Genomic DNA, 57,671 nt, shown 5'->3' on the forward strand with positions numbered 1-57,671 from the left:
GCACCTGGCGCGATCGAGACGGATTTTGGCGGCGGCGGCGTCCGTGACAACCCGGCGATCAACAAGCTGTTCGCGGACATGACCGCGCTGGGTCGTGCCGGCGTTCCCGACGATATCGGGCCGATGATCGCAAGCCTATTGCAGGACGATAATCGCTGGGTCAACGCCCAGCGCATCGAGGTGTCGGGCGGCCAGGGCATCTGAACCCAGAGGCCGGCAAAGCATAAAGGAAGCGTCGATGCGCATCGGTATAGCAGGTCTGGGCAAGATGGGCGCCGCCATCGCGGCTCGGCTGAACGAGGCTGGAGAAGAGGTGGTCGTTTGGAACCGATCACCCCTTAAGGCGGAAGCAACCGGGCTGCGGGTCGCGGCCACGCCGCGTGACTTGGCGGAGCAGACCGAGACGGTCGTCTCCATGCTGTTCGACAGCCCGGCGCTGCAGGCGGTCTTTTATGGCGAGAGCGGGCTGCTGGCAGCGGCGCGCGGCAAGCTGTTCATCGAGATGAGCACGGTACGCCCCGAGACGCAGCAGGCGCTTGCAGCCGACGTCCAGCGAGCGGGCGGCACCTTCGTCGAGTGCCCGGTCGGTGGCACGACTGGGCCGGCGCGCTCGGGTCAGTTGCTGGGCTTGGCCGGAGGCGAGGCCGCAGACGTAGATCGTGCCCGGCCGGTCCTAGAAAGACTGTGCCGCCGGATCGAGCATATGGGCCCGGTCGGCGCCGGTGCGTCGACCAAACTCGCCATCAACCTGCCGTTGCTGGTGTTCTGGCAGAGCTTCGGCGAGGCGCTGGCGCTGGTCCGCCATCTGGGCAAGGATCCGGCCTGGCTGGTCCAGCTTTTTGCAGAGACGGCGGGCGGCCCCAACGTGCTGAAGGTGAAGGCGGCTGCGGTGGTGGCCGCACTCTCGGGTGACCCGAGCGTCGCGGCCACGTTCGAAATCGATGCGATGCGCAAGGACCTCCGGACGATGTTGGAGGAAGGCAACCTGCACGGCATCCCCCTGCCTGTTGCGGCGCAGACCCTGGTCGCGTTCGACGAGGCGAGCGTTGCCGGGCTGGGCGGTCGGGACTGTGCCTACATGCCCGCTTACTGGGCCGAGAAGCGGCTTGGCGACGGTCCCGAACCGCAGGCGGTGGCAGCCTCCGTCACGTTTTGAGGTATGGGCACCGCGTCTCCGAGAGCGGCTGCATGGCTTGGTGCCCGTCGATCGTTCCCACCGGCTTGTAGTAGTCCCACGAAGCCTTGGACTCCGCAGGGGACTTCACCTGCCAGATGTAGAAGTCATGGATCAGCCGCCCGTCTGGCCGGATTTGGCCACCATGCGTGAACACGTCGTCGACCGGTGTGGCGCGCATTCTCTCGGCCACCGTCTCACTGATCATGCGCCCAATTTTCGACACCGTGCGTCGGACGCCCCCTCCAGTCTCAGTTAATTTGCGTCTGAAACGGCCCTTGATTGCGCGTCGGGCCGCTCATCATTGCGCGTCGCTACATGTACGGCAGAGAAAGCAGGTTCTTGGGTACTCAGGCGTCGTTCCGCAAACCCTGCGGTCGGCTCTCCTCCAAGCGGAGCAACTCAACAAGGCGACGCTTCACAGCTTTGAGCGGTGAGATGGTCGCTGTCGTCGGCTACGCCAAAGGCGTTTTCCGATCCGACTGTTGATCCGGCCAAGCCAGCATGAACTGTTCGGCAAGCGCGAGCAGCCTTTCGCGTGGCGCATCGTCGCGCGCCAGCACTGACATACCTTGCACGACCGCGAGGATCAGGTCGGATAATGCCGCGGCGTTCGTTAAGGCGGGCAATTTCCCCACCGCGATGTCCTGATCGATGCGATGAGCGAGGCGCATCGCGATACCCCGGCGCACCTCGGATACCGCTGACCTGACATCTGCCGATGCTTGCGACCCACTCGCAGTGGCGCTGGCCAGCAAACAACCTTTGGGCGTCGTCTCACCGGTAAAAGCAATGGCTGCGGTCACAAGCATCTCGTGCACAGCATCTCGTGCGGTTTGCGCCGCCGCCAAGCTGTTCTCCATGTCTGCTGGGTCGCCGGCATAGCGACGCATCGCTTCGAGAAAAAGCTGCTTTTTGTCGCCAAAAGCAGTGTAGATGCTTGGAGGGGTGACACCCAGCGCCTCGGTCAGCGCGTGAAGCGAGGTTCCCTCGTAACCATACCGCCAAAACAGGTGCATTGCTCGGCGCAACGCGACCTCGCGGTCGAAGGACAAAGGCCTACCACCCGTTCGCCGTTTCGCAGTTTCGACCTTTTTCATAGCAGTCACTATTTATGCCCTGGACCGCACAAATGAAAGCCTTTAGCGTCTGTATTCATCATAGCGATGGCTATGATGAATAGGAGCGGACATGGCGAACATCACCGGGAAAGTGGCGATTGTGACGGGCTCATCCAAAGGGATCGGCGCGGGCATTGCAGAACGACTGGCGGCTGACGGAGCTTACGTCGTTGTGAATTACTCGCGCTCTGCTCAGGATGCAGCGACCGTTGTCGATCGAATCACTACGGCCGGAGGTAAGGCTTTCGCCGTCAAGGCGGACATTTCAAAGCCGGCTGAGATCCAGCCACTCATCGACAGCACGTTGAAGCAATTCGGCAGACTCGACATCCTGGTCAACAATGCGGGTGTCTACAAAATGGACTCGCTCGACAGCATTACGCCCGAGAGCTTCGACGAACATTACAATCTGAATGTTCGCGGCCTACTGCTGACTACGCAGGCTGCGGCGCGCGTGCTGCCCGAGGGCGGAGTCGTGGTCAACATCAGTTCGGGGCTGGCAAAAAGCCCATATCCGATGGTCCACGTCTACTGCTCGACTAAGGGAGCGGTGGACACGCTGACTCGCTCACTCGCGATGGAACTCGGCCCGCGCAAGATCCGCGTGGTCGGCATTGCACCCGGTTTCACCGCGACCGAAGGTAACGCGGACACTCGCGAGCAGGCGTCTGGCATGCTTGTCGCAAGGACGCCACTCGGCCGTGTGGGCCTCCCCAAGGACATCGCTGCAACCGTCGCCTACGTTGTTTCCGACGACGCGGACTGGATCACCGGCAGCACCATCGACGTCGCGGGCGGAATGGTGTTCTAGCAGCCGTGCCTTCAGCCTTCACCGGACCGAGCAGCGGCGCCAGGAGGATAGGCATGGCAGCGAAGCTCACCGCGATGGGCCGGCGTAGGGCGATTAGCGGATGCCGCCACATTGTCCCGTGCGCCAATCACGCGATCCTTGGTCGGCCTGCGTGAAGCCGTGCAATGTAGAGTGCCCCGATGGCAGCTGTTCCAAAGCCGGCCGCTGCACCGACGGCTATAGCCCAGCGTGGGCCGAAGGCGTTGGCAATCCATCCCACGAGAGGAGCACCCACTGGCTGTCCGCCCAGGGCGACGGCGAGCAGCAGCGCCATCACACGCCCGCGCATGGCAGGTTCCGTGGACATCTGCACAAGGCTTGTCGTGGATGTGGTCACTGTTTGCGACGCCGCGCCGACCGCGATGAGCGAGACGCCGAACAGGCCGTAGCTCGGCATCGCGGCGGCGACGGCATAGCCGCACCCGAAGACCGCAGCACCGATCACGATCAGCGGTAGGGTGGGGCGCTCACGCCGGGCCGCGAGCAAGGCGCCGATCACCGAACCCACCGCCATGCATGACGTCAGCAGCCCGAAGCCACCTGCCCCGGTATGAAAGACGGAAGCGGCCATGGTGGAGATAAAGATTGGGAAGTTGAGCCCAAGTGCGCCGAAGATCAGCAGCATGGCGAGCAGCACCTTCAGGTCTGGCCGCCGCCACACGTAGCGAAATCCCTCAACGAGGCTGCCGCTTTTGGCGTCGGGACGCTCGCGTGCGGTCAGCTCGCCGGGTCGCATCAGGGCCAGGGATGCGAGCACGGAGACGAAGGAGGCGGCGTTGATGATGAACACCCAACCCGAACCCACCGCGGCGATCAGCAGGCCCGCGATCGCAGGACCCACAAGCCGCGATGCGTTGAACGAAGTGGAGTTCAGCGCCACCGCGTTGGACAGGTCCGCTTCGCCCACCATGTCTGCCACGAAGGTCTGGCGCGCCGGAGCATCGAAAGCCGTGGCACACCCGAGCAGGAAAGCGAACACGTCGACGTGCCAGGTGCGGACGAGGCCGCTGACCGTGAGGAGTCCCAGGATCATCGCAAGGCCACCCATTGTCGCCTGCGTGGCCATAAGGAGCTTGCGCCGGTTCAAGTGGTCGGCCGCCCATCCTGTCCAGGGAAGCAGCAGCACCTGGGGCGCGAACTGCAGCGCCACCACGACACCCACTGCCGTGGCGTCCCGGTCGGTCAGACCGGTCAGCACGAGCCAGTCCTGCGCGATGCGCTGCATCCACGTTCCGATGTTAGAAACCAGTGCGCCAGCCGACCAGACCCGAAAATTGTGGTACTCGAACGAGCGGAATACACCCGCCCGTGGCGGACTCATGCGTATTCTTGGCCTAGAAGCCGCAGCACGTCGGCGGTCGATCCGGTCTCACCGAGCCTCGGAAAAATTCGTTCGACGCTGTTGATTGTAAGCGGCGGTCGTAATTTCCCCAGATCGGGCGGTTGAAAATTCCCCACCTGCGGCGGCGGCTAACATCGGCGCGGTGGGGCGCTGCCCAGCAATAGACCACCCTTCCTCCGGCAATCCGAGGGAGAACAGGGGTGGTCAGGCTCAGGGAACTCATCATGATCCTGGATCTGCATCGGCAAGGCCTGAGCCTGTCTGCCATCGCTCGGCAGACGGGCTTGGATCGCAAGACCATCCGCCGTTACATCGAGCGGGATCTCGAACCACCGGCCTACACACCGCGGCCCGCGTGCGTCAGCAAGATCGCAGCGTTCGAGGCCTACCTGCGGGAGCGCGTAACGGCCCACCCCGAGCTGACGGCCAGCCGTCTGCACCGTGAGCTGCGCGATCTCGGGTTCGCTGGTGGTTACACCACGGTCAAGGTCTTCCTGCGGACCATCCGGCCTAGTGCGTCCGCCGGGTTCGAGGTTCGCTTCGAGACTCCGCCAGGCCGTCAGGCGCAGGTCGACTTCGCCCATTTCCGCACCGTGTTCACCGATGAGCCCGGCATCGACCGCGTCGTTTGGCTGTTCTCCCTGGTGCTGGGCCACAGCCGCATGCTGTGGGGCCGGTTCGTGCCGCAGCAGGACATGCAGGCGGTGCTACGCTGCCACGCCGCCGCATTCGAGGCCCTGGGTGGCGCGCCGACCGAGATTCTCTACGACCGCATGAGAACCGTGGTCGATCGCGAGGTGCCGCAGGGTAGTCCCAATGACGGGCCGCAAGCAGGTCACATCGTCTACAACCGAACCCTGGTTGAGCTGCTGCCGGTTCTGTGGACACACAACTTAAGCTGACGCTTTGATACGCTCGAACTCCATAGGGCTCAGATATCCGATGGTCGAGTGGCGTCGGCGCGGGTTGTAGAACCGCTCGATGTAATCGAACACGTCAGCCCGGGCCTGGTCCCGGGTGCGATACACCTTGCGAGCTGTCCGCTCGGTTTTCAGCGAGGAGAAGAAGCTCTCCATCGCTGCATTGTCCCAGACGTTACCCGACCGGCTCATGCTGCATGTGACGCCGTGATCCACTAGGAGCTTCTGAAACTGCTCACTGCTATATTGGCTTCCCTGATCCGAGTGGTGGAGCAGCGCGTTTGGTTTACCGCGGCGCCAGATCGCCATCATCAGCGCATCCGCGACGAGCTGGGCGGTCATGGTCGCGCTCATCGACCAGCCCACCACGCGGCGTGAAAACAGGTCGATGACGGCCGCTACGTAGAGCCAGCCCTCGGCTGTCCAGAGATAGGTGAAGTCGGCGATCCACTTCTGGTTTGGCGTCGTGGCGTCGAACTGGCGATCCAGCACGTTGTCTGCCGCTTCGTGCCGGGTGCCCTTGTCCGAAGGCAGACCCCGGCGGCGTGGCCTTGCCCGCAAGGCGTGCTCACGCATCAACCGCTCGACACGGTGCAGCCCGCATGCGGCCCCCTCGGCCAGCACGTCGTGCCAGACCCGCCGGGCGCCATAGGTCCGGTCACTGCCGACGAAGCTGGCCTTGATCTGGGCGCCGAGAACCTCGTCACCGCGCGCCCGGGCACTGGGCGACCGGGAGAGCCAGGCATGAAACCCACTGCGCGAGACATCGAGCGCCTCGCAAAGCCACCGCACCGGCCAGATCCCTCGATGTTTCGCGATGAAGCCGAACTTCACAACAACTCCCTCGCGAAGTAGGCCGCGGCTTTTTTTAGAATGTCGCGCTCAGCCTTGAGCTTGGCGACCTCACGCCGCAGCCGATCGATCTCCTGCTGCTCGGGCTTGACCTGGCCGTGACCCGGAAAGGCCTGCCCAGGATCCGCAGTGAGCTCCTTGATCCAACGCCGCAGGATGTTTTCACCGACATCCAAGTCTCGGCTGGCTTGCACCACCGAAACACCACGCTCCTTGACCAGCCGGACCGCCTCCAGCTTGAACTCTCGGCTGAACTGTCGCCGTACCATCCCCACCCTCCAATCTCATGAAACACCCTAATCTCGGTGTCCACGAAACCGGCAGCAGCTCAGGTCGAGTTCGCCCGGCACTACGGCTACCTGCCAAAGGCCTGCAAAGCTTATCGGGCCAAGACCAAGGGCAAGGTCGAGCGGCCGTTCCGCTACATCCGTGAGGACTTTTTCCTCGGCCGCAGCTTTCGTAACCGCGACGACCTTAACGCCCAGTTTCGCCAGTGGCTCGACCAGGTGGCCAATGCCAGGGTGCACGCCACCACGCACCGGGTGGTCAGCGAGCACTTCGCCGAGGAGCGGCCCCGTTTGCAACCCCTACCAGCCGGGCCGTTCCAGGCCGTGCTGCGTCTGGAGCGCCGCATTACCAAGGACGGCATGGTCTCCGTCGACGGCAACCTCTACAGCGTGCCCGACACGACCCGCCGTCGTCCCGTGGAAGTGCACAGCACCGCCAACGAGGTCCGGATCCTTGAACAGGGCGCCGTCATCGCGGTGCATCCCATGATCGACGGCCGGGGTCAGCGTCGCATCATAGCGGGGCACCGGACCACGCCACCCCCCGTCAACAGCCAGACACCCCGGCAGGGCGTGCCACCCAGCCGGTCCGGCGATGTCGTCGCCCTGCGCCCCTTGTCCTTCTACGACGCCGTGGGCAAGCGCCTGGCCGACGGGGCCGCAGCGTGACCAGCTCGGGCATGCCGGAGAACCAGGTTGCGCGGATCCGGCATAACCTGGTTGCCCTGCGCATGCCGAGGGCCCTGGAGGCGCTCGAGGGCATCATCCAGCAGATCGAGCGCGGCCAGCTCGGCGCCCTCGAGGCGATCGACATGCTGCTGGCCGAGGAGATCACCGTGCGCGAGGGCCGCCGGATCAAGGCGGCTCTGCAAATGGCGCGGCTGGCCACGATCAAGACGCTGACGGGGTTCGACTTCTCTTTCCAGCCCTCGCTGGACCGCAACAGGATCATGGCCCTGGCCAGCCTGGAGTTTATCGACCAACACGAGGTGGTGCATTTCATCGGCCAGTCCGGCACCGGTAAAAGTCACTTGGCCATTGCCCTCGGGGTGGAGGCGATCCGGGCCGGGCGCAGCGTGTATTTCTGCGCCCTGGCCGACATCATTGACAGCCTCGCCAAGGCCGACCGGGAGGGACGCCTGCGGGAGCGCATCCGCTATCTCTGCCGCACCCAGCTGCTGATCATTGATGAGATCGGCTACGTGACGCTGGGTGCTGCTGCGGGAAACCTGTTCTTTCAGCTGGTCAACGCGCGCTACGAGCGCGGCGCCATGATCCTGACCTCGAACCGCGGCTTTGCCGAATGGGGTCAGGTGTTCGGCGATCCCGTCATCGCCACAGCCCTGCTAGACCGGCTACTGCACCACGCCGTGGTCGTGCACATCGAGGGCTCCAGCTACCGCATGCGCCAGCACGCCGACCTACTGCCGCCGGTCCTACCTGCCTCCCACCCGGGCGTACAACCCAAGCGCCGCGGTCGCCCGCCGAAGGGCGCAGCAGACACAATAGCGGTCTCGTAGCCAACGCCGACACCGCGACGGGGTGGGGAGATTTCGTTCGCCACTTCTGAGGAGAATTCAGCCGCCGTTGACAGCTAGCTCGCAGAGAGGTCGCCAGTCTTGGATCGAGCCGGGTTCAGCGTTGCTGATCGCTTCATGGTGCTCGATCAACCATCTGGTCAATGGCGACAAGCGGCGCGACTGACGGGATGCCTTGATGGCGCGGGTGAGGGCAGCGGATGGCTTAATCATGTCGGCGAATTTGTCATCTATCGGAGATCATAGCCGGCAAGGTCCGGTGTCGATCATGCAGATATCCGGGTTTCCACACACCAGTGCACCCGTCGTGCAGGCGCGGTGAAGCATGTGTCGTTGCCCGTAATGGACGAAGCGGTGGACGGGATGCCGGACAGGAACAAAGCCTGCTTGTCAGGAATACCGTCAGGACCTTCATCGAGCCAACGTCAGCCATGCCGCGGTTTGCCATGTAGTTCGTCGTGATGAAGCTCGGAGAACTGCACGTCACCCTAGGCGGTGACAGCACGAACAAGATCTAGTCTCTATTCAACACTACGGGACGATCTACCGGGGAGCATGAGTAGCCAAGCGTCGATCTCAGCTCGCGCCTCGGCTACGGCAGACGGAACGACCTGATCAGACGCTATCTTTCTGACACTCCCCGTAATTTCTGCGTGGGGCGCCGGAAAGATGGTCCACGCGAGCTGGCGGTCCTCAATCTGACTTACAGTGAAGCGAATGCCCCGGTGCATGAACTCGCCAGCCATAGGTAACTTCTGTAACTTCGAATGCCGTCCCGCAGCATAGCTCGAATCTCATTTGGAGAGACCACAATCGTTGCGGCCGTTACGTTTGTGATGTCTATGGATAAGCTGACGCAAGGTAATGGTTGCTGCGGCGCGGTCCACTGCTCATAGCCAGATCTCATCGCTTATGCCCTGGACTCTGCGCCGCCGTTCTGACTCTGTTCACGGCGGATGAGCTCAAGCAGTAAACGCCAACCCCGCCTTCGGATCTAGGTCACGGACCGCCGCGGCTATATCGCCATGGCCGTCTGCTCGAAGTGCAGCCGGATGGCGCCACTGCCGATCGCTGAGCTGATACGACGCTATGGCGAGATCTACCCCGTCGAAATGGCGCTGGTGAAGGTGCGATGCACCGGCTGCCAGAGCTGGGGTCGGAACATCGAGCCGAAGTGGCTCAGGCTGTGTGAGCGGGGGTGTCCGCGGCAGAGGGGTTAAGCTGGTAGGACCGACTTCGCCTGACACCAGCACCAGCCAATCCCGCCACAAGCGCCTTGTCCTGGGAGACCGCCTTTCTTTCGTAACTGATATTGACGAATGTCGATTGCAGGCCTCTTCCAGATGTCAAACGCATCACAAAAAAGAGAGTCGGATCACAAAAGCAACTTTCTTTGCATCCAGGCCCCGATTTCTCTCGAACAGTAACGCGTGGTCCGATCCGGACTCCGCCAAAGACTTCTCTCGAAGTAACTTGCGGAGCGTTCGATGAAACAGCTTCTTCTTGCAGCGACTGCACTGACCCTCCTCGCTTCGCAGACCGCGGCAACGGCTTCAAGCCATCGAGAAGCACCGATGATCGCAGGCATGCCACGTCTCGACGCGTCTGACTTCTTCTTCTTTAGGAGTTATGAGAGCGGTCGATCCAGCTACGTGACGATGATCGCTGACTACGTTCCGCTGCAGGATCCGGGCGGCGGTCCAAACTTCTACGACATGGAACATAATGGTTTCTACGACGTCAATCTTGACCTCGACGGTACCGGACGGCCAACTTATACGGTACGTTTCCGCTTCTACCCCGTGAACCGCAACATCACGCTGCCCGTCGGCGGCAAGAACGTCGCGATTGCCCTGATCAACTCGGGTCCGATAGCCGTTGGCGACGATACAGCTCAGAATGTCGGCGAGATCTATACAATCTCCCTGCTGACCTATTCAAACGGCGTGGCCGCCGAAACCATGCTGAAGGACACGAATGGGCAGTCGATGTTCCAGAAGCCGGTCGATCGCATCGGCGACAAGTCGGTCCCAAACTACGCGGCCTACGCCGCAACCTTCACCCATGACGTCGTCATTCCTGGCTGCGGCACCGGCCGGGTGTTCGTGGGACAGCGCAAGGACCCGTTCGTGGTCAATCTCGGCGAGACCTTCGACCTAGTGAACTACGTCCATCCGATCGGCGAGCAATACAACGCATCTGCACAGGACGATCTGGCAGGCAAGAACGTGACGTCAATCGTGACCGAGGTTCCGTCAAGCTGCGTCACACGGCCGGGTGATCCGGTCGTCGGCGCTTGGACAACCTCCTCGCTTGGCACCACCGTCAACGGCAAGACCACCTACCAACAGGTCTCGCGACTAGCTAACCCGCTGGTGAACGAGTTGGTGATTGGGCTCAAGGACAAGAACAGGTTCAACATGTCCTTGCCCGCGAACGATGCTCAGTTCGGGACCTATGTCACCAACCCGACCGTACCCGCCCTGATCCAAGCACTGTATCCCACCCTAAAGGCACCGACCAAGTTTCCCAGGAACGACCTCGTTGCGGTGTTCCTGACCGGCATTGCCGGGGTGACCGCACCGGCCCATTTGATCAATGCCGCCGAGGAGATGCGACTTAACACCAGCATCCCGATCACTCCATACGGATCGCAGAACCGGCTCGGTGTCATTGGTGGTGATAAGGCCGGGTACCCGAACGGACGCAGGCCGGGCGATGACGTGGTCGACATCACGCTACGCGTGGCAATGGGACGACTCTATTCACTGGGCCTGTACGGCACTCCTGCTGACGCGCCTTCTGGGCTCGTGGACCTGACGGACGGCGCATATACTGACGACACCCACTACCTGACGACCTTCCCTTACGTGAAGCCGCCGCTGTCGGACTCGCATCAGCCGGCTCACGAATAGCCACACCGTTTGGCAAAAGGAGCGCCACGATGATGACATACGACGTCACATCGTGGCGAGCGGTGCTGCATATCGGTTCGGTTGTGACCCCACGTTGGTCCGGTATCCAACCGGCGAGGTTGCGAATGCTGCTGGTTGCCGCCTTGCTCTGCACGCCGCTGCACGCTGGGCGGACGTCGCCGTCGATCCCGACCAGTGATAGCATGGTGCTGGAGCAGGTGCCGGGAAGCCGGGACATGTCAGGCATCGCCTTACGACGGCTGAACACAGCGCTGGCGCTTGACCGAAACAATTCAGTTCTTGCCGTGCAGGTAGCCCGCCTGGATCTCGAGCAGTCGCGCAAGCTCGGCGACCCGCGCTATCTCGGCCGCGCCGAGGCGGCCTTGTCCTCATGGCCGGTTACAGCATCAGCCACACCGCCCGACATACTGCTACTCTACTCGATCATACAGCAGAGCAATCATGACTTCACCGGTAGCCTGGCAACGCTCGCCCGGGTCATCGCAGCAAAGCCGGACTCGGTGCAGGCTTGGCTCGTCCGTGCTGCCGTGCATCAAGCTCAGGCTGATTACAAGGCGGCGTCGCTTGATTGCGGACAGGTTGCCAGTGGTCGGCTGGGCCTAGTCCCCGACACCTGTACCGCTTCGGTCATGTCCCTGACCGGGCGCGCCACGGTAGCCCTGCGCGCGATCGCGATCTCGCTGCAGCAGAACGCTGCCGAAGCGCGTTCGCAGCCCGGTATCGCTGTTTGGACCCTCACCCTCGAAGCCGAGACGGCAGACCGTCTTGGCGATCCTTCGGCGGAAACATACTACCGGCAGGCCTTGGCGATTGACCCGAACGATCCCTACCTGCTTGGCGCTTGGAGCGACTGGCTGCTTGATCACGGCCGACCTCTCGACGTCGTGGCCTTGCTAGCCGATCGGACACGGATTGATCCGCTGCTCCTGCGCTTGGCTCTCGCCGAGCAGCAGACCAAGCGCGGCCAGCTCGCTCGGCATCTCGACGAGCTTGAGGCGCGGTTCGATGCCAGCCGACTGCGCGGCGAGACCGTGCATCGGCGCGAGGAAGCACGCTACATGCTGGCTCTGCGACATCGTCCGATCGAGGCACTGGCACTGGCGCAGGCAAACTGGACCGTGCAGCGGGAGCCTGCGGATGCGCGCATTCTACTGGAGGCGGCGATCGCCGCTGGGCGTCCAGGCGCGGCTGCACCAGTGCGAGCTTGGCTTAGCGACAACGGCGTCCAGGATCCACGTCTTGCGGAACTCGCTACCCGAACCACAGCGTCGATCGGCGGCAAGTCGTGATCCGGCGGCTCCTGCTGGCGCTGCTTGCCATCCTGGCCTGCTCCACTCGGGCTGACGCGCACAGCGCCAGCAGCTCGTACCTCCATGTAGTGATGCAGAATCGGACGATGGGCGTGCAGTGGTCAATCGCCCTGCGTGACCTCGACTACGCAATCGGTCTCGATGCGGATGGCAACGGCGCGATCACCTGGGGCGAGCTGCGACAAAAGCAGGGCGCGGTTGTCGCCTACGCGATGTCGCGCCTGTCGCTGCACGCTGACGGGGATATCTGCACGCCCGGCCCGGTCACGCTGCTGGCTGACGAACTTGGCGACGGGGGCTACGCAGTGCTTCGATTTGTAGCGCAATGCAATCACCGGCCGACCCAGATCTCGGTACGCTACGGATTGATGTTCGACCTCGACCCAATGCATCGCGGGCTGCTCAACGTCATGATGTCGGGCGTGCCTCATGCGGTGGCGCTATCTCCCGGTCAGCCGGAGGCGACGTTCAACGTCACGCCCGGCTATGGCGACACCATCCGCACCTTCTTCCTGACCGGCATGCACCATCTACTTACCGGCATCGATCACATGATGTTCGTGACCATGCTCCTAGTGCCGGCGATGTTCCACCGCCGGTTGCGCAGCCATGGGCTCGACGTGGTGCTGATCCCGGTGACGCGGTTCCGCAGCATGTTCCTGGAGTCCGTCAAGGTGCTCAGCGCGTTCACGCTGGCGCACGGCACCACGCTCACGCTGTCAGTCCTGCACATCGTAAGCATCCCGGAACGATTAAGCGAGGCAGGGATCGCGCTGACGATCCTGATCACAGCCTTGGACAATATCTTTCACCTCATCCCAGGGCGCCGGTGGCCGTTGGCGTTCCTGTTCGGACTGGTGCACGGACTCGGCTTCGCCACCGCACTCGGACCGCTGGCGCTACCACCAGTGGCACTCGGCGCGGCGCTGCTCTCGTTCAACTTGGGGCTGGAAGCCGCACAGGTATCGATCGCCCTCGTCGTGCTGCCGATCGGCTTCGCACTCCGCAACACGCGGATCTATCCACGACGGATCATGCCGGGCATCTCCACCGCCGTCGCCTTAGTTGCGTTCGCCTGGTTCACCGACCGCACCTTTAACCTCGGCTTGATGCCGTTCTGATAGTCACGGTGGCTAGAATTTGCGTATGAGATGAAGTATCCAGAGACGCGTAACCGAGCAATTGGCAACGGGCGTGAATAGCGTCGCCAAGATGACAAAGCTACCCGATTCACCAACGACACAGCCAAAAAACTGGGCACGCGGAGCGCACAGTGCCGCGCGCTGGCGTTGGCGCATGGATCGCTTAGTAGGTTTGGACCACCCTACCCGCGGTGATGTTAGGATGCGTGAACGAGACAGGCTTGGCTGTTCGGATCATGCGATTGAGCGCGCTGATGGCGATGGCGACCTCACCCTGCTGGCCATCAGCTGACCGGGCTCGCAGCTTCGGGCCAACGCTGTGCTTGTAGCGACCGATCGCGGTCTCTACGAGACTGCGGCGGCCATAGCCGGTAGCTTCTCTGTCAGGCCATGCGGCCTTTCTCGGCGATCAGTCGGACATGGCGGTCGCGAGCCGACAGGCCGCCGGCGCGGGTAAGGGTTTCGTTCGCGGCAATTCTCGACGTGGCGCGCGGCGGGATGACGATGTTGGGCGGCGGATCGCGCTGGCGCAGGGAAGCCGCCCGGTAGACGGACACACCGTCATGGGCCCCGTCAGCGATCACGCTGGCGATCGGTGTCTCCACCGTTGCCGGCAGGCTCGGCACCGCAGTGATGTCACCCACATCGGGATCGGTCAGGATGTGCGCCACGATCTCGCCGGTCCCGACATCGACGCCCAAATGCATCTTTTGCCATTGTCGCGGAGTGCGGCCGTGCTTCTCGCCGTTCCATTCGCCCTGGCCGAACGTCTGCAGTCCGGTGCTATCGAGCACGACATGTATCGGCCTGTCGTGCCGCAGGGTCCGCGGCTGGCGCCCGGCGAACGCCCGGCCGCGACGGCTGAGCGTGGTATGGTCCGGCACCGACAGATCCAGGCTCAGAAAACGCAGCACCGAGCGTGCGAAGCCTTCGGCCTGGCGCAGCGCCAGATGGAACACAACTCGTAACGTGAGCACCAACTCGATGGCCATATCCGTGTAGAGAGGCTGGCCACCGCGCGTCGTCCGACGTGAGGCAGTCCATCCGGACAGCGCCGCCTCGTCCAACCAGAGCGTCAGGTCACCGCGTCGCCGCAGGCCCGCTTTATAGGAAGGCCAGTTCGCCACCCGCCGCCGCTGCTTTAAGATGCAATGGCGGCGGGCGGCATTGTGCTTGAACGACATGCCCGTCACGTAGCCGGGCAAACCACATCACGTCACCTGTACTATCCACGCATCAACGCCTCGTAGGCCTGTTTCGGTTCGGGCATCCTGAAATCAACCGCGGATAGGGTGATCCAAACCCAGTAGACGATCCATGCACCAACGCCCTTTGCCGCTGCGTTCGCGTCCACGGTGGGGACAGGGACTAAAGCTTCTAAACGATCGACTTTGCGCTGCGCCGCCATAATCAGATGCCTCTAAGGCCAGGAAATCACAGCGAATGCTCGATAAGGTGTTATTATCGCTCCCAAAGCTTTGAGCTGTTATCCCTCCCGCGCGCGGAAGTAATGCAACTGCGCGTGCCTAGTAGGACATCAGCTGTTTACGTCGTCGTCCACCTATTCAAACGATACAGACGTAACAGCCGGCAAGCCTACGGCTCCAGCGTTTCCTTGCTTCAAGCGACAACGCAGTTAGATAACTTCGTGCTCTGACCAAGCCAACATCCTTTGCGTTTGTCCAGTTTTGGCGTCATCGTCTCAGTAAGGCGTATCGGAAGACGCCTGTAGAGCAGCACACTGGAGCATGACATGGCCTTAAAGGTTACAGCACTACACACGCCCGGCTGGATAGGCGAATTTCGCGCTTTTATCATGCGGGGCAATGTAGTCGATTTGGCAGTCGGAATCATCATCGGCGCATCGCTTACCACTATCGTGCAGAGTTTAGTCAAGGATATCTTCACACCGTTGATCGGCTTGCTCGTAGGCAACATCGACTTCTCGGACATCTTCTTCACCCTTAAAGGTGAGCATTACAAGACGCTGGTAGAAGCGCAAAAGGCCGGGGTGCCAACGGTCAATGTTGGCATCTTTCTCAACGCTGTGATCCAATTCCTTATCGTTGGGCTGGTGATCTTCTGGGTGGTAAAACTGTTAACTCGGATGCACGTGACCCAAGCTGCAAAGACCGCGGTGGCAGAGCCAACTCCAAGTGAATTGCTCCTGATGGAAATCCGTGACCTCATGGCTCAGACCGCAGGAAGAGTGCCGAAGCCAAACCAATGACTACTCTATAAACTAGAGTGATATCCAATTGGCATCGTGGCCAGTAGTGTCTCCCGGAGTGCGGGGTCGTTATTCCCAAACTGGAGTAACGAATGCTGTCGTATAAATGATTTGCATTTGTCTGTATCTGTCCCAGATGACAGGCATGCCCTCATCTCTCCAAAGCTTCACCATCTCCTGCATTCTTCTAATTGTAGGCGCTACAGCAGCACAGGCGCATGGTCATCGGCATCGTCAGTTACATGCGAACCACCACAGTCATCGCCTCGCTACTAACAACACAGCCAGCTTCTACGGTTGGCGCCAACGAGGGCATCGAATGGCGAACGGAAAACGGTTCGATCCTTTGGCGATGACTGCAGCCAGTCGGACGCTACCCCTGGGCACCACGGTCCGTGTGACGAACTTGGAGAACCACCGGAATGCGCTGGTGCTGGTGACCGATCGCGTAGGTCGCCGCGGCCGGGCGCTCGACCTCAGCCTAGGCGCTGCACGGCATCTCGGGATGCAGAAGCAGGGTCTCGCGCGAGTGCGGATCCAGCGGATCTCTTAAAAAGAGTCGAGGACTCTTGCCGCCGACGGTCGTTTAGCGTCGAATCGTCTCCATGAGATGGCGCTCGCGTGGGATAATCGAGGATGGACGGCAAATGCTGCTCCGCTTGCCCATGCGCATTGCCTGGCTGCAGAAGGCCCGTGAGGCAGTCGCTCGGACTACGGTAGGGGTGCTGCGGGTCGCCAAGACGCCGTGGCGTGTGTGGGACGGCTTCCTTGACGGGGAGCCAGTCGCCGGTGGCTACAGCCTTGATGAAGCCATGGCCAAGCTTGAGACATTCGCTCGATGGCGGATGGGTGAGCAGCCAAGCTAAATAGGCGCTCAGACCAGCGTGTAGGCAGGGTAGGGGCTGCCCTCGAAACTTACCTGTAGCCGCGGCCTTTGCAATCGGTGCTCTACAAGGACACCGCCATGTGCAATCTGTATTCGATCACCAAGGGTCAGCAGGCGATCCGCGACCTGACCAGGGCGATGTTCGACAGCACCGGTAACCTGCCTTCAATGCCAGGCGTCTTCCCCGACTACGCGGCGCCGATCGTTCGCAACACGCCCGCCGGTCGGGAGTTGACCCTGGCGCGCTGGGGTATGCCGTCGCCAGCCTTTGCACTGAAGGGCCGGAAAACCGACCCTGGCGTGACCAACGTGCGCAACACGACGTCCCCCCACTGGCGGCGCTGGTTGGGATCGAGAGCCGGTGCGTGGTGCCGTTCACCAGCTTCTCTGAGCACGAGGCCCTACCGGACGGAACAAAGCCGCCGATCTGGTTCGCGCGGAATGAGACCAGGCCGCTCGCCTGCTTCGCGGGCATTTGGACCCGCTGGACCTCGGTGCGGAGTGTAAAGGAGGGCGAGACCACCAACGACCTGTTCGCCTTCTTGACCACAGAGCCGAATGTGCTGGTCGGTACCTACCATCCCAAAGCGATGCCGGTGATCCTAACGACCCAGGGCGAAATCGACGCGTGGATGACAGCGCCAGCACCGGTTGCGCTGGTGCTACAGCGACCATTGCCGGATGGGGCGCTAGTCGTAGTGGCTCGCGGGACCAAACAAGATGGAGCGGAATAGAACTTCTCTTAACATTATTATCGACTAAATAGTAAAGATCGAGGCGCGTCTGGATCAGAGTGGGAAATAAGGCGTGGCATATTTTCTACTGACCAGCATATTTAGCCCAATGCATTAAATGAAAATTATACTCCACAATCCGTTCACGCGGCAGATGTGTTATTTGAGCAGCAGAAGCTAACAAGAGCCGTTCTCAACTTCCGTTTCCAGCAGCCGCTGCACAACTAGTTTACTGAGAATAAGGTTGTCAAATTAGGGTAAAGCTACAACTAATCTCACGAAAGACGATGGGGGATTTGAGTGGCCAACTGACGAGCACAGGCGGTTTCATAGATTAAATGATCAATCACCGTGAGCTCGGCAATCAGATCAAGTGAGGATTGGGTAAATCTTTCAACCGCTTGATTGTAGGTAGCAACATTTTCACGGGGAATTTCGTCGGCGGATGTTGAGGCGAAAGAGAATGTGTGTTCAACTTGTTTCATAAATGCTGAAATACTACTCGTCGTGCCTAGGACATCTATACGGTCTAAAGCGGCCAGCGCCTGCTCACGAACGTAGATCTTATCAAATAAATACCGCATGTCCTCCGACGTCGTAGACAGCTTATATTGCTTCTCCGGTGACAGATCGAGCCGATTCGAGAAGTGCCACATGTTAAACCCAGAGGGCACTAGGTACCGTGCCTGGAAGTTCTCGATCATTGGCCAATTTTGTTGGTCCTGAACAAAGACGTCGAACGATTGTTGGCTAACACGCCAGTGGCTGGGATGGGCGGTGTCTCGGTGAACATGGAGGTAATGCGACAGCGTTCGTTGCACGGGATCGCGTAAAACAGTTATTGTGCGTAAATCTGTCTCGAGATATCGATCGAGATCGATCCCAAAGTGTCCGGTAAATACCTTGAAGGAAGCTAGATCACGCCGATCGAGTTGAACAAGCTGATCCCATAACTGTGCGGAGCATAGAGCACCTTCCGGCACATGCCTTGTCAGCCAGTGCCTGACTGATGTTCCTGCTGTCTTAGGGATATGAAGAAAATAGATCGGCTGATCATTAGGTTCACCCATCTTGTTACTCCAGTTCTCTTAGCTGACCTTAGCCTAGACAAGATGTCGGCCGTTGCAACCCGAGCAGCGCGCCGCTCCGATTGCGAGTGCAGCTCGGTAGGTGGCGTCAAGCTTGAGTGACCGTCCCAGGGCTTTGCGGTTAAACAGACCGCTCGGAAGGTCAGCGTTTAACGTCAATCCCCAGTCTCGCGCGCTCATCCAGGTATTCCCCGCCTGCCTTTGGTGCGCAACTCGTGGGCCCGGCGCCGGAACTTCTCTCCCATGATTGGCTCCCCTCGGGCTCTGGCTGCATCAGCAAAGCGGGTGAGGACTCTTGCCACATCGAGCAGCTGTGCCGGCGACAGCAGGCCTGGTGGCGCCGTTCGGAAACCCTGGGGCAGGGCGCGCTTGTCGTGGGTCATGCTTTCAGGTCATCGCCGCTGTACGTTTGCTACGCCTGCGCTCGACCATAGCCCGAGCCTCAGCCAGGATCTCGTCTGCGCGGTCAAGGAAGTGGGTCATCTCCGTTTCAGTCTGGGCATGCCGGGCGGCATGGCGGCGAAGCTCGATCGCTACCTTGAGCAGTTCGTCTGAGGTAAAGGCGGGGAGGGCGCATTCTCTACTCATCGGTAAGAAAAACCTTCCAGCACGGTCCCATCCGTAATCGCCCCCCAGGTCAGTGGGTCACCGGGTCGGAGCGGACCACGACCCTCAGCTGCTGGTGGTGGATCCCGCGGCTGGCTTCGTCCCACCTGTACCGGCTTCGGATCGGGCACTCCCAGGCATCGGGCGACGTGATACTGGCAGGACTTCGCGGTGGTACCGATCCGCGAGCCGATATCGTCCCACGATAAGCCGGCAGCCCGACCATCCAGGATAAGGCGGTCCTCTTCGGCGGTGAAGGTGCGATGCGAGCTCATGACGGCACCTGAGCACACATCGTGCCCAGCTGTTGCCGTGCCCGCTGGCGATGCTCCTGAGACGGAACACCTGCCGGACTGCCATCGAGGTTCCTGCGTTCCTCGCCGCCGGCCAAGGCGCTGAGGTAGCCGACCGACGTCACCCACCGATGAACGGCGCGCCTGATCGCGGTGGTGGTGACGCCCTTTCCCATGCCGGCCCGGATTTGCACGGTGACGCCGATTGCCAGGGGCACCGGATCGGTGAACACGGCCGGCCAGTGGCGCAGTAGGCGCCGCATGACCTTGTCGACCTGCCGGCTGCGCTTTCGCCGCGCACGGGCCGTCTCCTGCTTCTGCAGCCACAGATTGGCGGCTACTCTGGCCTGTCGGGCGACGAAGCCTGCTTGAGCCCATGATGGGGCAAGCGCGGTGCCGGTGATCATCACGGCGACGTCGTCTTGTGCTTCCCGTTGCCCGCTGCCGACCTCGCGATGATACAGGTAGGCGGCGACGGGGAAGGGCATGCCATCGCGCATTTGCTCGTCGCATCGCAACCACGAGGTGGCTGTTTCGGGAACCATCTTCCGGAGAATGTCTGCCACCGCCGGCGACGGCCGATCGATCGGATCACGCACAGCCTCAACAAGGCCGCTCACGACACGCCCTCGGCGTCATCGCCAAACGCCACGATAGACCGGCCATTCGTATCGATCAGCGTCGGGACGAGGTGAATCAGGTCGACCGCGAGCGACCTAAGCAATTCCACCTCCATGCTGGCGGTCATGATGCAGTTCTTGGCTGCGAGCGCCGCCCTGGCCTTCTGCAGCAAGCCCTCCCAAGTAGTCGCGTGGAGCTCGGCCAACGTCACGACCGCATCGCGCTTCGCCTTCAAGGCCTCAGATAGGCAGCGCGCGCGCTTTTGGTATTGGTCACGGTCGAATCCGACATATTCGATCCGGCGGACAAAAGCCTCCGCATTGTCAGCCCCGATCACGTCGCGACAGATCGACAGCAATTCCACATCCCGTCGTGCGGGGGTCTCATCCGGACCGCTGCATATCTCCGCTGGCAAGTGCCGCCACCAGCAGCAGCCTCACGTCGTCCATGCCAGTTGACGCTTCGTCTGGTTGCTTGGCGATCTGGCCCAGTTGTTCCACTGCCCAAGCCACGGCGCGCCCAGCGCCGCCGAGCTGTCTCGGTTCGATTCCTGACCCGGTGGGTGGAATCGCGACCGTGCCCCGGTGTCCTTCATATCGAACGCGATGGTAGGTCGTGTGGCCATTGATGGTAGTTGGTCTCTCGCCAATGTGGGCAATTGGCGCAAACTTGCGGATTCCGACGATGCCGCTCGGGTATTCCGAGCATGTATTGCGCACCGTTCCGATTTGATGCCGCCCATCATTCCGATCTGATGGTGCCCAGGATGGTGTTGTCTCGCGGGTCGATTTCGCTCATGTCATAGGGGTGCGGGTGGGGTCAAGCAGTTGCTCGTTTCTTGCGCATGCTTTCGCCCTTGAGCTCGATCCGGTGCGCGTTGTGCACGATGCGGTCCAGGATCGCATCAGCCAGCGTCGGATTGCCGACGATCTCGTACCAGCGGTCGATCGGCACCTGGCTGGTGATGATGACCGAACCGGCGTCGTAGCGGTCCTCGAGGATTTCCAGCAGATCGCGTTGCTGCTCCGGTGTCAGCGGTTCTGGTCCCCAGTCGTCGAGGATTAGCAGGTCGACCCTGGCGAGTTGGTGCAGCAGTTTGGCGTAGCGGCCGTCGTTGCGTGCCAGCGCCAGGGCGGCAAACAGCCGTGGCACGCGCTGGTAGAGCACTGACAGGTTCTCCCGACAGGCCTTCTGGCCGAGCGCGCAGGCCAGCCACGACTTGCCGATACCCGCTGGGCCCGTCAGCAGGCAATGGCGGCGCTGCCGGATCCAGTCGCACCCGGCGAGTGCCAGGAACATCGTGCGGTCGAGCCCGCGCGGGGTCCGGTAGTCGACATCCTCGATCGCAGCCTGGTGGCGCAGCTTGGCGTTCTTGGCCCGGCTCTCGAACCGTTTCTGCTGGCGCAGCGTGACCTCACGCTCCAGCAGGATGGCGAGCCACTCCGCCTGATTGAGTGCGGCTGCCTCCGGATTGTCCGCCATGTCGCGGAATCCCTTGGCCATGCCATGCAGTCCAAGATCAGTGAGCAGGTCGAGCGTTGGGTGATTCAGCAAGATCGATCTCCTAATGGTAGTAGCTGGAGCCACGGATGTTGTCGTGCAGCAGTGGCGTCTCGTCCGTGGCTTGCGGCGACGTGGGTCGGTCGAGGCGATGCTTGAGGATCGAGGCGACAGAGGCATAGGCCAGGGCGCCGATCTCCACGGCGCGCAGGCTGGCCGCCTCGACCCGGACTGCATCCAGGCCGCGAAACAGTCGCAGGACACCCAGGCAGGTCCGAAACCCCTGCTCGGGATGCGGTCGGCGGGCGAGCACGGCGATGATCAGCGCCTCGGTGTTCGGCCCGATGCCGCGGGCCTGGCGCTGCAGACGTTCGGGCGTCCACTCGGCGTAGCGCCGATGTGCGCTTGGCATGTGCTCGGGTTGGGTGCCGTGCCGCGGTCCGCCATAACGCCGGACGTGCGCTGCGACCCGCTTGCCGCGATGGAACACCTCGATCGTGCGGGCCGTGGCACGGGTGTCGACCTGCTCGCGGATCAGCGCATGCGGCACCGAGTAGAAAAAGCTCTGCACCTCGACGTGGTAGTCGATGCCGACGCGGGCGAGGTGCCAGTCGGCATACTCGTAATCGTCTTGCGGCAGGGGCTGCATGGCGTGCCGCTCGATCGTCTCGAACAGCTGGCGGCGGCTGACGCCCAGGCGTCGCATCTCTCGATTGTTCATCCGCTCGAGGGCGACAGCGATCGCAGCATTGCACTCGCCCAGGGAAAAGAACGTGACGTTACGCAAGCGGCCGACGATGTAGGACTGCGCGAACCGCACGCCCGCCTCGACGGCGGCCTTGTCGCGTGGGCGCCGCGGCCGTGCTGGCAGGACGCCGACCCCGTAGTGCGCCGCCATCGCGGCATAGCTGCGGTTGATCTCGGGATCGTAGAACGAGGCCTTGTTGACGCCGCTCTTGAGGTTGTCCGGCACCAGCAGGCGCGGAACCGCACCGAAGTAGCGGAACATCCGCACGTGCGCGCCTACCCAATCAGGTAGTGCCTGCGACCAGGTTGCTTCGGCATAGGTCAGACTGGAGGCGCCAAGCACGGCGACGAAAATCTCCGCCATTCGCACTTCGCCGGTTACCGGATCGGCGATCGGCACCCGCTTGCCAGAGTAGTCGACAAACGCCTTGTGCCCGGCCACGTGCTGCTGGCGCATTGTCGGCGACAAACGCCTTTCAAAATCCCGGAACAGCTCGCAGAACCGACTGTAGGCATAACCCTCAGGATGGGTTGCTCTGTATTCCTCCCAAAGGATCACCAGGTTGACGCCCGGGCGCTTGAACTCGCGTACCAGCACCGCCCAGTCGGGTTCAGCGTGGTAGCGTGCTCCAAGCCGGACACCACCGTTGACGAACAGGCGCGCCATCAGGATCTCGTCCGTCGCGTCCACATCCAATGGCCAGGTGATCCCGGCCGCGATGGCTCGGCCGAGGTACTCGCGCACCGTGCTGGGCGAGATGCCCAGCTCGCGTGCGATCAAACGGGCGCTGGCGCCGGCTCCAAAATGCATCGTTAGTAAATGTCGTATCCGCCGCATGGACAGCCTCTGTGTCGGCATCCATCCCTCCATCGATTGCGATGGCGGCACTGGAGACCAGGTCATTGCTGACCCGCGAGACAATCCATCTCCGCTTGCCCACTCCTACCCTCATGGTGGGCGGGATCATCGGAATGGTGGGCGGCTTGAGATCGGAACGGTGGGCGACATCAAATCGGAATGCCGAGCGCCATCAGATCGGAATGGGTGGGCGGCTTACGTCGGAATCCGCACAAACTTCCAGCCCGCCGCCTCGCCGGCACTCTTGCTGCCTTTTCCTGTCTTGGCGGTCATGACTGTCGCACTCCAAGGAACGGGGTTTCTTCACCCACAAAATCCCGCAGCAACGACCAAACGACATGTTGTGCGCACTCTGTGTCTGACTCGTTTCTGAGGCTGTGCATGGCGATCCGAGCCTTCATCACCATGCCGGCATTCGTGGTCGGGCGGAGTGCGGCTGCTTGCGCGATCAGCTCGTGATAGCGATGGGTGTAGACATAGACCTCCTCCCACAGCGCCTCTCGTTCAGCACTTCCATTCGGATACGTGTCTGCAACATCGCGAAGTCGATCCTGAGCTACGTCGATTTCGACCAGCTCGGCATGAATAGCGGTGAGGGTGGTCTCGTCCGCACCGGCGGGCGCCGTCAGGGCGACGGCTGCCACTCCGACTAAAGCCGACATCGCACCGGCTTTGAGGAGATCCCGGCGACTGGCGACCATCACGCAGCCGCTCCAAGAAGACCCTCGGTCATCGACCAAGCCAAACGCTCGTGCGGTTCGAACATCTCAGGATCCAGGACACCCTCTGTTACATGAACGACTTCCATCTCATGACGAAGCAGGTGCGCCTTGGCGATCATGGCTGTTGATTTGCATTGAGATCTGCCCCGGGTAGGGCCTGAGTTTTCGCTGAGATTTGACCCGTGTCTGTTCACATCCCTTGCCGAATGGTTGGGGTTATTGGAGTGATCGACATGGAGTTGTTGAGTGTGATCCGCCGTTGGCGTCACAGGGATCAGATTTCGATCCGAGACATTGAGAGGCGGACGGGGTTGTCGCGGAACACGATCCGCAAATACCTGCGTTCGGACGCGGTCGAAGTCAGGTTCAAGGTGCCGGAGCGCCCGAGCCGGCTGGACCCGTTCGCAGACAAGCTGTCGGGATGGCTGGCGGTGGAGGCAGGCAAAGGGCGCAAGTCGCGCCGGACCGCTCGCCGGTTGCACGCGGACCTCGTCGTGCTGGGTTATGACGGCTCCTACGCACGGGTTGCCGCTTTTGCCCGGCATTGGCGAGCGGAGCGCATGGTCGCGCAGCGCACTACCGGGCGCGGAGTGTTCGTGCCGCTGGTTTTCTCTCCGGGAGATGCTTTCCAGTTCGACTGGAGCGAGGACTGGGCAACGATCGCCGGCAAACGGGTCAAGCTGCAGGCCGCGCACACCAAGCTCGCGCATAGCCGGGCCTTCGTGGTCAGGGCCTACAGGCTACAGACGCACGAGATGCTGTTCGACGCCCTGGCCGAGGCGTTCCGGGTGCTGGGCGGGGTTCCGCGCCGGGGCATCTTCGACAACATGCGAACCGCCGTGGACCGGATCGGGGTGGGCAAGGCGCGGCAGGTCAACGCACGCTTTGCCGCCATGGCCAGCCATTACCTGTTCGAGCCCACGTTCTGCAGCCCAGCCTCGGGCTGGGAGAAAGGTCAGGTCGAGAAAAACGTACAGGATGCGCGGCGGCAGCTCTGGCAGGCCGTGCCGTCCTTTGCCGACCTGCCAGAACTCAACGCGTGGCTCGAGACGCGCTGCATCGAGCGCTGGGGCGAGCTCGTGCACGGGGTGCTGCCGGGCAGCGTCGCTGACGTTCACGCCGAGGAGCGGGCGAGCCTGATGCCGGTGGGCCGGGCGTTCGATGGCTTTGTCGAGCACCCCAAACGGGTGTCGCCGACCTGCCTGCTGCATTTCGAGGCCAACCGCTACAGCGTGCCCGCCTCGTTTGCCAACCGGCCGGTCAGCCTGCGGGTCTATCCCGATCGCCTGATCGTGGTAGCCGAGGGGCAGGTCTTATGCGAGCACGTCCGCATCGTCGAACGCTCGCACGATGTCCCCCGCCGCACCGTCTACGACTGGCGGCATTACCTGGCGGTGATCCAGCGCAAGCCGGGGGCTCTGCGCAATGGCGCGCCCTTTGCCGAAATGCCGGAAGCGTTTCGCACACTCCAGACCGCACTGCTGCGGCGGCCAGGGGGCGATCGGGAGATGGTGGACGTCCTTGCCCTGGTACTGCAACACGATGAGCAGGCGGTGTTGTGCGCGGTGGAACTGGCTCTCGAGGACGGTGTCGCCACTAAGACCCATGTCCTCAACATCCTCCACCGCCTGACGGACGGCCATGGCGCAACTGCCGCCATCAACGCACCGCAGGCTCTCGTGCTGCGACAGGAGCCCAAGGCCGATATCGAGCGCTACGACGCGCTGCGGGACCGGGAGCTGCGCCATGCGTCATGATCCCGCCAGCGCCGCCCTCGTGGTCATGCTGCGCGGGCTCAAGATGTTCGGCATGGCTCAGGCGGTGGGAGAACTGGCCGAGCAAGGCGGCCCTGCGTTCGAGGCGGCCGTCCCCACCATGTCGCAGCTGCTTAAGGCCGAGATGGCCGAGCGCGAGGTACGCTCCATCGCCTATCACACCAAGGCAGCACGGTTTCCGGCCTACAAGGACCTGGCCAGCTTCGACTTCGCCGCCAGCGAGGTCAACGAGGCCACGGTGAGGCAACTGCACCGAGGCGAGTTCACCGACCGGGCCGACAACGTCGTGCTCATCGGCGGGCCCGGCACCGGAAAGAGCCACCTCGCCACGGCACTGGGCGTCCAGGCCATCGAACAAAGCCGCAAGAAGGTCAGGTTCTTTTCCACCGTGGACCTGGTCAACACGCTGGAACAGGAGAAAGCCGCCAACAAGGCCGGACACCTCGCCGACCATCTGATCCGTCTCGACCTCGTCATCCTGGACGAACTTGGCTACCTGCCGTTCAGTTCGTCGGGCGGCGCGCTGTTATTTCACCTGCTCAGCAAGCTCTACGAGCAGACCAGCGTCGTCATTACCACCAACCTGAGCTTTAGCGAGTGGGGCCAGGTGTTCGGCGATACCAAGATGACGACCGCGCTGCTCGACCGGCTCACCCACCACTGCCACATCCTGGAAACCGGGAACGACAGCTTCAGGTTCAGAAGCAGTTCGACCGAACCCAAAACCAGGAGAACCAAAACATCGGCTTGACCCGCACCAGCAGTGCGACAGAAATACCCTTGGCCGGGTCACTTCTCAATGAAAACGCCGGGTCAGCTCTCAGTGAAAATTAACACTATGCGCACTAATACCGGTCAGGAGAAAAACTCGATAAGTTTCCAGCATACGGACTTCGGTGACGCTGCCTCCTCTTAGTACTAATGCTTTAGGCTATATTGAGAGATAGAATGGGTTCTCTAACCTTGCAGTCGGGCGATATATAAGCCGGCGGGACGAAGCGAAGGTTTGGGATGTCGCAAAACACATTAGATGTCTAGGACATCAGATATCGGGGATACCTAACCGGTCGTTGCTTGTCCAGGGCAAGGTGGACCGTCGTCGAGTAGGTGCAGATGCTCCCACTGCTGGCCGGCTTTGAGCCGGCCCTGCTCGCCGGCGGACGAAATGGCGCTGGCGGAGAGGCTGTAGTGAAAGGTCGATTGTCGAAAAGGAATAGAGGAGGGCGCCCTGCTGCATGGTTTGAAGCGACCCTCATGTCGGTCCTAGGTTGGTTATGAGCTTCTGCTTTGGAGATAAGCTGCCGCTCATTCGTCCGCGATGAGAGTGAAACGCCGACTGCGGCCAACTACCCTGGCGGGTGTGGCTGCCAAGGACTAGCCCCTGTCGTCGTGGAGGGCACGGCGACAAAGCTTGCATTGCCGAAGACGCATCAAGATTGATAGCAAGGACTGTCCATGCGGCACGACCGCCCGGCAGTGTTGACCACGCGGTGCCAGCCCGCGTAGCCCGGTCATCTTGGTGTTGGCCCGGGTTTCATCGACGAACACCAGTCGCCTGGGATCAGGTCAGGCTGCGCACTAAACCAAGCCTAACATCTGTATGCCCTACCTGGCCAATCCCGAAGCGCACGGCCGCGGAACGTCGCGACGCGCCGGCCTCCACTCCCGCAATGACGCGGCTACGCAGGTCATCAAATAAGATCCGTGCCATCTCTGCTGGCCTTCAACTCAGCCAACACCTTGGGTCAGATCACACTCGAGCTGGGCAAGGGCCTCGAACTGGTTCGGTCGGGATCTGCTCGAGATAGGCGAGCTTCAGGTCATTCCCTATCGTGCACAACGGGGCTACTCCCCGCGAGTAGGTGGTTGAACGCGATTGCATATTCAGACGCCGATTGCTGGTTCTGGCCTGTGATCAACATTTTATCGATGACCACGTGGACGCCCCATGGCTCAACGCAGCTGAATACGATACCGGCGGCTTCCATCACCGGTTGAGGGAAGTTCGGGATGAAGTCGGCGCCATACAAATCCTCGACCTGCGCATCCTCAACCCGGGAAAAACCCGTAGCACGTCTGCCCGCGACCCGCTTTGGGACATTCGCCAATGCAATGGAACCATGACAAATTGTGCCGACAATCTTTCCCAATGCAAAGAATCGTTCAAGCACACGTGCGACATCGCTATTCGGATAAAGGTCGACGGCTGCGCCACCACCTCCCACTACATGGACGGCATCATAATCGTCCGGGTTCACGTCCTTGATTGCGAGGGTCCCACCCAAGCGGGCTTTCAGCACCTCCTGGCCAAGGAAACCACGGCTGACTAAATCGTCCGCTTCCCAGCTACCCTCGGCGTAGGGATCGCTTGTTCGGTCAGGAACAATCTTGCCTCCTTTTGGGCTTGCAAGATCAATCGATGCACCCCTTTCGGTAAGGTGCCAAAACGGGTGGGTTAGTTCCGCAAGCCAGAAGCCGATCTCGGCGCTGCTTACCAGAAACAGAACTCGTGACGTGGGGGCCTTTGCTTTGGCGGATGTAGTTTCAGACGATGTCATACTGGAATCTTCTCATGACTGGAGGAGAGGTTGCCAATTAAAAGCGGACTATGGCGCGTCCTCTTGGATCTTCCGTTCAAGATGGATAGACGTCGGTCAGAGACGTGACCGGTATCATCCCTATGCCAAGGTGATTGAAAACCCAAGATGCCTGACACGGAAACGATGCAACCTACAATCGCTACCCGTTTTCTTGAACTTCGAAGTTCAATAGGACTCAAACGCCATAAGAAAATGAAGTTTATGAACGTTCTGTCACTTAACTCAGTCGTGCTGCACAGAACGAATCCTCGACTATGACAATGCTACTGGAGACCTAAAAATAGAGCCTCTATCGTCTTTCACGAAATCCGAATACTGTGGGGCAGTTATCCATCTGGTGGATGACGAACTTACCTAACCAATTCGAGAAGGCGGGCAGCCAAGGCTATGAAGGCTTTCGCATGGCCATGGATCGGAAAGGGGGAAATACCTTATCACCGTCCGTTCAAGCGACCTGACGCCTTTTGAGATCATAGCAATGCACAAAATGCTTTAATTTCTCGGCGGAGCCACTGCCTGCCTGGGTGATCGTTGGTCCGATCATGCCAAAGCATGGCGATAGAAAAGCCGGGCACTCTGACCGGCGGCTCAAAAGTATCAATGTCATTCATGTAGCGCTCTGTAAGTCGCTTGGGGGCCAGAGCAATGAGTTCGCATCGCGATACGGCTTCGATAAGAAAAACAAAGGATGCGACCGCAAAGGCGACATTCCGGCTTGAGCCCGTAGCCGCAAGGGCGATGTCTGTCGGGCCGATAAATCCTTTGCCAGTAGGCGAGACGATGATGTGGCGAGCGGCTAGGAACGGCGACATTGCCATCTTGCCGCGCTTGATGCTGCCACGTCGTGCGATGCCCACATATTCGTCGCTCAAGACATCGATACTGCGGAGCGACGGCGCTTCCACCGTTGCTGTTTGTACGAACGCGACATCGATTTCGCCCCGCTCTAATTGCGATGCCACAGCTAACGGATCTAGCAACCTAATAGCGATGCGGAGTCCTGGAGCCGTCGCGTTGAGCTTGACAAGAAACGGCAACAACACGGCGACTTGCATGTAATCACTTGCCGCGACGGAAAGGGTGATCTTGGCGATGGCTGGGTCGAAAGGCTGAGCGCGGTTTACAAGGTCTCGCGCCTGATTCAAAATTGCCCGTAGAGGAGCCTGCAGTTCAAGGGCCATGGCGGTTGGAAGAACCCCGCGGGATGTGGGAATCATAAGCTGATCGCCGAGAAGCATACGCAATCGTGTCAGCTGTGCGCTAAGAGCTGGTTGGCTAAGGTTGAGACGTCGCGCCGCGCGCGTGACATTCTGTTCAGCGAGGAGCGCGTCCAGGGCCAGCAAGAGATTTAGATCGAGCCGTCTGTTATCCATATTGGTTATACCAAGACCATCGATGTTTGATTGCAGCAGATACCACATGCGCTCTAATGTCACGATCTGGATCGTTTATTCGGATTCGCACCAATCCGGTCACTAAGGACTCAACAATGGTGCAAGCAGCCACCCCACCGAATGAGTTTGATCTTGTTTTGATCGAATGCGCTGTCGGAATCACTAAGCCGATCACTGAGACTTGGTTTCGGGTGGGAGGCTTTGCTGACGCCGGGAACTTCCTTAATGTTATGACTCGGATAGTGAAGGGTGACGGTCGTATTGGGAGCATACGACGGGTTGGTGATGCAATCCTCGAGTTGATGGTAGGCGCCAGTGATACTTCTTATACCTACCTCCAGACGGAGGGACCAATGAGCCCTTACTTTTACCACGGCTGCGTAGCGCTCTCTTCGATTGGAGACGCCGCTTGCAGGCTTACCTATACGATCACCTACAATCAGGCAGCTATGTATACTGATGAACAAGTCGTGCAGCGCGAACGAATTAGCAAGCGTTTCCAGGCGGCCGTAGAAGCAATGAAGTACACCGTTGAATCGGGAACTGCTGATTAAATCCGTTTAAAAACTCGCCCCGCGAGATCCAACGCCGCTGGATAGCAGAGTCAGGTATATCGTCCTTCATAGCGATGTTCGGCTCGACGACCGAACCAATGAATATGCTGTCATCAGAATGGGGAAGGCCCTCCACGTCGCATCAGTGCGACCAATAGCAAGCAGAACCCGGCGCCGATCGTAGCGGCTAAAAAGCCGTCCCGATAAGCCAAAACATTGGCTTGGCTTGCAATGGCTGCCGCCAGGAGCTTGTAGGCCTGCATGCTTGAGAGTCCGGCGTCAGCGGCGTGCGTGCCAGTTGAGTTGGCATAAGATGCTAGCCTATCCATCGTGAAACCTGTGCCGCTGGTTACGTGTTGGCCGATTGTATTCGAATGGAACTGCTCACGCGTTCTGACAAATGTCTGCATAAAAGTCGTGCCGATCTCACCCCCGAACAAGCGGCTTATCTGCAGCAGGCAACCTATAGAAAGTGCTTCTATCGGTAAGCTACCGCGCACCACAAGAATAGTGAGGGCAGTAAGCGCACAAGATTGCCCTATCGCCTGAAGGATTTGAGACGGCAGGAAGTCCTCCGTAGTCCACACTGATGTGATTTGAGCTGTCATCAAAGAGGCGATACCCACCAGAAGGATGCCAAATGCGAGCACGTATCGCCCATCCATGCGGCGCAGCAACATCGCCAAGGGGACTACAATGACAAACTGCGGCAAGGCAATCCAAAGGAGAACCTGTCCAACTTGAAGTTCGCGAAAGTTCTGAACCGCCTGCAGATATGTCGGGATGATATAGGCCGTCGACAGGATGATAAAGCGGACCGCTACAAGTGCCAACATCATCAGGACTAAATTTCCGTGTAACAACAGGCGCAGGTTCAGGAATGGTCTCGGCGCCGAGACCTCCCGCAATACGAACGCCGCAGCGAGCAAGCCGCCACCAACGAGCAGGCCAACCACCAGGCCGCTGGATGTCCAGTCCAGGCGATTACCCTGGTCGAGGCCGGCATATAACATGGCAAAACCTATACTGGCATAGCTGAGGCCAGCCCAGTCAAAGTCCCTCAAAAGTCTCAGATTTGTGGTCTCCCTGGGTACGCCATACCAGATCGCAGCGAACATAAGCGGCAGTGCCAAACAGTATTGCCAATAGATCCAATGCCACGACCAATGATCGGCATACCAACCTTCGAGCGAAGCTGCGACGTTCTGAGACAATTCCGAGTTCATCGCATAGGCGGCGACGCCGTAGATCACGAGCTTGGCCGGGAGACTACGAATGACAAAACTAATGGTTAGAGGGATGAAGGTTCCCGAACCGAGACCAGCGATGGCAAGTAAGGCAAGAAATCCCGAAAAATTGGTAGCGAGAGGGGCGAGAAGGGACGCAAAGAAAAACATCACGATGCCGGTCAAGAGCACACGGCGAGCGCCGAATACCGCGCCAAGATAGGGCGATGCCACACCCACAAGCATTTGTCCGACCCCGAAGGTCGTGGTGATCCAAGCGCCATCGTCGAAGCCAGCGTGAAGGCCGCCTCTCAGGTCAGCCAATCCAAAGCTCGTCGTCCGTGAGCCCAGAGTTCCCATGACCGAACCGAGCAGCACGCCTACAATGCCAATGTACGGGCGCCAGCTACTTACGCGAAGCTGGGGAGGATGCGGCTGGGAAGATCCCTGCAACGCGACGCCGGTGGCGCTTACCGGACGATCAGGCCACGTCATCGCTGATGTGCCCTGCCTAGCGGTGCGCCCGTGTTCGCGGCCCGCATGGCACCTTGTCGATCCGCTGTATCGATCTCAGCCTCGACGGACATGCCTGGGCGAACCAGTGTGCCGAGCGCCGGCACCGCATCAAGCACGATTTTCACAGGCATCCGCTGCACAACCTTGGTGAAATTGCCGGTGGCATTATCTGGTGCAAGGAGCGCAAATGTGCTGCCAGTCCCTGGCGACCAGGAGGCTACATGGCCTGTAAGCAGCAGATCTGGAAAGGCGTCGACCGTGATGTGCGCAGATTGGCCGGCCCGGATGTGCGTCATTTGGGTTTCTTTGTAATTTGCAATCACCCAGATCTTTGGAAGCGGCATGACCGTGACGATCTGGCTCCCCACGTTTATGAACTGGCCGGGACGCACCTGGCGCTGTCCGGCCATGCCGTCGACTGGTGAACGGATCTGCGTATAGCTGAGGTTGTTCTCTGCTAAAGTTACCTGCGCCTCCGCGGCGTCGCATTGAGCCGCGAGCTGTCTCTGCTGGATGTCTAGGCTGTCGAGGATTGCCTTCTGTTGATCGAGCAAAGCTACATTTGAAAGCATCTGTGCAGCAAAGCGCTTCTCATCTGCTTCCGCACGCTCCACAACCTGAAGTGTTCCTGCAAGGCCACTGGTCAACAGGGACTTCTGGCGAACGGCTTCCAGGTGGGATCGAATGACGTCGGCGGAAGTCGCGACGATTGCGGCGCCAGCTTGGCGAATCAGCGCGCGCTGGACCACCTTCTGGTTCGCGATGTTGGCCAGGATGGCCGCCGCGGCTTCCGCCGTAGCCTGGGCTTGAGCCAAGGCCGCGCGGTAATCCGAAGGCTCTATCTCAGCCAAGATCTGGCCTCGGCTGACCGTCGCAAAATCCTGAACCTCCACCTTGGCTAAGTATCCGGCCACCTTGGCTGACAGGGGGGTGAGATCGCCAACCAGATAAGCATCGTCCGTACGCTGAAGGCGACTTGCGCCGGTCCAGCGATCCCAATTGTTGGCGATGAACCATGCGCCACCCGCCGCCGCGGCTATCAGGGCTATCCGGAGCAAAGCCCACAGCCACCCTTCGGCCGTAGGCGCGTTTGCGGTTGACGGAGGGGACTCCACGGGTGGCAAGCGCGCGGTATCATCTACAGGAATTAGCCCGCGTGGGAGCAGCTGCTGATCGCTCATCGTCGCGTCAAATCGGCAATGCGGTCTGCGAATGCCTCATGCCATGTGCCTTATGGCTGCAGCGGTATCTGGGCAGGGCCCCTTGATCAGCGCTACTGCCCACTGGTTGCCCACCGCGCTGGCCACTCGGGCCTGACCGGAGTGGCTCCGCACATGTCCAAGAGTTGTGATCAGTGTCATGACCGCTATCTCTCATTTGGCGTAGCAGTCGGAAGACTGCCTAAATCCGCCTCGGTGATGCCGGTCCGTGAGGTTGGCGAGAGGTGCTGGGGTGTATAGTCGCCCTCAATGCCTAACCAGGTATTCGAGATAAATGCCGGTTCGCGCTGATGGAGGGCATGACCGGCCTGCCCCCCGCCGAATTCGGGCTTCAACACCTGGACGTCGTTATAGTCTCCCCCGTTCTGCCACCGGAGTGGAACGGGATCGGTATTGGCAATGGTCAGCAGACGATCAATATAGTGGACAGTCATATTTTCGATCGCTGCCGCCTTCGCGCACCCGACCTCGTAGAACACGGTCGGCGGCACGATTGTGAAGCCTGGGTAGAATAGGACACCATGCTGGATGGGCCAGAGCAGGTCGTCCATGGCACCATTGACCCCACGTGGACCGTAATGGGCCATCCGACCACCGACTGTCATGGCGATCATCGCCCGTCGACCCGACATAACGCCTTCGCCAAAGCGCTTGCCCCATTGAGGACCGCCGTGTGGCCCGATCCCGTATGCGAAGCCGTACGCGTACACCCGGTCCACCCAGCCTTTTAAGATGGCGGGCATGCCATACCACCAGATCGGGAACTGTACGACAACGTTGTCAGCCCACAGGAGCTTACGTTGTTCCTCCATGACATCGGGAGATTGGGTGCCGGTCGCAAAGGCTTCTCCCGACCGCCGGCTGTAGTTGAGTGGACCATCTGTATCCGCGCCCTCGGGGAAATCGTTCCTGTCGGCCACGGCTTTCCAACGCATCTCATAAAGGTCTGATACAATCACCTCATGCCCCGCCGCCAAGAGTGCCTCAACAGCCCTGGACTTTAGGTAGCCCGACAGCGAACTCGGTTCGGGATGGGCATAGATAATGAGATATTTCATGAGATTGGGTCCATGCCGCTGCAGCGGGAACTTGGGTTGTAGGCGCAGGACCGGCAATCCTGGAGCTACGCAATATCCTCGCTTGTGATATCGACTGAAATCAAAAACGGATGGTTCTGATATAACCCCTATGGATAACAGAGGTCTGGCTGGATTTCATTAATACTCAAGGTTGAGCCTATTTTGGGAGTACACTCAACATTTCTATTCGACTGTCTTGTGGCTCTGCTCGTCACGATTGGTGTTACCGACCCCGTCACCGGTCAGGCGCCTTTCTTAAGATGGCCGAGAATCCTGAATCACCGGCAGCACTCCATACGCGGAGTGGAAGAATATGTGGATCTCGCATCCATTCCTCACGACGCAGTTCCGACCGTTTTGACGAAGGGAATTTACAGATTAGCGCCGTGAATCCATTCCTTCGTCGAATCCTTAAAAAAGCAGCTAATTCAAAGTAGACCGATCCTACCCACGCTCGCAGTTAAGCATGCGTACGACCGTCAGTACGAGCGGACGCATGCTGTAGGTAAAGGGTAGGACAAGCACAGGAAGCCATAGCGCATCTCGCATTCGAGAGAGATTAATTCTATCCAGCCGGAGCAGCCACCTTGACCAGCTTCTTATTTACAAACTCATTGATTCCAAGGTCAGATAACTCGCGGCCAAAGCCTGAGTTTTTCACCCCTCCAAAGGGCAGTTCTGGAGCCGATGAACCCGTTTCGTTGATACACACCATACCCGTCTCGATGAGGCTTGCCATCCGTTTCGCACGCCCGACGTTGGCGGAAATAATTGTTCCTCCAAGACCATATAATGAGTCGTTGGCAAACCTAATCGCCTCACTCTCATCCTGAACGCGGAAAAGCATAGCTACCGGAGCGAAGAACTCCTGATAAAAGGCCGGGTTTTGCGGCGTAACGTCCGCTAAGAGAGTTGGCTCAAGGAAATAACCACTTCGGGGGATGCGCTTCCCGCCAATCAGGACCCGTGCACCCGCCGCTACAGCCTCATCAATCTGTTTGAGTGCTAGGCTAAGCGCAGCACCGCTGCACATTGGTGCCAAACTCGTCCCATCCTGACTGGGGTCACCCGGAATTAGCTTGGTGAACTCCTCCATAAAACGCTCAGTGAAACTGTCGGCAATCGACTCCTGGATTATAAACCGTTTCGCTGCATTACAGACCTGACCGGCATTCTCGATCCTTCCTTTCATGCCAAGTTTTACAGCAAGGTCAATGTCGGCATCGTCGAGTACGATGAAGGCATCACTTCCCCCCAACTCCATCGTGCTCTTTTTGAGAGCCTTTCCAGCCTCCGCGGCAACTGCCGAGCCAGCTCGTTCACTTCCAGTCAGTGCAACGCCTGCTACGCGCCGGTCCGCAATGGCGATAGCAGACTGTTCATTCGAGATGAAAACATTTGCATAAACACCTGCGGGAGCCCCCGCGTCTAGGAACAACTTTTCAAATGCAAGGGCGCATTGTGGTACGTTCGGTGCATGCTTTACAACAAGAACGTTACCGGCCATCAGATTGGGTCCAGCGACACGCGCGAGCTGATAGAAAGGAAAGTTCCAAGGCTCGATACAAAAAATCACCCCAATGGGAGCCGTCTCCACGTAGGCCTGGCCGGACTCAACCGGTATCACTTTCGAAGCAAGCATCGCTTCGGCGTTCGTTGCGTAATAGGACAGGATACGCACGCAAAGATCGACCTCACTTTCGGCCTCTCGACGAAGCTTACCCATCTCGAGTGTGGCTAAATGTGCAAAGTCCGTACGCCGTTCATCCAGCAACGTTGCGGCTCTGCCGAGAATGGTTGCCCGGTCTGCGTAGCTTCGAAAGCGCCAGTCGTCACGAAAGGTCCTGTAAGAAAGGCGAAGAATGGAGTCCATATCCTGGTCACTGTGGTCTTCGAACGTCTTTAACACTGCCTCTGTATATGGATTATGGGACTGATATGCCATTTGACGTTCCTTCAAAGACTGGGCGTGGCGCCTAGATCAGCTACGCTAGAGACGTAACTTCCAATTTCTATGACACTTGAGAGCCGATAAGACTGTTCTCCTACATGCCGGTTTGACCTTCAACGAGACATCCGTATGGTTGACAACTCGAAGTTTCTCGCATGCGCCTGGCCTAAGGATTGGCTTATCGAATGGGGAAGCCGGTCGGTTTGATAACTCTGAGTCTCTTGGACCGGAATACGCTGCTTACTCGAACCTGGGCGAGAGTACCTCTGATCGGATAACGTCGAATGCGGGTCGGTGACTTGAAGCAGAGCCAAGGTATTCCATCGAGGCTCTTCCGTTACCGAGTGACTTGTCCACGTAGATCCTAACGGCCCTGCCCAATCGAGTCTTGGGTTCCCGGCCAGCGGGCGGCTGGGCATGGAAACTAGTCCTGACTGACCCGGAGGAATGTCCGCAGGCGAGAGAGAAACATTTCAGGATGATCCGATTTCAGATCCGGGTGCACCGCGGCGTCGTGTACCTGCGTCGCCATACCGTGCTGAGCCAACGCCTCTAGGGCATGAGACAGTTCTGGATTGCGTTTGATCGCGGCAGCGACGGCAGTTGTGTCGAGTCGATAGACCTTTAATGGCGTGAGTGCTTTTGCCGTCACAGCATACGGTGAACCAGTGACGAGTGCGATCGCTCCTAAGGCTTCTCCCGGACTCATGCGATATACAACACGAGGCCCGCTCGGATCCTCGACGGTTATCTCAGCAGTTCCACACGCGATGATGAAGCAGACTTCCGGAAATCCTCCGAGTTGGATCAGTGTTGTTTCGGCAGGTAGCGTCACGGTGGTAAATCGGTCTGCAAGCATATCTCGCTGGTCGGTGTCAATCACTCCAAAGAGAGTTGACTGCTTTAATATCGCCTTTAGACTGGGGGGCTCAAGCACGGCCAACTTGGCAACACCAGCAACTGCCATGTTAATACCCGCATGTCGCAAATGACGATGAATTTGCATAAATAGTTCGGTTCGAGCGGCGCTCAATGCCGCACTGCTCAGGACGGCAAAGCTAACTTCGAACACGCTACCATCACCCTGCAAGGCAGCAAGTTGAACTGTCGGCGCGGCGAGTGGAAGCCGACATGCCAATGTCGCCGCCTCAAGTACGGTGAGGCAATGCTCGGGTAACGCATTTGCATCTAATCGAAGTTCAATAGAGTCAGTCCGCGTGCCGGTTGGAAGACTTCGGTTTACAAGACGGGCTTTCGCGATAACGCTATTCGGGACCACTGCGATGTTGTTCTGGCTCGTGGCAATATGTGTCGAGCGCCACGTTACATGCGTAACATGACCCTCGATAGGGCCTTCAACCCATAACAAGTCCCCAGGACGATATGGACGTTCTAGGCCGACCGCGATGCCAGAAAACACGTCTGACAACGTGTTCTGTAAAGCCAGGCCCAGCACGATCGCGATGACACCAGATGTCGCAAGGAGACCGCCTATGGGAACAGCAAAGGCGAAATCAACAATCGCCAGCAAGGTTGCGATGTATATGGCACCCGCGAGCAGATCCGATACGATCTGCGACTCTTGAGGCTTGTCCTCTAAAATAATGACGAGTCGTATGATTCCGATAGATCCGCGTGCTCCAAGCAACCACCAAGAGGTTTCAACTAACTGTCCCCACAGCCGCTCTCCGGAGTTTGTTGTGGCAAAATGCGGACGGAGAGGTGAGCCGACAACCTTTTGTATGAGCACTGTCAGCAAGATGAAGATCACTACGCGAGTAAGTGCATGAAACCACGCAGGCCAGTGCGGAGCAAACTTCGGCTTTATCAAGCCGACCGCGGCCAATAACGTAGCTAAAAACAGTAGCAGGATCGGATGTTGGGTTGGGGTCTCCATGATTAGGCGATTGATTTAGGCATTTTGAAGGCGATAGGCCTTATGTTGGGATTTCCACCGATCCTAATATAGTCCCTCGTCCATATCCAGCGGCGCATGACAACCGAATGGAGAGGTTCATGGGTCCTCATTAAGCATGGCGGATTCAAGTTCCGGAGCGAACACCCACGCCGGGCCAACGGGTGTAGGGTGGTGGGATGGCAGGGCAACGACGTAAGCTAACGGTGTTTGATCGATCGATGATCGAGGTTCGCCTTTGTGATAGCTGGGGCGTGCGGGCGATTGCACGCGACTTGGATCGCTCTGCGGGCATGATTTCGGACGAGATCAATCGGCATGGCGGCGCGACCTCCTACCGGGCGCAGGCTGCGGCGACGCAGGCCGAGGCAGATCGTCGCCTGACTGGACGCAGGCCTGTTCTGGCGCATGATGGTGAGCTGTTCGGCCGTGTGGCGGGGCTTTTGCGTCTGGGTTGGTCCCCCGAGCAGATATCGGGCAGGCGTAAGCGGATGGAGGCGGGAACGGAGCAGCCACCTGGTCTGTCGGTATCGCACGAGGCAATCTACACGGCGATTTACGCCTTGCCGCGCGGTGAACTACGCCGTGAGCTGATCTCGTATTTGCGACAGGACAAGCCAATGCGCGGCCGCAAGCCAAAGGGCAGCGAACGCCGCGGCAAACTTTGCAACATGACCAACATCAAGGAACGACCTGAGGAAATCGAGGGCCGGCTGGTCCCGGGCCATTGGGAAGGCGATCTTATTCTGGGCACCGGCGGAGCGAGTGCCATCGGCACGTTGGTCGAGCGGACAAGCCGCTTTGTGGTGCTGGTGCACATGCCTACGCGCAAGTCCGATGTGGTGGCGAGCGCTTTCTCCGGCGCGCTGAATGCCATTCCCGCATCTTTGCGCAAGACGCTGACCTACGACCAAGGCAAGGAAATGGCACAGCACGAAAGCGTGGCGCTGAGCACTGGCATGAGGATCTTCTTCGCCGACCCTCACTCACCTTGGCAGCGTGGCTCCAACGAAAACACCAATGGTCTGCTGCGCCAGTATTTCCCGAAAGGCACGGCTCTGTCGGGCTTGGATCAGGACGATCTCGACATCGTTGCCGACAGCCTGAATAGCCGTTGTTAATTTTCACTGAGAGCTGACCCGGCGTTTTCATTGAGAAGTGACCCGGCCAAGGGTATTTCTGTCGCACTGCTGGTGCGGGTCAAGCCGATGTTTTGGTTCTCCTGGTTTTGGGTTCGGTCGAACTGCTTCTGAACCTGAAGCTGTCGTTCCCGGTTTCCAGGATGTGGCAGTGGTGGGTGAGCCGGTCGAGCAGCGCGGTCGTCATCTTGGTATCGCCGAACACCTGGCCCCACTCGCTAAAGCTCAGGTTGGTGGTAATGACGACGCTGGTCTGCTCGTAGAGCTTGCTGAGCAGGTGAAATAACAGCGCGCCGCCCGACGAACTGAACGGCAGGTAGCCAAGTTCGTCCAGGATGACGAGGTCGAGACGGATCAGATGGTCGGCGAGGTGTCCGGCCTTGTTGGCGGCTTTCTCCTGTTCCAGCGTGTTGACCAGGTCCACGGTGGAAAAGAACCTGACCTTCTTGCGGCTTTGTTCGATGGCCTGGACGCCCAGTGCCGTGGCGAGGTGGCTCTTTCCGGTGCCGGGCCCGCCGATGAGCACGACGTTGTCGGCCCGGTCGGTGAACTCGCCTCGGTGCAGTTGCCTCACCGTGGCCTCGTTGACCTCGCTGGCGGCGAAGTCGAAGCTGGCCAGGTCCTTGTAGGCCGGAAACCGTGCTGCCTTGGTGTGATAGGCGATGGAGCGTACCTCGCGCTCGGCCATCTCGGCCTTAAGCAGCTGCGACATGGTGGGGACGGCCGCCTCGAACGCAGGGCCGCCTTGCTCGGCCAGTTCTCCCACCGCCTGAGCCATGCCGAACATCTTGAGCCCGCGCAGCATGACCACGAGGGCGGCGCTGGCGGGATCATGACGCATGGCGCAGCTCCCGGTCCCGCAGCGCGTCGTAGCGCTCGATATCGGCCTTGGGCTCCTGTCGCAGCACGAGAGCCTGCGGTGCGTTGATGGCGGCAGTTGCGCCATGGCCGTCCGTCAGGCGGTGGAGGATGTTGAGGACATGGGTCTTAGTGGCGACACCGTCCTCGAGAGCCAGTTCCACCGCGCACAACACCGCCTGCTCATCGTGTTGCAGTACCAGGGCAAGGACGTCCACCATCTCCCGATCGCCCCCTGGCCGCCGCAGCAGTGCGGTCTGGAGTGTGCGAAACGCTTCCGGCATTTCGGCAAAGGGCGCGCCATTGCGCAGAGCCCCCGGCTTGCGCTGGATCACCGCCAGGTAATGCCGCCAGTCGTAGACGGTGCGGCGGGGGACATCGTGCGAGCGTTCGACGATGCGGACGTGCTCGCATAAGACCTGCCCCTCGGCTACCACGATCAGGCGATCGGGATAGACCCGCAGGCTGACCGGCCGGTTGGCAAACGAGGCGGGCACGCTGTAGCGGTTGGCCTCGAAATGCAGCAGGCAGGTCGGCGACACCCGTTTGGGGTGCTCGACAAAGCCATCGAACGCCCGGCCCACCGGCATCAGGCTCGCCCGCTCCTCGGCGTGAACGTCAGCGACGCTGCCCGGCAGCACCCCGTGCACGAGCTCGCCCCAGCGCTCGATGCAGCGCGTCTCGAGCCACGCGTTGAGTTCTGGCAGGTCGGCAAAGGACGGCACGGCCTGCCAGAGCTGCCGCCGCGCATCCTGTACGTTTTTCTCGACCTGACCTTTCTCCCAGCCCGAGGCTGGGCTGCAGAACGTGGGCTCGAACAGGTAATGGCTGGCCATGGCGGCAAAGCGTGCGTTGACCTGCCGCGCCTTGCCCACCCCGATCCGGTCCACGGCGGTTCGCATGTTGTCGAAGATGCCCCGGCGCGGAACCCCGCCCAGCACCCGGAACGCCTCGGCCAGGGCGTCGAACAGCATCTCGTGCGTCTGTAGCCTGTAGGCCCTGACCACGAAGGCCCGGCTATGCGCGAGCTTGGTGTGCGCGGCCTGCAGCTTGACCCGTTTGCCGGCGATCGTTGCCCAGTCCTCGCTCCAGTCGAACTGGAAAGCATCTCCCGGAGAGAAAACCAGCGGCACGAACACTCCGCGCCCGGTAGTGCGCTGCGCGACCATGCGCTCCGCTCGCCAATGCCGGGCAAAAGCGGCAACCCGTGCGTAGGAGCCGTCATAACCCAGCACGACGAGGTCCGCGTGCAACCGGCGAGCGGTCCGGCGCGACTTGCGCCCTTTGCCTGCCTCCACCGCCAGCCATCCCGACAGCTTGTCTGCGAACGGGTCCAGCCGGCTCGGGCGCTCCGGCACCTTGAACCTGACTTCGACCGCGTCCGAACGCAGGTATTTGCGGATCGTGTTCCGCGACAACCCCGTCCGCCTCTCAATGTCTCGGATCGAAATCTGATCCCTGTGACGCCAACGGCGGATCACACTCAACAACTCCATGTCGATCACTCCAATAACCCCAACCATTCGGCAAGGGATGTGAACAGACACGGGTCAAATCTCAGCGAAAACTCAGGCCCTACCCGGGGCAGATCTCAATGCAAATCAACATAGCCGTCCTCGAAAGACGCTCGACTACGCGACGCCAAGCGAGCAATTCAGCATGTTGCTGGCCGGGCAGGCTGGTGTAAACAAAGTCTTCGGCGTGGGTGTTCGCTCCGGAACTTGAATCCGCCCATCGAATTATCTTTATGAGCGCGATCGTTCTCGTCCTGATCATTGGCCGGACATCAAACGTTTTATACAAAACAGTAAGTATCCGCCTTAAGCCTCAGTCGAAGGCTGCAACGTCTGCGAGATCCCGTCAGATTTAGGTGGGACACCATCCCGGATACCCTCTGGCCGTAGAGCTGAAACCAGCACATGATGTCTCTTTACTTCCGGCATACGGTCGATCACGAGAACCTTCGGTCGATTACTATGCTGACCTATCGGCCGCGCCGTCACAATCATACTCATGGATGGTTGGAATGCGTGATATCGGAGCTCTTTATAGGCTCGTACCCGTTACCTTGACCGGCGCCTCAAATACTACAGGCCCAGTGACGTCACCTTCTACTGAAAGTCAGTCTATGAATACTCCTGACAAGAGCAAACAGCCTGGAACGGCGATCGTCACGGGCGCATCAGCAGGCATCGGACTGGTTTATGCCAAACGGCTGGCTGCACGCGGTTATGATTTGATTCTCGTTGCGCGCCGCAGCGATCGTCTCGACATACTTGCTACAGAACTGAGAGAACGTTTTGGGGTCCGGGTCACTCCGATCAAGGCAGACCTCAGTAATCTGGATCAGCTTGACAGTCTCGTCGGCAGGATCGAGGCCGACGAAACTTTGACGTTCCTAGTTAACAATGCTGGCACCTCAACGCTTGCACTTGTGGCGGATACCTCCTTCGCCGCAATCGAAGCAATGAACGATCTCAATATACGCGCCCTCGTGCGGCTCTCGCGCGCAGTACTGACAGGCTTCAAGGCGCGCAATCATGGGGTAATTGTCAATATCGGGTCGGTGCTGGGCTTCAGGTCGCTTCCTATAAGCACGGTCTACAGTGCTACGAAGGCCTATGTGTTGATGTTTACCCGTGGTCTGCAGGCTGAACTAACTGGCACGAAGGTTGTCATCCAACTTGTAGCTCCGGCTGCAACAGCGACCGATATCTGGGAAATTTCCGGCGTTCCGCTGACGGCCCTCGATCCGAGCACAGTGATGACAGTCGATGATATGGTCGACGCTGCCCTTGCTGGTCTTGACATGGGGGAGACCCTCACGATGCCGTCTGTTGAAAGCCCGGGCTCACTCATTGATTCATACGACGCAGCCGGCCTGGATCTTCTTAGCGCATCGCAGAATAGCGCCCCCGCGAGCCGATACGCGCGTTAATTTGGCAGACTGTGAAGGCCGCGTAGCTGTGAGACTTGCCGAATGACCATGGCCCATCATTTTGAATTTGTGCTGTTGCTGGTCACCGTCTGCGTCGGTCTTCACTTACTCAGCAGTCGGTGATATAAGCTACACTTGCCACTCTGAAGAATGAGCGCACCAGCTTGGGCATACGTTTGAGTTTGGCAAGCTGACCCTCGATCTTCTCGCCCAAGCTATCGCCCTTCCGCAATGGTGTTCTGGCTACACCGGTACGCTTGATGTGGCTCCACACGAGCTCGTCCGGGTTAAGATCGGGAGCGTAGCCGGGAAGAAAGTGAAGCGTCAGCATCCCGTTGGTTGATTGGATGTAGGCGTTCACGAGCTTTGTCTTGTGGGCTGGAAGACCATCGACTACGAGATGAACAGGCTTGCGGCGGTTACGCATCATCATCTTCAGTAGGACGATAAACAGCTCCGCGTTGAGGCCGCCCTGGTAGGTGCAATACCAGAACGCACCGCGAGCGTTGACGGCTGATGCCGCGCTGATCGACTGCCGTTGACCCGGGCGCTCGACAACCGGTGTTTGTCCCTTCTTGCCCCAGGTCTTCCCATGCACCGTATCGGCACGGAACCCCGATTCGTCCCAGAAGTAGATCTCGCCGCCCTCGCTTTTTGCTCTACTGGCAATAGAAGGAAACGTATCACGCTGCCACGTCTGGATGGCTTCAGGGTCGCGTTGATAAGCCCTCTGCAACGGCTTCTGCGGCGTGAGCTCCAGCCTCGCCAGTAGGGTGCCGACTGCCGTCAAGCCAATTTTGATGCCGAACTTCTCCTCGATCAAAGCGGAGATCATGGAGCGCGTCCAAAGACCGAAATCCAGACCATACTGACGAGGATCTTTCCCATTGACCCAAAGGAACACCTGCTGCTCCTGACTTGGCGTCAGACTGCGCGGCGGGCCCAGAGACTTTGTCGAATGCAGCGCCTCATCTCCCAGTTCAGGCGTTGACGCTGCTCTGAGCCATTTGTAGATCGTGGTCCGGCAGAAGCCATACGACGCTACGACAGAGGACGGCCGTTCACCGTCGCGAACGCGTTCAACTGCCATCAGCCGTATGGCTTCCAGCGTCCCATGATCAAAAGTTCGGCCATCTCTCTTCATGCCTGACCGTATCAAATGGCAGATACTAGTACAAGGGATTGTAGCCTATGTCACCGACTTGTGAGTAATGGCCCGTTTGATAAGGCTACCTCAGGCCGGGACCCTTATTCTGGGCGGCTTAGCCCTCGCCCTCGTTCCCGGAATGCCCCCAATCGAACTCGATCCCGACTTCGTTCTCGTTCTTTTTTTACCGCCCCTGCTTCTGTTGAGCGCTTATCTGACGGACTGGCGCGCTTTTCGGGCAGATCTCAGGATCATACTGCAACTGGCGATCGGCGCGGTCATCTTCACCACCTTTATTGTAGGTTGGGTGACCCACCTAGTATTGCCTGAGTTGCCGCTGGCTGCGTGTTTCGCGCTTGGAGCAATCGTGTCGCCTCCCGATGCGGTCGCCGCCAAGGCAGTGCTAAATGGCCTTAACCTACCCTCACGCACAATTACACTACTTGAAGGCGAAAGCCTTCTCAACGATGCCACCGGCCTTGTGCTCTATCGGTTTGCGGTCGTTGCGACGCTAACTGGTGCTTTTAGCAGCACTGCAGCGGTGGGTAGCTTTATCTTGCTGACCGTCGGCGGCGTGGCCGTAGGTATAGCGTGCGGCTATTTGGTAAGCACTGTAACCAGCCGGTTCCTCGACGGTGAAATGGGCGTAGTCGTCACTTTTCTCGCGGCCTGGGGCTCCTACATCCTCGGTGATGCGCTCGACGTGTCAGGCGTTCTTGCGACAGTGTGTTGCGGGATCGTCATGGGTTGGCGGCAGCATGCTCTGCTTGATGGTGAAAGACGTTTCCAGTCGAGAGCAGTTTGGCGGGTCGTCGGTTTCCTGCTGGAAAGCCTGGTTTTCATCCTGATCGGCCTATCGCTTCGTAGCGTTTTGACCCGCCTTCCGGTCGATACTATTGAGTTTGGACATACCTTCCTTCAGGTAGGCGCTGTGATAATAGCGGTGATCCTGTCCCGATTTCTATGGATTATCCCGATGAGCTATGGCGTTCGGGCTATCGCCCCAGCCCTGCGCCGACGGGATCCCTATTCACCGCTTCGGATACCGCTCGTGATGAGTTGGGCTGGCATGCGCGGTGTCGTCAGCCTCGCAGCGGCCCTCGCTCTCCCGGAACACTTTCCTGGCCGCGATTTCATTCTATTAGCCACCTTTGCCGTGATCCTGGTCACCGTGCTTGTTCAGGGAACGACGCTTGCGCCGTTGATCCGCTTTTTACGCTTTGACCGCGCCCTGCCGGCGACGTCCCGGACATTGTCTGAAGGTGTCGCCAGGATACATGTTATTGCGGCACAAATCGCCGCAGTCGAGGCAGTTTCGATCGGCGACGATGGCAGTCATCGACATCCACGGTTGATCGAACAGCTGCAATTTCGCCTCGCCGCTGTCACGCGAGCAGTCGAAGCAAATGGAGCACTTGACGCGGTCAGGACCGAGCACTTCGTCGCCTTGCTTACAGCGGTCGCCGGCGGGCGTGCCGAGCTTGTGCGGATGCACCGAGCGGGCGAGATCGACAACCAAGTTCTTCACGCTCTGGAAAAGGAGCTGGACGCCGACGAGATCCGGGCGCGGCATTTACTCACTCCAGTCGGTGGGCGAGCGGTAGCGGCGGGTTGAGGGTGGGAAGCGCATGGCCAAGGAAGCGACGGAATCACATGGAACTTACTTGGGGGAGATGCTGGTGGCAGCTCGTGTGACACGGCACCGATGCCGCGCTTGGATTGCCATGACGAAGACGCTTTTCGCCTCGTTCGTGCCGATTAGCAGGCGATCAAAGCCTGCGTCGGTTACCAATGCATGTCTTACACTACTTGCCTCGGTCGTCATGGTAGGCGCCGACAGCGGGGAGGCCGCGCCGGCGAGCCGCCCTTACATCGCCGCTCGAGCCCAGGCGACACATCTACCCAAGCCTTGGCTATGACTTCGTCCCTACCTTGCCCGGGTGCAGCCGCAGGAGTTTTCGCTGTTAAGAGCACCGGGGCTGGGCGTCATCCTCGTTTGATCCTCATCGCCACAATAGCCGCTTCTAGCCTCGCGTTCATCGACGGTTCGGTGGTCAATGTCGCCCTGCCATCGATCGGCCGGAGCTTCGCAGCCACCCCGGCCGGACTTCAGTGGACGATCAATGCCTACCTCCTGCCACTGTCTGCGCTTCTACTGCTGGGCGGAGCGGCGGGTGACCATTTCGGTCGCCGGGCGCTTTTGATCATTGGCACCGTCCTATTCTCCATTGCGTCTGTCGCATGCGCCTGGGCACCGACGATGGGATGGCTGCTCGGAGCCCGAGCGGCCCAGGGCGTCGGCGCCGCGCTGGTGATGCCGAACAGCCTGGCTGTGCTAGGCGATGCTTTCACCGGAGAGGCTCGCGGCAGGGCAATCGGCACATGGGCCTCAGTTGGTGCGATCGCGAGCGCTATTGGTCCGCCCCTGGGCGGTTGGCTGGTCGATGGCATCGGTTGGCGTGCGATCTTCCTGCTCAACCTGCCCGTGGCCGTGATCGCCGTCACTTTAACAGTCGTTTCTGTACAGGAGAGCGGGGAGCGGAGCCAGCGGCTTGACTGGCTTGGCGCGACGCTGGCGACGCTGGCACTTGGGACCCTGACCTGGGCACTTACAGTTTGGTCGAACCACAACGAACCGATCCTCCGCATTCTTGGCGGCAGCGTCGTTGGGATGGCCTTGCTGCTGGGGTTCCTCTTGCATGAACACCGCCGCGGCGAACTGGCGATGATGCCGCTGAGCTTGTTCACATCTAAAGCTTTTGTCGGGCTGACGGTGACGACTTTCCTGCTCTACGGCGCACTCGGCGGCCTGCTGGTCCTGCTGCCCTATGTCCTGATCGGCGGCGGTTATTCCCCCCTGCAGGCCGGCTTGGCGCTGTTGCCGCTGCCAATCGGTATAGGAGCCGCGTCGCGCCTTATGGGGCGGATGACCGAGAAGGCAGGGCCTCGCCTGCCGCTTACGATTGGGCCAATTGTCACAGGGCTTGGCTTTGCGCTCCTGGTGCGTTTAGATCCGGCCGGTCGTTATTGGACGACCGTCTTCCCAGGAATCGCTATCATCGCGCTCGGGATGGCGGGTGCCGTGGCACCTCTCACTACCGCCGTCCTCGCATCGGTGGACGAGCACCATATCGGAACTGCTTCAGGATTCAACAGTGCCATTGCCAGAACTGGGGGTCTGCTCGCGATGGCCTGCGCAGGGGTGGTCATCGCAAAGGCGGGAGTCGCTCTGCTTGATGCCTTTCACGGCGCCATCATTGTCTTTGCCGCTCTTGCCGTCGCAAGCGGCAGTACTGCCTTCCTGACTTTGAGAAAGGGCTCAATAAGTTCTGGTTCGGATCTTCCGAAACCTGGAGCCGATGCCTAGCGCCGTCGCTAACGACGCACCAGCGTCGGCCTCTAATTCAGCTAGGGTCAGGACTCATTGTGGGAGCCAGAACGTAATGGTTGCTGCGATGCAGATTGCCGAGAAGAAGGTGTGGGCGCATCGGTCGTAGCGGGTGGCAATCCGTCGCCAGTCCTTGAGGCGACCGAAGGTATTTTCGATGCGATGGCGCTGACGATACAGGATCTTGTCGTAGGCGGGAGGGGCCTTCCGGTTCCTTGTTGGCGGAATACAGGGCTCAATACCGCGCTCTCGCAGACCATTCCGGAACTTGTCGCTGTCATACCCACGATCGCCAAGCAGTTCACGCGCGGCGGGGAGCGCTGGAAGCAGGAGAGCGGCACCCTTGTGATCGTTCATCTGGCCCTCCGTCAGCATCATGATGACCGGGCGGCCCTCGCCGTCGCAGACGGCGTGCAGCTTGGAGTTCAAGCCGCCCTTTGTGCGTCCGATGCAGCGCGGAGCAGCCCCTTTTTAAGCAGGCTCGCGGCCGTTCGGTGTGCCTTGAGATGCGTGCTGTCGATCATCAGGCGCTCAGGCACGCCTGCCTTGGCGGCCAGGGCTGCGAAGATCCGGTCGAATACGCCGAGGCGGCTCCACCGGATGAACCGGTTGTAGAGGGTCTTGTGCGGCCCGTATCCCGCTGGGGCGTCCTTCCACTGAAGCCCGTTGCGGATCACGTAGACGATCCCGCTGACGACGCGACGGTCGTCCACGCGCGCAAGCCCCCGGGGGCGCGGGAAATGTGGCGAGAGCCGGTTCATCTGAGCGATGGAAAGCAGGATCAAACGGGACATCGGACACCTCCAATCCCCTATGAATCACACTGCATCGAGCCGCGTAAAGGGTCCTGAACCTAGTCACGGGTGAGTGCAACCTCACGGGTAGCTAATCAGCGGGGTGCTCGCCGTTCTGGGTCAGCTGCCTCGTCACCGTAAGTAAAATCTCTCTGGAAAGCGCCTCATCATCGACGGCTCTAGCCAACACGAGGGCGCCAACCATCGACGCAGTCATACGAATGGCATCCCGTCGAGCGTCTCTTGTTCTGGGCCACGGAAAGTGCGTCGCAAGCTTAGCGACAAACGTGTATACGTATTGCGTCATCGCAGGTCTGACTGTCGGCTCGCGAGCAATCTCCGGACCGAGAGAGGACATCAGGCACGCTCGGCCGGGATTATCTCGTGCGGCAACGCTCAAATATTTCGCAACGAAGGCTCGTTTCCCTGCGCCCGTCGGCGTTGCCAATTCAATTTGGCCCTCTGCCAACGCGCAGACGTGAGCGACACATTCGGCGACCAAATCCTGCTTGGAAGCGAAGTGATTATAAAATGATCCATGCGTAAGATCGGCGGCCTTCATGAGGTCACCGACAGAAACGCCTGACAATCCTCGTTCACGAAAAAGCCGTGAGGACTCGTTCAGTATTTTCTCGTGTTTCTCTGCAGTCTCAGCAGGGGGAAATCTCACCATTTAACATTCCCTAAGGCCATCTATCGCCCCCTCTAGCGTCGATCGCAGCTGTGCGGATCACCGACTACGCTAACACTTATGTATATCATGCTTGAAAGTGCGGAATCCGTCTAGGCTATGGCCTCTACACTTTTCGAAAGGGTTAGCTTGTCGAGGCCAACGTACGATGCTGCTTTCATACATACGAGTGTGGGCGCATTGAGATCAAATGGCCTGCCGCCTTGCACAACATACTAAGGCGACGGCTTACTGGACGTCGGCGGTCGGTAAATTCATTCTTTTGTGGCATTCGAGCCGAACCGCAGGTCCTTATAGAAAGGTTGCAGCGGCGGTACAGGCAACCGCTTCAGATGTCGTGAGCAATCATGAGAAGATAAGGCTCCGCACAGAGGTCATCGCCTTCCGCATCGTGAAAACCCGATCTCCCGTTACAGCTACTGTGGCCGACAAGCAACACCCATTTACTCAGTCACCTTTTAACGTTGCGGCGCTCAAGCGGACACATACCAAATATGAGAGCTTAGACAAAGGGTAGCCAGAGCCGATCCTGCGGTAATTACTATAAGGCAACGCAAAGTCGGCAAGACAGTCTCGGCCAACCATAGGTTCGACCGCCCTTTGATATCATGCAGTCGAACATCATGACGCCAGACAACGCGGTCGACCACTATAACGGCGGAATGAAAAGCCGATCATACACGATCAGTCGTCGTTCATCACTAAGACGTCGACGGTGAGAGCGGCTTGGATTATGTTTCATTTGCACAGGTAGGTGCCGATCGGACCGATATCCACATCTATTGAGGTGTCTCTGTCGCGCCAATAATCGGCGCCCGACCATACCTAGGTCTCATTGCATTCAGATGAGTGATCGGAGTTCTTCCGTCCTGACGCCTTTCTTAATTGTATCGTTTTTGACAAAACGTGGCTGATCAACGCATCCATAATCTGCTGGAGTAAATTGAATGTCAGAATTAACCGTTGCCGGTCTCATTGCGGACACGCTAACTCAGGCCGGCGTAAAACGCATTTACGGCGTCGTTGGCGACAGTCTAAACGGATTAACCGATTCGCTTCGGCACCGCAAATCCATTGAGTGGGTCCACGTTCGACACGAAGAAGTAGCCGCCTTCGCGGCCTCGGCGGAGGCGCAAGTTACAGGCGAGCTCGCTGTCTGTGCTGGGTCATGCGGTCCGGGCAATTTGCATCTGATAAATGGCCTGTATGACGCGCATCGGAGTCGCACCCCAGTTCTAGCGATCGCAGCGCATATCCCGTCGAGCGAGATCGGCGGCGGTTACTTTCAGGAAACTCACCCACAGGAACTGTTCCGGGAATGCAGTCATTACTGCGAACTTATCTCAGACCCGGCCCAACTGCCATACGTCTTAGAGAATGCTATTCGAGCCGCTGTCGGTCGACGAGGTGTTTCGGTGCTGGTGATCCCCGGTGATGTTGCCCTGAAACTGGCGCCCAAACGCGGTATATCACCAAATCCCGGTCTGCTGCCGGCACCTCCGGTTGTTCGTCCCGCAGAGGCGGAACTAGATGCCCTTGCCCAGTTACTCAACTCAGCCGGTCGTGTAACCCTGTTTTGCGGCCGAGGTTGCGCTGGCGCCCATGCCAGTCTTATGAAACTCGGTGACGCCCTCAAGAGTCCGACGGTTCACGCACTCGGGGGAAAAGAATATCTGGAATACGATAACCCGTATGACGTCGGCATGACCGGCTTTATCGGCTTCTCGTCGGGCTACGCCGCCATGCATGCATGCGATGTCCTGGTAATGCTCGGCACCGACTTCCCTTATAAGCAGTTCTTTCCGACCACGGCTAAGATCGTGCAGGTGGATATCCGCCCCGAGAATCTTGGGCGCCGCTGCAGGCTAGACCTCGGCCTGGTTGGCGATGTGGGTGCTACGATCGAGGCACTATTACCAAAGCTCACCGCTAAGTCCAATCGAACGCATCTGGACGACAGCCTCGTGCATTATAAGAAGGCACGCGAAGGCCTGGATGATCTTGCTCGCGGAACTCCCGGCAGGAAGCCTATCCACCCGCAATACCTTGCCCGCGTGCTTAGTGAGGCAGCTGCAGAGGATGCCGTGTTCACCGCCGATGTAGGCACAACCACGATATGGGCCGCGCGGTACTTGAAAATGAACGGGCTCCGCAGGCTGATCGGATCATGGGTTCACGGTTCGATGGCAAACGCTCTGGCGCATGCCATCGGGGTTCAGGCATCTCAGCCCGGCCGACAAGTTGTGTCCATGTCTGGCGACGGGGGATTCACCATGCTGATGGGGGACCTTATCACCCTGACGCAGATGAAACTGCCGGTTAAGGTGGTCATCTTCAACAACGGCACGCTTGGCTTCGTCGCTCTGGAGATGAAGGCCAGCGGCTTTGTCGAATCTGGCGTCAGCCTGACTAATCCCGACTTCGCGGCTATGGCAAGGGCTGCTGGTATCCACGCCATCAGGGTCGAGGACCCGGGCGATCTGCCTGCCGCGATGCGCGACTTTCTGGAGCATGATGGGCCAGCGGTACTGGACGTGGTCACGGCCATGCGGGAACTTTCGATGCCGCCGACCATCAATCTTACCGAGGTCAAGGGCTTTAGTCTGTGGGCGATCCGGGCCGTGATGAGCGGCCGTGGGGACGAGGTGATCGATGTAGCAAAGACCAATCTTCTCCCGCGCTGACGGACTATTTGAGAGGGTTGATAAGCATCAACCCTCTTCAGAATTGACTTAACTTTATTGATGTATCTTTAAGTCCACGATCTATCGGCATCCTTTTCCCCCTGATGATCAATGGATCAACGGCAGAGAAACATTATGTCGATCTAAAACGTGGACATGCGGCGGGTAAAGGATTTCTTCTTTAGGAGCTCATTCGCTCAAAGAAGGATAGGCCACTTGGCCTGACGTCGTCGACTCGGAGGTGAAGCAACTATGTTGAGTCCGCGCAAACGTTAAAGCCTGAGGTTGAAACGACTGTTTACCCTGTTGACTTGCCGAGGGCCCTCGAGAGACACGCGGCAAGCGCGCCTGCGTGTAATGGCTTGCGAAGTAGGCAGAATGCACCAGCTTCCTGCGCACGAAGCTCCAAGCGGCTGTCACTACGACCTGTCATCATGATTACACGCCCACTAGATCCACGGGCGTCAAGTTTCTGTTTGAGGTCAAACCCATCAAGGCCAGGCATATGGATGTCCGTGACAATGCAGTCAGCAGCTTGAGCATGCCCTGAGGTCAGCCCGGCTTCAGCCGATGCGTATCCTACACAGCGATACCCCATCGAAACAATGAGCCCGACAAGGGCTCTTTGCACCGATACGTCGTCGTCTATAACGCAAATGAGCGGCGCATCCGTCAATGGCGTTCGCAATCCGCCAGGGCGTTCTGTACGATGTGGACGCCTGCTACACGGTCAGAGGCTGCAGTAAGTCCGGAAGCACTGCTAATGGCTGACTTTTGAATGACATGGCGAAGTCGCTCCGCGGACCGGACGAGGTCTGGTAGAGTTCGCACTCCCATCTTCTTCATGAGCGTTCCCCGGTGGATCTTTACTGTGATCTCGCTTAGGTTTAGATCGCCAGCAACCTGCTTGTTCATCTTTCCAGCCGTGACAAGAGCCATGACTTGTCTTTCACGGGGAGTTAAGCTCTCATACGATGCGACGAGGCTGGCTCTGGCGTTATCGTCCACGCGGCGTGAACGATCTATTATCAGGGCTGTCGAGACGGCAGCGATAACCTCACTTGCATGAAACGGCTTGGTCAAAAAGTCTATTGCGCCGGCTCTCATACCCTTGACCGTCATCGGTATGTCACCGTGTCCGGTGATGAGAATAGCGGGCATTCGGAGCCCAAGTCCCGTCATTTTCCCGAGGAACTCAAGTCCATTAAGACCCGGAAGCCGTATGTCGATGAGGAGGCATCCTGCATTAATGTTGCTGCTTTTGTGTAAGAAGGCGTCCACCGACCCATAGGAACAGGCCTTCAGGCCAGCAGACTCTAAAAGATTAACCAGGGCTGAGCGCACTGATGTATCGTCATCAATGATGTGCACAGCTTCTTGCTCAGATCCTCGTGCTTCTTGGTTTGTCTTTAACTTGGCCCCACCGCGCAGCATGGCATCCCCCACAGGCATCGAGCCCACTAGACTTATACCTTATAAGCATCAGGGATAGCGATATCTCGTGCAGCACGGTGGTTAGAGATCGGCTTAGGCCTTACTTGGCAGTTGAGATGATAGATACCTCACTCACTCACTCTGCCTAGCCACCTTCCAAATGAGGCAGTCCTTCGACCAGGCTGGCAAGGTCAAGCTCAGGCTCACGCGTCTGAAATCCGGCTTTGAAGGCGGCCTTCATGCGAAACTGTGTCGCCGGATCGCTTACACCCTCCGCGAACAGGTTTGAGTCAGTTCGAAACTCCTCCACTGGTGCCAGCGCGACGGCGTTTACGCGCGACTTGATGGAAAGGGCGCCAGCCGGTGGGAACGAGGCGATTCTATGAGCCATCCTCGAGACGAATTCCGGAAGGCCCGCAGCGGGAAGAGCACGGTTGATCCATCCATACTGGGCGGCGAGATCGGCGCTGTAGTCGTCTGCCGTCACAAGCACTTCGAGGGCCCGACCGCGGCCGAGAAGCCGAACCAGGTGCTGTACTCCGCCACCGCCAGGTGTCAGGCCGAAAGACGACTCGAACTGAGAGAAAACAGCTGTTTCGCGTGCTGCAAAGCGCATGTCGCATGCCAGAACAAACTCACTGCCTGCACCGCGGGTACGTCCCTCGATTTGCGCAATCGTCACCGCCTTGGTCTCGCTCAGCCGACGAAACAGCAGGGCAATCGATGCCTCCCCCGTAAGCCGGGCTGCTTCTTCCCGATATTCCTTCACCTTAGTAACATCGACGTGCGGAATAAAAAAGTCCGGATCACCGCTCTTGAACACCACGACCCTATAAGGCTCGCCCCGGTCCAGGATTTCTATAAGAGACACGAGATCTCGGACCAGTTCCGGCCCGATCAGATTGATCGGGGGGGCCAAGATGGTGACGAAGAGGACCGCCCCCTCCGCCTGCAGCTTCAATGTATCGAAGTCATCGATCATAGTGGACTCCAGAGTGAGCTTGTTGGCAGAAATTGCCGAGTTACGTAGTCACTTGAACCCCAAGTGACGCACGGAGCATCCACGCGTGCTTTTCGTGGGCGCCCTGCCGGTCCGTTAGCAGTCCCTGCGTCACTTGGTCCCTATCGGCCTCTGCGACCGCAAAGGCCGACCGGATCGCCGCAATGACCGTCTCGTGGCCACGCAACAGGTCTTCGACCATGACCGCTGCCGGATTCTCTGAATCACCGCCCGCAATGGTGCTCATATCTTCAACTGCGCCAAAGCCTTGTGGCGCCAGGCTGCCAAGGCTCCGAATGCGCTCGGCCAGCTCATCTACGGATGCCCAAAGTTCGGTATATTGCTGCTCAAAGAGAGTATGCAGTGACGCGAAATTGGGGCCGGTGACGTTCCAGTGGTAACCATGGGTCTTGCCATAGAGAGCGTACGTGTCGGCAAGAACCTGGCGTAAACTTTGTTGGACGTCATGGTTTCGTTCGAGTGCCATTTAGCTCTCCCAAGTGTAAACGGAAGGCGTCACGCCAAGAAGTAGACGGCGCATGATAGAACAATACTTCGCCGATGAACGGTTACTCGGGCTTCACGTCAGTGTTGCCGAGAAAGCGGTCAAGAGCGTCAAGCAGCGCCTGAGGTTTCTCCTCAGCGATAAAGTGGCCACTTCCTTCGACCCGCAGTGTCGTCGAGCCCGGCGCCGCTTCATCGAGAGCTGCCTTTAGACGTGAATAGCCCGGCCCACCGAGACCAAGCACCGGCATGTGCAGTGGCGCATAGGCTTTGTCATCGACGATATCTTGGCCAAAGGCCTGATACCAACCGTCTCCAGCTCGGGTTCCATCGCGCGTCGAGTAAGCTGCCGCATAAACAGCACGATCACGGACATCGATCGCCTTTTCGTTCTTTGCCATGTATCGGAAGAACCAAGCCTGCTCCAGGCCGGCTCGCCCCTCGAGGAGCTGTTCGGGCAGTCCCTTTACCTGATGAAAGGCGAACCACCACAAATAGGGGTGATCTTCGTCGATCTTGTCACCGAAGGTATTAGGGTCAGGAAGTAGCCGCAGATTCAGGTAACCTTCCGACGGATGCGCCACATCGAGCAGCACCAACTTGTGAACTAACGCTGGATGGTTCGCAGCAAGGCTGAACGCAACCATCGCGCCGATATCATGTCCGACAACGTCGATCTTGGTAAAGCCGAGCTGCTTAGCAAGTGCAGCGATATCACCAGCCATGGTCTTTTTATCATAACCGCCGGCGGGCTTCCCGGAAGTTCCCATGCCACGCATATCAATCGAGAAAACACGGTGGCTTCTGGCGAGTGGGCCCATCACCTTGTGGTAAGCCCACCAAGTCTCCGGCCAGCCAGGAAGCAGAAAGACTGGATCGCCATGGCCGCCGACAACATAATGGATCTTGATGCCTGATACCGTTGTGGATTGACTCTTGAAGCCCGGGAGTGAGCGGACAAGAGTCTCATCCGATGTGTCAATTACAGAGGCAGCTCGACTGTCTCGGCAAGCCCCGCCTAGCGTCGCCGTGACGGCTATAATTGAGAAGACCGCAAGAGACCGACGGATATGCATTCTGGCTTGCCTCATAGCAGCTAGCAGATGTAGGGGAACAGGATTCCGTCGATACGGTAGTGCTAAAAGAACGCACTACCGCGCCAGCGACGAAGGTCTTAGAGCTTTGGAAAGATCGTTCCGACGTCACGGCCAAGGTTGTATTCAATGTCACTACGGGTCTGAAGCCCGTGCTCAAAGAGCTGGCTATTGATAGACTGAAACTCCGGTCTCGCGGCGGCGCCCCAGAAGGCGTCCGAGTGTAGTGGGTATTCGCTGTCCGGTAGGAGCGTGTACTTGTTTATATAATGTTTGATATCTCTGATTACCCTGCGATCCCATTTCGAGACACGCGTCGCATAGGCCGTGACGAAGCGCTCAAAATCGGAATCAGGCACTGCCCGATTTATGTAACCATACCTCTCAGCAAGCTCCGCAGAGAAATCCTCGCCACCAAGAAGGATTTCGAATGCGCGACCTCGACCGACCAGGGCTGGTAGACGTCCCGCGGCGCCGCCGCCGGGCAATGCTGTAAAGCCAACTTCCATCTGGCCTAGGATAGCCTTCTCGAGGCTCGCGAAACGCATATCAGTGGCGAGGACGAATTCGCTTCCTGCGCCACGCGCGATGCCTCGAATGGCTGAGATTGTTACTGCCGAAACATGCGACAGGCGAACCAGGACATCAACCCATGCGGCATAGCCGGTGGGGCTCGGAAGTGCCTCGGCTTCAGCAGGATCCGCGGCAAGATCGTAGTGAGCCAGAAAGAAGTCAGGATCCAAACTCTCAAAGATGACCGTGTTGACCGTCTGGTTTGTTTCGAGCTCAGTAAGTAGCTCCTTTAAATCGGAAATCATCGACGGACCAATTACATTCACCGGTGGATTACTGAACGCGACTCTCCAAAGAAGAGGTGAGGGTGCTGTCAAAGTAAACTGTTTCGGCTTGAAAGTGTCGAGAAACATAGGAATGTCCGATTCATATCGAGCCCGCAGGCTAGGTTGTTACTAAATGAGGCAGGAGACCTCCGGGAGAGGCTAGAGTGTGCGTCGGTGCGGCCCGGCCGCCTTCTCGATTTCCAAAGCTAATCTGTTCGGTTCAGTCACGAACGGCGTATGGCCGGTGTCAATCGTCAACTGAAGGCGAACAGGTGTGGACTTCGCCATTTCGACTTGGAACGGAGTGCTGACCACTTGATCTCGGAGTGTCCTGATCGTCACCTTATCGACGCTACCGAAACGGCTATCTGTCAGCACGATGGGGGTTACCAGAGGTGCCAAGGGCTCGTTCACAATGCCGCCTGCGACAATCGACTGGACAGCCGCCGGGGCATCGCTGGCGAAGACTGCGGCGCCGGCCTCTGGTGCCACTGATGCGTAGCCCTTCTCCTTGTTGATCACCAAGAGCGGCGCGAGTTTGCTTCCTCTATCGGCCGTCGCCATTGTCAGCAGGGAGTCGCCGGAGCGCGGAAGGTAGGCAGCAACATAGAGGAGTGTCTGGACCTTGTCGGGCTCCGCCTCCGCCTCGGCCGAGATCGCGAAGCCGCCGAAGCTGTGGCCAACTAACACAACGGGATGGCGCTCGCCGGCGATCGCCGTGGCGATAGTCTGTTGGTAGAGATCTAATGAGATTGCGCTCATCGGAGCCTCATTGCCCGGCCGCCCCGGAAGATCCACGGTCTTGACTGAATAGCCATCCTTCTCAAGTTTGGCGGTTACACGATCCCAGACGCCGGAAGTCTCAAATGCACCATGTACAAGAACTTCAGTTGCCTTGTGTGGAGACGCCGCGATAGCGACAGGGGCAGTTGCAAGAATCACTGCAGCGGCCCCGGCGAAAACCTTCATCTTAAGCCCCATAGTATATGCAGGAAGGCATGGAGAAGTCCTTGCCCAATTTTCTATGGTCAGTCTGACACCATTGCTTGTGGCTAAGAATTATACATAGGTTTGATCGAGTGCGTCCGTAATGGTGCTGTTATGCAGAGATGGCGGCCAAGGCCGTTGCGGTAAAATGTGCTCCAACCAAGCCCGGGCGTAGAGAGAATTATC

Annotated in this window: 47 protein-coding genes and 5 pseudogenes (1 of these 52 only partly in view); 21 read left to right on the top strand and 31 right to left on the bottom strand. The window is 59.2% G+C overall.

Annotated elements, in window-relative coordinates:
* Positions 1–204: the 3' portion of an SDR family NAD(P)-dependent oxidoreductase gene (locus HN018_RS24410; RefSeq protein ID WP_171835362.1), read on the top strand. 552 nt of this gene lie to the left of the window's left edge; only the last 204 of its 756 coding nucleotides appear in the window; its start codon lies off the left edge, out of view; its stop codon occupies positions 202–204.
* Positions 205–238: 34 nt separating this feature from the next.
* Complete coding sequence (locus tag HN018_RS24415) at positions 239–1,156, top strand: NAD(P)-dependent oxidoreductase (RefSeq protein ID WP_171835361.1); 918 nt, start codon at positions 239–241, stop codon at positions 1,154–1,156.
* On the opposite strand, the gene HN018_RS24420 is transcribed toward HN018_RS24415, so the two are convergent.
* Complete coding sequence (locus HN018_RS24420) at positions 1,146–1,382, bottom strand: hypothetical protein (protein ID WP_171835360.1); 237 nt, start codon at positions 1,380–1,382, stop codon at positions 1,146–1,148. The two genes, HN018_RS24415 and HN018_RS24420, sit on opposite strands and share 11 nt — an antisense overlap.
* A 247-nt stretch (positions 1,383–1,629) precedes the next feature.
* On the bottom strand, positions 1,630–2,274 hold the full coding sequence (locus tag HN018_RS24425) for a TetR/AcrR family transcriptional regulator (RefSeq protein ID WP_171835359.1): 645 nt from the start codon (positions 2,272–2,274) through the stop codon (positions 1,630–1,632).
* A 91-nt stretch (positions 2,275–2,365) separates the two neighbouring features.
* On the opposite strand from HN018_RS24425, the gene HN018_RS24430 reads away from it, so the two are divergent.
* Complete coding sequence (locus HN018_RS24430) at positions 2,366–3,106, top strand: SDR family NAD(P)-dependent oxidoreductase (RefSeq protein ID WP_171835358.1); 741 nt, start codon at positions 2,366–2,368, stop codon at positions 3,104–3,106.
* Between the two features lie 127 nt (positions 3,107–3,233).
* Here HN018_RS24430 and HN018_RS24435 read toward each other — a convergent pair whose 3' ends face one another.
* Positions 3,234–4,466: an MFS transporter gene (locus HN018_RS24435; protein ID WP_171835357.1), complete on the bottom strand. Its 1,233-nt coding sequence runs from the start codon at positions 4,464–4,466 to the stop codon at positions 3,234–3,236.
* A gap of 221 nt (positions 4,467–4,687) precedes the next feature.
* Between HN018_RS24435 and istA (HN018_RS24440) the strand changes: the two are divergent.
* Positions 4,688–5,356, top strand: a pseudogene (istA, locus tag HN018_RS24440) (IS21 family transposase); the annotation flags it as partial.
* A 24-nt stretch (positions 5,357–5,380) separates the two neighbouring features.
* Here the strand turns inward: istA (HN018_RS24440) and HN018_RS24445 are convergent.
* A protein-coding gene (locus HN018_RS24445) for an IS3 family transposase (protein ID WP_239478892.1) occupies positions 5,381–6,528 on the bottom strand; the annotation gives its coding sequence in 2 pieces (ribosomal slippage) (positions 5,381–6,267 and positions 6,267–6,528; 1,149 coding nt in all).
* A gap of 63 nt (positions 6,529–6,591) precedes the next feature.
* Between HN018_RS24445 and HN018_RS24450 the strand changes: the two are divergent.
* From HN018_RS24450 to HN018_RS24470, 5 genes and pseudogenes are all read left to right on the top strand, one after another.
* Positions 6,592–7,215, top strand: a pseudogene (locus tag HN018_RS24450) (Mu transposase domain-containing protein); the annotation flags it as partial.
* 11 nt (positions 7,216–7,226) lie between these two features.
* Positions 7,227–8,066: an IS21-like element helper ATPase IstB gene (gene istB, locus HN018_RS24455; protein WP_172443580.1), complete on the top strand. Its 840-nt coding sequence runs from the start codon at positions 7,227–7,229 to the stop codon at positions 8,064–8,066.
* Positions 8,067–9,670: 1,604 nt separating this feature from the next.
* Positions 9,671–10,999: a DUF4331 domain-containing protein gene (locus HN018_RS24460; RefSeq protein ID WP_239479435.1), complete on the top strand. Its 1,329-nt coding sequence runs from the start codon at positions 9,671–9,673 to the stop codon at positions 10,997–10,999.
* A 29-nt stretch (positions 11,000–11,028) separates the two neighbouring features.
* Positions 11,029–12,309 carry a tetratricopeptide repeat protein gene (locus tag HN018_RS24465; protein WP_171836566.1) on the top strand — a complete coding sequence of 427 codons (1,281 nt, stop codon included), beginning with the start codon at positions 11,029–11,031 and terminating at the stop codon, positions 12,307–12,309.
* Entirely contained in the window at positions 12,306–13,451 is a 1,146-nt protein-coding gene (locus HN018_RS24470; protein ID WP_171836565.1) for a HupE/UreJ family protein, read from the top strand. The genes HN018_RS24465 and HN018_RS24470 overlap by 4 nt, the downstream gene beginning before the upstream one ends.
* A 184-nt stretch (positions 13,452–13,635) precedes the next feature.
* Here HN018_RS24470 and HN018_RS24475 read toward each other — a convergent pair.
* Positions 13,636–14,656: pseudogene (locus tag HN018_RS24475) on the bottom strand (IS5 family transposase).
* Positions 14,657–15,225: 569 nt separating this feature from the next.
* On the opposite strand from HN018_RS24475, the gene mscL reads away from it, so the two are divergent.
* From mscL to HN018_RS24490, 3 genes and pseudogenes are all read left to right on the top strand, one after another.
* A complete protein-coding gene (gene mscL / locus HN018_RS24480; RefSeq protein ID WP_171836564.1) occupies positions 15,226–15,702 on the top strand; it encodes a large conductance mechanosensitive channel protein MscL in 477 nt (158 codons plus the stop codon).
* 319 nt (positions 15,703–16,021) lie between these two features.
* Positions 16,022–16,255: a septal ring lytic transglycosylase RlpA family protein gene (locus tag HN018_RS29580; RefSeq protein WP_171836563.1), complete on the top strand. Its 234-nt coding sequence runs from the start codon at positions 16,022–16,024 to the stop codon at positions 16,253–16,255.
* 411 nt (positions 16,256–16,666) lie between these two features.
* Positions 16,667–17,322 (top strand): annotated as a pseudogene (locus HN018_RS24490) (SOS response-associated peptidase).
* Positions 17,323–17,597: 275 nt separating this feature from the next.
* Here HN018_RS24490 and HN018_RS24495 read toward each other — a convergent pair.
* Entirely contained in the window at positions 17,598–18,392 is a 795-nt protein-coding gene (locus HN018_RS24495) for a sulfotransferase family protein (RefSeq protein WP_171836562.1), read from the bottom strand.
* Positions 18,393–18,779: 387 nt separating this feature from the next.
* Between HN018_RS24495 and HN018_RS24500 the strand changes: the two genes are divergently transcribed.
* A complete protein-coding gene (locus tag HN018_RS24500; protein ID WP_171836561.1) occupies positions 18,780–18,965 on the top strand; it encodes a hypothetical protein in 186 nt (61 codons plus the stop codon).
* A 322-nt stretch (positions 18,966–19,287) separates the two neighbouring features.
* Here HN018_RS24500 and HN018_RS24505 read toward each other — a convergent pair whose 3' ends face one another.
* From HN018_RS24505 to HN018_RS24530, 6 genes are all read right to left on the bottom strand, one after another.
* Positions 19,288–19,797, bottom strand: coding sequence for a ProQ/FinO family protein (locus HN018_RS24505; protein WP_171836560.1), 510 nt, complete (start codon positions 19,795–19,797; stop codon positions 19,288–19,290).
* A gap of 128 nt (positions 19,798–19,925) precedes the next feature.
* A complete protein-coding gene (locus HN018_RS24510; protein ID WP_171836559.1) occupies positions 19,926–20,294 on the bottom strand; it encodes a hypothetical protein in 369 nt (122 codons plus the stop codon).
* A 455-nt stretch (positions 20,295–20,749) separates the two neighbouring features.
* Complete coding sequence (istB, locus tag HN018_RS24515) at positions 20,750–21,484, bottom strand: IS21-like element helper ATPase IstB (RefSeq protein WP_171837778.1); 735 nt, start codon at positions 21,482–21,484, stop codon at positions 20,750–20,752.
* 10 nt (positions 21,485–21,494) lie between these two features.
* Positions 21,495–23,015 carry an IS21 family transposase gene (istA, locus tag HN018_RS24520; protein ID WP_172443514.1) on the bottom strand — a complete coding sequence of 507 codons (1,521 nt, stop codon included), beginning with the start codon at positions 23,013–23,015 and terminating at the stop codon, positions 21,495–21,497.
* A gap of 290 nt (positions 23,016–23,305) precedes the next feature.
* Positions 23,306–23,740, bottom strand: coding sequence for a hypothetical protein (locus HN018_RS24525; protein WP_172443564.1), 435 nt, complete (start codon positions 23,738–23,740; stop codon positions 23,306–23,308).
* Positions 23,737–23,877 (bottom strand): hypothetical protein, encoded by a 141-nt coding sequence (locus HN018_RS24530; RefSeq protein WP_172443565.1) that lies wholly within the window; start codon positions 23,875–23,877, stop codon positions 23,737–23,739. The genes HN018_RS24525 and HN018_RS24530 overlap by 4 nt, the downstream gene beginning before the upstream one ends.
* A 114-nt stretch (positions 23,878–23,991) precedes the next feature.
* Here HN018_RS24530 and istA (HN018_RS24535) point away from each other — a divergent pair, with 114 nt between their 5' ends.
* A complete protein-coding gene (gene istA, locus HN018_RS24535; protein ID WP_171837289.1) occupies positions 23,992–25,515 on the top strand; it encodes an IS21 family transposase in 1,524 nt (507 codons plus the stop codon).
* Positions 25,505–26,284, top strand: a complete 780-nt coding sequence (gene istB / locus HN018_RS24540; protein WP_171837288.1) for an IS21-like element helper ATPase IstB — start codon at positions 25,505–25,507, stop codon at positions 26,282–26,284. The genes istA (HN018_RS24535) and istB (HN018_RS24540) overlap by 11 nt, the downstream gene beginning before the upstream one ends.
* A 1,069-nt stretch (positions 26,285–27,353) precedes the next feature.
* Here the strand turns inward: istB (HN018_RS24540) and HN018_RS24545 are convergent.
* Positions 27,354–28,091 carry a type 1 glutamine amidotransferase domain-containing protein gene (locus tag HN018_RS24545; RefSeq protein WP_171837788.1) on the bottom strand — a complete coding sequence of 246 codons (738 nt, stop codon included), beginning with the start codon at positions 28,089–28,091 and terminating at the stop codon, positions 27,354–27,356.
* A gap of 512 nt (positions 28,092–28,603) precedes the next feature.
* Positions 28,604–29,569: a LysR family transcriptional regulator gene (locus tag HN018_RS24550; RefSeq protein WP_239479436.1), complete on the bottom strand. Its 966-nt coding sequence runs from the start codon at positions 29,567–29,569 to the stop codon at positions 28,604–28,606.
* A 53-nt stretch (positions 29,570–29,622) separates the two neighbouring features.
* On the opposite strand from HN018_RS24550, the gene HN018_RS24555 reads away from it, so the two are divergent.
* Entirely contained in the window at positions 29,623–30,081 is a 459-nt protein-coding gene (locus tag HN018_RS24555; protein WP_171837787.1) for an SRPBCC family protein, read from the top strand.
* A 113-nt stretch (positions 30,082–30,194) separates the two neighbouring features.
* On the opposite strand, the gene HN018_RS24560 is transcribed toward HN018_RS24555, so the two are convergent.
* The 5 genes and pseudogenes from HN018_RS24560 to HN018_RS24580 all read right to left on the bottom strand — a co-directional run bounded on the left by HN018_RS24560 (position 30,195) and on the right by HN018_RS24580 (position 37,970).
* On the bottom strand, positions 30,195–31,685 hold the full coding sequence (locus HN018_RS24560) for an MFS transporter (protein WP_239479437.1): 1,491 nt from the start codon (positions 31,683–31,685) through the stop codon (positions 30,195–30,197).
* A gap of 113 nt (positions 31,686–31,798) precedes the next feature.
* Entirely contained in the window at positions 31,799–33,004 is a 1,206-nt protein-coding gene (locus tag HN018_RS24565) for an HlyD family secretion protein (protein ID WP_171837785.1), read from the bottom strand.
* Positions 33,005–33,327: 323 nt separating this feature from the next.
* Positions 33,328–34,101, bottom strand: a pseudogene (locus HN018_RS24570) (NAD(P)H-dependent oxidoreductase); the annotation flags it as partial.
* A 586-nt stretch (positions 34,102–34,687) separates the two neighbouring features.
* Entirely contained in the window at positions 34,688–36,067 is a 1,380-nt protein-coding gene (locus HN018_RS24575) for an NAD-dependent succinate-semialdehyde dehydrogenase (protein ID WP_171837783.1), read from the bottom strand.
* Between the two features lie 430 nt (positions 36,068–36,497).
* Entirely contained in the window at positions 36,498–37,970 is a 1,473-nt protein-coding gene (locus HN018_RS24580; RefSeq protein ID WP_171837782.1) for a mechanosensitive ion channel family protein, read from the bottom strand.
* Positions 37,971–38,209: 239 nt separating this feature from the next.
* On the opposite strand from HN018_RS24580, the gene HN018_RS24585 reads away from it, so the two are divergent.
* Positions 38,210–39,109: an IS30 family transposase gene (locus HN018_RS24585; RefSeq protein ID WP_172443566.1), complete on the top strand. Its 900-nt coding sequence runs from the start codon at positions 38,210–38,212 to the stop codon at positions 39,107–39,109.
* 79 nt (positions 39,110–39,188) lie between these two features.
* Here the strand turns inward: HN018_RS24585 and istB (HN018_RS24590) are convergent, their stop codons facing one another.
* A complete protein-coding gene (istB, locus tag HN018_RS24590; protein WP_171837288.1) occupies positions 39,189–39,968 on the bottom strand; it encodes an IS21-like element helper ATPase IstB in 780 nt (259 codons plus the stop codon).
* Positions 39,958–41,481, bottom strand: coding sequence for an IS21 family transposase (gene istA, locus HN018_RS24595; protein ID WP_171837289.1), 1,524 nt, complete (start codon positions 41,479–41,481; stop codon positions 39,958–39,960). Before istA (HN018_RS24595) ends, istB (HN018_RS24590) begins: the two co-directional genes overlap by 11 nt.
* A 632-nt stretch (positions 41,482–42,113) precedes the next feature.
* Here istA (HN018_RS24595) and HN018_RS24600 point away from each other — a divergent pair.
* Complete coding sequence (locus HN018_RS24600) at positions 42,114–42,923, top strand: SDR family NAD(P)-dependent oxidoreductase (RefSeq protein ID WP_171837860.1); 810 nt, start codon at positions 42,114–42,116, stop codon at positions 42,921–42,923.
* Positions 42,924–43,032: 109 nt separating this feature from the next.
* On the opposite strand, the gene HN018_RS24605 is transcribed toward HN018_RS24600, so the two are convergent.
* Positions 43,033–44,067 (bottom strand): IS630 family transposase, encoded by a 1,035-nt coding sequence (locus HN018_RS24605; RefSeq protein WP_171837663.1) that lies wholly within the window; start codon positions 44,065–44,067, stop codon positions 43,033–43,035.
* A gap of 67 nt (positions 44,068–44,134) precedes the next feature.
* Here HN018_RS24605 and HN018_RS24610 point away from each other — a divergent pair, with 67 nt between their 5' ends.
* Positions 44,135–45,685 (top strand): Na+/H+ antiporter, encoded by a 1,551-nt coding sequence (locus tag HN018_RS24610; protein WP_338034048.1) that lies wholly within the window; start codon positions 44,135–44,137, stop codon positions 45,683–45,685.
* Positions 45,686–46,066: 381 nt separating this feature from the next.
* On the top strand, positions 46,067–47,437 hold the full coding sequence (locus HN018_RS24615; RefSeq protein WP_239479438.1) for an MFS transporter: 1,371 nt from the start codon (positions 46,067–46,069) through the stop codon (positions 47,435–47,437).
* A 54-nt stretch (positions 47,438–47,491) separates the two neighbouring features.
* On the opposite strand, the gene HN018_RS24620 is transcribed toward HN018_RS24615, so the two are convergent.
* Positions 47,492–48,252 (bottom strand): IS5 family transposase gene (locus tag HN018_RS24620; RefSeq protein ID WP_239478966.1). Its coding sequence is split into 2 segments (ribosomal slippage): positions 47,492–47,919 and positions 47,919–48,252, totalling 762 coding nucleotides; the frame shifts between segments, so codons are not numbered across the junction.
* A 91-nt stretch (positions 48,253–48,343) separates the two neighbouring features.
* Complete coding sequence (locus HN018_RS24625) at positions 48,344–48,925, bottom strand: TetR/AcrR family transcriptional regulator (protein WP_239479439.1); 582 nt, start codon at positions 48,923–48,925, stop codon at positions 48,344–48,346.
* A 965-nt stretch (positions 48,926–49,890) separates the two neighbouring features.
* Here HN018_RS24625 and poxB point away from each other — a divergent pair.
* Positions 49,891–51,627 carry a ubiquinone-dependent pyruvate dehydrogenase gene (poxB, locus tag HN018_RS24630; RefSeq protein WP_171837574.1) on the top strand — a complete coding sequence of 579 codons (1,737 nt, stop codon included), beginning with the start codon at positions 49,891–49,893 and terminating at the stop codon, positions 51,625–51,627.
* A gap of 298 nt (positions 51,628–51,925) precedes the next feature.
* On the opposite strand, the gene HN018_RS24635 is transcribed toward poxB, so the two are convergent.
* From HN018_RS24635 to HN018_RS24665, 7 genes are all read right to left on the bottom strand, one after another.
* Positions 51,926–52,225, bottom strand: a complete 300-nt coding sequence (locus tag HN018_RS24635; protein ID WP_239479447.1) for a response regulator — start codon at positions 52,223–52,225, stop codon at positions 51,926–51,928.
* Between the two features lie 74 nt (positions 52,226–52,299).
* Complete coding sequence (locus HN018_RS24640; RefSeq protein ID WP_171837576.1) at positions 52,300–53,061, bottom strand: response regulator transcription factor; 762 nt, start codon at positions 53,059–53,061, stop codon at positions 52,300–52,302.
* Positions 53,062–53,206: 145 nt separating this feature from the next.
* A complete protein-coding gene (locus HN018_RS24645) occupies positions 53,207–54,043 on the bottom strand; it encodes an enoyl-CoA hydratase/isomerase family protein (RefSeq protein ID WP_171837577.1) in 837 nt (278 codons plus the stop codon).
* A gap of 40 nt (positions 54,044–54,083) precedes the next feature.
* The gene (locus tag HN018_RS24650) at positions 54,084–54,548 is read right to left on the bottom strand and encodes a Dps family protein (protein WP_171837578.1); all 465 of its coding nucleotides are present in this window, start codon (positions 54,546–54,548) and stop codon (positions 54,084–54,086) included.
* 82 nt (positions 54,549–54,630) lie between these two features.
* Entirely contained in the window at positions 54,631–55,656 is a 1,026-nt protein-coding gene (locus HN018_RS24655; protein WP_338034050.1) for an alpha/beta fold hydrolase, read from the bottom strand.
* A gap of 83 nt (positions 55,657–55,739) precedes the next feature.
* A complete protein-coding gene (locus HN018_RS24660) occupies positions 55,740–56,585 on the bottom strand; it encodes an enoyl-CoA hydratase/isomerase family protein (protein ID WP_171837580.1) in 846 nt (281 codons plus the stop codon).
* Between the two features lie 72 nt (positions 56,586–56,657).
* Positions 56,658–57,467, bottom strand: coding sequence for an alpha/beta hydrolase (locus tag HN018_RS24665; protein WP_171837581.1), 810 nt, complete (start codon positions 57,465–57,467; stop codon positions 56,658–56,660).
* Between the last annotated feature and the right edge of the window lie 204 nt (positions 57,468–57,671).

This window comes from Lichenicola cladoniae (assembly GCF_013201075.1).
Lineage (GTDB): Bacteria > Pseudomonadota > Alphaproteobacteria > Acetobacterales > Acetobacteraceae > Lichenicola > Lichenicola cladoniae.

Excerpts from the sequence above, each read along its gene's own strand:
- HN018_RS24420 (WP_171835360.1), bottom strand. The coding sequence starts at position 1,382 with ATGATCAGTGAGACGGTGGCCGAGAGAATGCGCGCCACACCGGTCGAC.
- HN018_RS24435 (WP_171835357.1), bottom strand. The coding sequence starts at position 4,466 with ATGAGTCCGCCACGGGCGGGTGTATTCCGCTCGTTCGAGTACCACAAT.
- HN018_RS24645 (WP_171837577.1), bottom strand. The coding sequence starts at position 54,043 with ATGATCGATGACTTCGATACATTGAAGCTGCAGGCGGAGGGGGCGGTC.
- HN018_RS24640 (WP_171837576.1), bottom strand. The coding sequence starts at position 53,061 with ATGCTGCGCGGTGGGGCCAAGTTAAAGACAAACCAAGAAGCACGAGGA.
- HN018_RS24605 (WP_171837663.1), bottom strand. The coding sequence starts at position 44,067 with ATGAAGAGAGATGGCCGAACTTTTGATCATGGGACGCTGGAAGCCATA.
- HN018_RS24655 (WP_338034050.1), bottom strand. The coding sequence starts at position 55,656 with ATGAGGCAAGCCAGAATGCATATCCGTCGGTCTCTTGCGGTCTTCTCA.
- HN018_RS24415 (WP_171835361.1), top strand. The coding sequence starts at position 239 with ATGCGCATCGGTATAGCAGGTCTGGGCAAGATGGGCGCCGCCATCGCG.
- HN018_RS24495 (WP_171836562.1), bottom strand. The coding sequence starts at position 18,392 with ATGGGTGAACCTAATGATCAGCCGATCTATTTTCTTCATATCCCTAAG.
- HN018_RS24460 (WP_239479435.1), top strand. The coding sequence starts at position 9,671 with ATGCCACGTCTCGACGCGTCTGACTTCTTCTTCTTTAGGAGTTATGAG.
- HN018_RS24665 (WP_171837581.1), bottom strand. The coding sequence starts at position 57,467 with ATGAAGGTTTTCGCCGGGGCCGCTGCAGTGATTCTTGCAACTGCCCCT.
- HN018_RS24425 (WP_171835359.1), bottom strand. The coding sequence starts at position 2,274 with ATGAAAAAGGTCGAAACTGCGAAACGGCGAACGGGTGGTAGGCCTTTG.
- istA (WP_171837289.1), bottom strand. The coding sequence starts at position 41,481 with ATGGAGTTGTTGAGTGTGATCCGCCGTTGGCGTCACAGGGATCAGATT.
- HN018_RS24580 (WP_171837782.1), bottom strand. The coding sequence starts at position 37,970 with ATGGAGACCCCAACCCAACATCCGATCCTGCTACTGTTTTTAGCTACG.
- HN018_RS24635 (WP_239479447.1), bottom strand. The coding sequence starts at position 52,225 with ATGGGGTATCGCTGTGTAGGATACGCATCGGCTGAAGCCGGGCTGACC.
- HN018_RS24610 (WP_338034048.1), top strand. The coding sequence starts at position 44,135 with ATGGCCCGTTTGATAAGGCTACCTCAGGCCGGGACCCTTATTCTGGGC.
- HN018_RS24585 (WP_172443566.1), top strand. The coding sequence starts at position 38,210 with ATGATCGAGGTTCGCCTTTGTGATAGCTGGGGCGTGCGGGCGATTGCA.
- HN018_RS24660 (WP_171837580.1), bottom strand. The coding sequence starts at position 56,585 with ATGTTTCTCGACACTTTCAAGCCGAAACAGTTTACTTTGACAGCACCC.
- HN018_RS24575 (WP_171837783.1), bottom strand. The coding sequence starts at position 36,067 with ATGGCATATCAGTCCCATAATCCATATACAGAGGCAGTGTTAAAGACG.
- mscL (WP_171836564.1), top strand. The coding sequence starts at position 15,226 with ATGGCCTTAAAGGTTACAGCACTACACACGCCCGGCTGGATAGGCGAA.
- HN018_RS24625 (WP_239479439.1), bottom strand. The coding sequence starts at position 48,925 with ATGGTGAGATTTCCCCCTGCTGAGACTGCAGAGAAACACGAGAAAATA.
- istA (WP_171837289.1), top strand. The coding sequence starts at position 23,992 with ATGGAGTTGTTGAGTGTGATCCGCCGTTGGCGTCACAGGGATCAGATT.
- HN018_RS24505 (WP_171836560.1), bottom strand. The coding sequence starts at position 19,797 with ATGCCCTTCCCCGTCGCCGCCTACCTGTATCATCGCGAGGTCGGCAGC.
- HN018_RS24600 (WP_171837860.1), top strand. The coding sequence starts at position 42,114 with ATGAATACTCCTGACAAGAGCAAACAGCCTGGAACGGCGATCGTCACG.
- HN018_RS24465 (WP_171836566.1), top strand. The coding sequence starts at position 11,029 with ATGATGACATACGACGTCACATCGTGGCGAGCGGTGCTGCATATCGGT.
- HN018_RS24565 (WP_171837785.1), bottom strand. The coding sequence starts at position 33,004 with ATGAGCGATCAGCAGCTGCTCCCACGCGGGCTAATTCCTGTAGATGAT.
- HN018_RS24555 (WP_171837787.1), top strand. The coding sequence starts at position 29,623 with ATGGTGCAAGCAGCCACCCCACCGAATGAGTTTGATCTTGTTTTGATC.
- HN018_RS24430 (WP_171835358.1), top strand. The coding sequence starts at position 2,366 with ATGGCGAACATCACCGGGAAAGTGGCGATTGTGACGGGCTCATCCAAA.
- HN018_RS24530 (WP_172443565.1), bottom strand. The coding sequence starts at position 23,877 with ATGATCGCCAAGGCGCACCTGCTTCGTCATGAGATGGAAGTCGTTCAT.
- istA (WP_172443514.1), bottom strand. The coding sequence starts at position 23,015 with ATGCGGCGGATACGACATTTACTAACGATGCATTTTGGAGCCGGCGCC.
- poxB (WP_171837574.1), top strand. The coding sequence starts at position 49,891 with ATGTCAGAATTAACCGTTGCCGGTCTCATTGCGGACACGCTAACTCAG.
- HN018_RS29580 (WP_171836563.1), top strand. The coding sequence starts at position 16,022 with ATGGCGAACGGAAAACGGTTCGATCCTTTGGCGATGACTGCAGCCAGT.
- HN018_RS24545 (WP_171837788.1), bottom strand. The coding sequence starts at position 28,091 with ATGACATCGTCTGAAACTACATCCGCCAAAGCAAAGGCCCCCACGTCA.
- HN018_RS24650 (WP_171837578.1), bottom strand. The coding sequence starts at position 54,548 with ATGGCACTCGAACGAAACCATGACGTCCAACAAAGTTTACGCCAGGTT.
- istB (WP_171837288.1), bottom strand. The coding sequence starts at position 39,968 with ATGCGTCATGATCCCGCCAGCGCCGCCCTCGTGGTCATGCTGCGCGGG.
- istB (WP_171837288.1), top strand. The coding sequence starts at position 25,505 with ATGCGTCATGATCCCGCCAGCGCCGCCCTCGTGGTCATGCTGCGCGGG.
- istB (WP_172443580.1), top strand. The coding sequence starts at position 7,227 with ATGCCGGAGAACCAGGTTGCGCGGATCCGGCATAACCTGGTTGCCCTG.